Source organism: Rhizobium sp. BR 315 (assembly GCF_050577975.1).
Classification (GTDB): Bacteria; Pseudomonadota; Alphaproteobacteria; order Rhizobiales; family Rhizobiaceae; genus Rhizobium; species Rhizobium miluonense.
The window spans coordinates 56,327-113,997 of the sequence record NZ_JARWKZ010000014.1 but is presented as its reverse complement, the minus strand read 5'-3'; the positions used below and the strand labels follow the sequence as shown (position 1 = coordinate 113,997).

At 59.5% G+C, this 57,671-nt stretch carries 52 protein-coding genes and 3 tRNA genes (2 of these 55 running past the window's edge); 41 read left to right on the top strand and 14 right to left on the bottom strand.

Going from position 1 to position 57,671, the window contains the following annotated elements:
* From argC to QD409_RS16365, 8 genes are all read right to left on the bottom strand, one after another.
* On the bottom strand, nt 1-858 hold the 5' portion of the coding sequence (argC, locus tag QD409_RS16400) for an N-acetyl-gamma-glutamyl-phosphate reductase (RefSeq protein ID WP_430763108.1). 75 nt of this gene lie to the left of the window's left edge; the window shows 858 of its 933 coding nt (coding positions 1-858); the start codon lies at nt 856-858; its stop codon lies beyond the left edge, outside the window.
* Nucleotides 859-942: 84 nt separating this feature from the next.
* A complete protein-coding gene (gene speB / locus QD409_RS16395) occupies nt 943-1,896 on the bottom strand; it encodes an agmatinase (protein WP_092852347.1) in 954 nt (317 codons plus the stop codon).
* Nucleotides 1,877-2,254 (bottom strand): antibiotic biosynthesis monooxygenase family protein, encoded by a 378-nt coding sequence (locus tag QD409_RS16390; RefSeq protein ID WP_092852349.1) that lies wholly within the window; start codon nt 2,252-2,254, stop codon nt 1,877-1,879. The genes speB and QD409_RS16390 overlap by 20 nt, the downstream gene beginning before the upstream one ends.
* 67 nt (nt 2,255-2,321) lie before the next feature.
* The gene (locus QD409_RS16385) at nt 2,322-2,582 is read right to left on the bottom strand and encodes a hypothetical protein (RefSeq protein ID WP_092852351.1); all 261 of its coding nucleotides are present in this window, start codon (nt 2,580-2,582) and stop codon (nt 2,322-2,324) included.
* Between the two features lie 140 nt (nt 2,583-2,722).
* Entirely contained in the window at nt 2,723-3,193 is a 471-nt protein-coding gene (gene rpsI, locus QD409_RS16380; RefSeq protein WP_092852353.1) for a 30S ribosomal protein S9, read from the bottom strand.
* A gap of 2 nt (nt 3,194-3,195) precedes the next feature.
* Nucleotides 3,196-3,660: a 50S ribosomal protein L13 gene (gene rplM / locus QD409_RS16375; RefSeq protein WP_004122374.1), complete on the bottom strand. Its 465-nt coding sequence runs from the start codon at nt 3,658-3,660 to the stop codon at nt 3,196-3,198.
* Between the two features lie 237 nt (nt 3,661-3,897).
* Nucleotides 3,898-4,734, bottom strand: a complete 837-nt coding sequence (locus QD409_RS16370; protein ID WP_092852355.1) for an EamA family transporter — start codon at nt 4,732-4,734, stop codon at nt 3,898-3,900.
* A gap of 838 nt (nt 4,735-5,572) precedes the next feature.
* Complete coding sequence (locus QD409_RS16365) at nt 5,573-5,902, bottom strand: hypothetical protein (RefSeq protein WP_092852357.1); 330 nt, start codon at nt 5,900-5,902, stop codon at nt 5,573-5,575.
* Between the two features lie 112 nt (nt 5,903-6,014).
* Here QD409_RS16365 and QD409_RS16360 point away from each other — a divergent pair, with 112 nt between their 5' ends.
* From QD409_RS16360 to pstB, 7 genes are all read left to right on the top strand, one after another.
* On the top strand, nt 6,015-6,443 hold the full coding sequence (locus tag QD409_RS16360; protein ID WP_092852359.1) for a CoA-binding protein: 429 nt from the start codon (nt 6,015-6,017) through the stop codon (nt 6,441-6,443).
* Between the two features lie 150 nt (nt 6,444-6,593).
* Nucleotides 6,594-7,877, top strand: coding sequence for an O-acetylhomoserine aminocarboxypropyltransferase (locus QD409_RS16355; protein WP_092852361.1), 1,284 nt, complete (start codon nt 6,594-6,596; stop codon nt 7,875-7,877).
* Nucleotides 7,878-8,020: 143 nt separating this feature from the next.
* On the top strand, nt 8,021-8,365 hold the full coding sequence (locus tag QD409_RS16350) for a cupin domain-containing protein (protein ID WP_092852363.1): 345 nt from the start codon (nt 8,021-8,023) through the stop codon (nt 8,363-8,365).
* 262 nt (nt 8,366-8,627) lie between these two features.
* On the top strand, nt 8,628-9,653 hold the full coding sequence (pstS, locus tag QD409_RS16345) for a phosphate ABC transporter substrate-binding protein PstS (protein WP_092852365.1): 1,026 nt from the start codon (nt 8,628-8,630) through the stop codon (nt 9,651-9,653).
* A gap of 76 nt (nt 9,654-9,729) precedes the next feature.
* On the top strand, nt 9,730-10,701 hold the full coding sequence (pstC, locus tag QD409_RS16340) for a phosphate ABC transporter permease subunit PstC (RefSeq protein ID WP_430763107.1): 972 nt from the start codon (nt 9,730-9,732) through the stop codon (nt 10,699-10,701).
* Between the two features lie 11 nt (nt 10,702-10,712).
* The gene (pstA, locus tag QD409_RS16335; RefSeq protein WP_092852369.1) at nt 10,713-11,564 is read left to right on the top strand and encodes a phosphate ABC transporter permease PstA; all 852 of its coding nucleotides are present in this window, start codon (nt 10,713-10,715) and stop codon (nt 11,562-11,564) included.
* Nucleotides 11,565-11,593: 29 nt separating this feature from the next.
* A complete protein-coding gene (gene pstB / locus QD409_RS16330; RefSeq protein ID WP_092852371.1) occupies nt 11,594-12,427 on the top strand; it encodes a phosphate ABC transporter ATP-binding protein PstB in 834 nt (277 codons plus the stop codon).
* A gap of 145 nt (nt 12,428-12,572) precedes the next feature.
* On the opposite strand, the gene QD409_RS16325 is transcribed toward pstB, so the two are convergent.
* A complete protein-coding gene (locus QD409_RS16325; protein WP_430763114.1) occupies nt 12,573-13,814 on the bottom strand; it encodes a diguanylate cyclase in 1,242 nt (413 codons plus the stop codon).
* 412 nt (nt 13,815-14,226) lie between these two features.
* On the opposite strand from QD409_RS16325, the gene clpP reads away from it, so the two are divergent.
* The 5 genes from clpP to QD409_RS16300 all read left to right on the top strand — a co-directional run bounded on the left by clpP (nt 14,227) and on the right by QD409_RS16300 (nt 20,912).
* The gene (gene clpP, locus QD409_RS16320) at nt 14,227-14,859 is read left to right on the top strand and encodes an ATP-dependent Clp endopeptidase proteolytic subunit ClpP (RefSeq protein ID WP_092852375.1); all 633 of its coding nucleotides are present in this window, start codon (nt 14,227-14,229) and stop codon (nt 14,857-14,859) included.
* 298 nt (nt 14,860-15,157) lie between these two features.
* Nucleotides 15,158-16,435 (top strand): ATP-dependent Clp protease ATP-binding subunit ClpX, encoded by a 1,278-nt coding sequence (gene clpX, locus QD409_RS16315; RefSeq protein ID WP_092852377.1) that lies wholly within the window; start codon nt 15,158-15,160, stop codon nt 16,433-16,435.
* Between the two features lie 421 nt (nt 16,436-16,856).
* Nucleotides 16,857-19,277, top strand: coding sequence for an endopeptidase La (lon, locus tag QD409_RS16310; protein WP_092852381.1), 2,421 nt, complete (start codon nt 16,857-16,859; stop codon nt 19,275-19,277).
* Nucleotides 19,278-19,478: 201 nt separating this feature from the next.
* Entirely contained in the window at nt 19,479-19,754 is a 276-nt protein-coding gene (gene hupB, locus QD409_RS16305; protein ID WP_037153530.1) for a DNA-binding protein HupB, read from the top strand.
* Nucleotides 19,755-20,000: 246 nt separating this feature from the next.
* Entirely contained in the window at nt 20,001-20,912 is a 912-nt protein-coding gene (locus QD409_RS16300; protein ID WP_430763106.1) for an agmatinase, read from the top strand.
* A 72-nt stretch (nt 20,913-20,984) separates the two neighbouring features.
* Here QD409_RS16300 and QD409_RS16295 read toward each other — a convergent pair whose 3' ends face one another.
* A complete protein-coding gene (locus QD409_RS16295) occupies nt 20,985-21,971 on the bottom strand; it encodes an aldo/keto reductase (RefSeq protein ID WP_430763105.1) in 987 nt (328 codons plus the stop codon).
* Between the two features lie 224 nt (nt 21,972-22,195).
* Between QD409_RS16295 and QD409_RS16290 the strand changes: the two genes are divergently transcribed.
* Nucleotides 22,196-23,431, top strand: coding sequence for a metallophosphoesterase family protein (locus QD409_RS16290; RefSeq protein ID WP_430763104.1), 1,236 nt, complete (start codon nt 22,196-22,198; stop codon nt 23,429-23,431).
* 1 nt (nt 23,432) lies between these two features.
* A complete protein-coding gene (locus tag QD409_RS16285) occupies nt 23,433-26,891 on the top strand; it encodes an ATP-binding protein (protein WP_092852389.1) in 3,459 nt (1,152 codons plus the stop codon).
* A gap of 35 nt (nt 26,892-26,926) precedes the next feature.
* Here QD409_RS16285 and QD409_RS16280 read toward each other — a convergent pair whose 3' ends face one another.
* Nucleotides 26,927-28,741, bottom strand: a complete 1,815-nt coding sequence (locus QD409_RS16280; RefSeq protein ID WP_430763103.1) for a glycosyltransferase family 2 protein — start codon at nt 28,739-28,741, stop codon at nt 26,927-26,929.
* A gap of 282 nt (nt 28,742-29,023) precedes the next feature.
* Between QD409_RS16280 and QD409_RS16275 the strand changes: the two genes are divergently transcribed.
* Entirely contained in the window at nt 29,024-30,118 is a 1,095-nt protein-coding gene (locus QD409_RS16275; RefSeq protein ID WP_430763102.1) for a capsule biosynthesis protein, read from the top strand.
* Between the two features lie 359 nt (nt 30,119-30,477).
* Here the strand turns inward: QD409_RS16275 and QD409_RS16270 are convergent.
* Nucleotides 30,478-30,553 (bottom strand) — tRNA-Val (locus QD409_RS16270).
* Between the two features lie 390 nt (nt 30,554-30,943).
* Between QD409_RS16270 and QD409_RS16265 the strand changes: the two genes are divergently transcribed.
* From QD409_RS16265 to QD409_RS16145, 25 genes are all read left to right on the top strand, one after another.
* Nucleotides 30,944-31,020 (top strand) — tRNA-Asp (locus tag QD409_RS16265).
* Between the two features lie 50 nt (nt 31,021-31,070).
* Nucleotides 31,071-31,147 (top strand) — tRNA-Asp (locus QD409_RS16260).
* A 258-nt stretch (nt 31,148-31,405) separates the two neighbouring features.
* On the top strand, nt 31,406-31,771 hold the full coding sequence (locus QD409_RS16255) for an NADH-quinone oxidoreductase subunit A (RefSeq protein ID WP_092845249.1): 366 nt from the start codon (nt 31,406-31,408) through the stop codon (nt 31,769-31,771).
* Complete coding sequence (locus QD409_RS16250; protein WP_092844808.1) at nt 31,762-32,343, top strand: NuoB/complex I 20 kDa subunit family protein; 582 nt, start codon at nt 31,762-31,764, stop codon at nt 32,341-32,343. Before QD409_RS16255 ends, QD409_RS16250 begins: the two co-directional genes overlap by 10 nt.
* 18 nt (nt 32,344-32,361) lie before the next feature.
* Nucleotides 32,362-32,964 carry an NADH-quinone oxidoreductase subunit C gene (locus QD409_RS16245; RefSeq protein ID WP_004122457.1) on the top strand — a complete coding sequence of 201 codons (603 nt, stop codon included), beginning with the start codon at nt 32,362-32,364 and terminating at the stop codon, nt 32,962-32,964.
* A gap of 66 nt (nt 32,965-33,030) precedes the next feature.
* Nucleotides 33,031-34,221, top strand: coding sequence for an NADH-quinone oxidoreductase subunit D (locus QD409_RS16240; RefSeq protein ID WP_092844810.1), 1,191 nt, complete (start codon nt 33,031-33,033; stop codon nt 34,219-34,221).
* Nucleotides 34,221-34,538, top strand: a complete 318-nt coding sequence (locus QD409_RS16235; protein WP_092844811.1) for a hypothetical protein — start codon at nt 34,221-34,223, stop codon at nt 34,536-34,538. The genes QD409_RS16240 and QD409_RS16235 overlap by 1 nt, the downstream gene beginning before the upstream one ends.
* 15 nt (nt 34,539-34,553) lie before the next feature.
* Nucleotides 34,554-35,549, top strand: a complete 996-nt coding sequence (gene nuoE / locus QD409_RS16230; RefSeq protein WP_430763101.1) for an NADH-quinone oxidoreductase subunit NuoE — start codon at nt 34,554-34,556, stop codon at nt 35,547-35,549.
* Between the two features lie 10 nt (nt 35,550-35,559).
* Complete coding sequence (nuoF, locus tag QD409_RS16225; protein ID WP_092844815.1) at nt 35,560-36,864, top strand: NADH-quinone oxidoreductase subunit NuoF; 1,305 nt, start codon at nt 35,560-35,562, stop codon at nt 36,862-36,864.
* A gap of 5 nt (nt 36,865-36,869) precedes the next feature.
* Nucleotides 36,870-37,613 carry a 5' DNA nuclease gene (locus QD409_RS16220; protein WP_430763100.1) on the top strand — a complete coding sequence of 248 codons (744 nt, stop codon included), beginning with the start codon at nt 36,870-36,872 and terminating at the stop codon, nt 37,611-37,613.
* A gap of 244 nt (nt 37,614-37,857) precedes the next feature.
* Nucleotides 37,858-39,939 (top strand): NADH-quinone oxidoreductase subunit NuoG, encoded by a 2,082-nt coding sequence (gene nuoG / locus QD409_RS16215; RefSeq protein WP_430763099.1) that lies wholly within the window; start codon nt 37,858-37,860, stop codon nt 39,937-39,939.
* An 11-nt stretch (nt 39,940-39,950) separates the two neighbouring features.
* Nucleotides 39,951-40,994, top strand: coding sequence for an NADH-quinone oxidoreductase subunit NuoH (gene nuoH, locus QD409_RS16210; RefSeq protein ID WP_092844821.1), 1,044 nt, complete (start codon nt 39,951-39,953; stop codon nt 40,992-40,994).
* Between the two features lie 39 nt (nt 40,995-41,033).
* Nucleotides 41,034-41,525 (top strand): NADH-quinone oxidoreductase subunit NuoI, encoded by a 492-nt coding sequence (nuoI, locus tag QD409_RS16205; protein WP_149636597.1) that lies wholly within the window; start codon nt 41,034-41,036, stop codon nt 41,523-41,525.
* Nucleotides 41,526-41,674: 149 nt separating this feature from the next.
* Nucleotides 41,675-42,289: an NADH-quinone oxidoreductase subunit J gene (locus QD409_RS16200; RefSeq protein WP_092844823.1), complete on the top strand. Its 615-nt coding sequence runs from the start codon at nt 41,675-41,677 to the stop codon at nt 42,287-42,289.
* A gap of 31 nt (nt 42,290-42,320) precedes the next feature.
* Nucleotides 42,321-42,629, top strand: coding sequence for an NADH-quinone oxidoreductase subunit NuoK (nuoK, locus tag QD409_RS16195; RefSeq protein WP_004122490.1), 309 nt, complete (start codon nt 42,321-42,323; stop codon nt 42,627-42,629).
* A 7-nt stretch (nt 42,630-42,636) separates the two neighbouring features.
* Complete coding sequence (gene nuoL, locus QD409_RS16190) at nt 42,637-44,631, top strand: NADH-quinone oxidoreductase subunit L (protein WP_430763098.1); 1,995 nt, start codon at nt 42,637-42,639, stop codon at nt 44,629-44,631.
* On the top strand, nt 44,631-46,142 hold the full coding sequence (locus QD409_RS16185; protein ID WP_092844826.1) for an NADH-quinone oxidoreductase subunit M: 1,512 nt from the start codon (nt 44,631-44,633) through the stop codon (nt 46,140-46,142). The genes nuoL and QD409_RS16185 overlap by 1 nt, the downstream gene beginning before the upstream one ends.
* Before the next feature lie 18 nt (nt 46,143-46,160).
* A complete protein-coding gene (gene nuoN, locus QD409_RS16180; RefSeq protein WP_430763097.1) occupies nt 46,161-47,603 on the top strand; it encodes an NADH-quinone oxidoreductase subunit NuoN in 1,443 nt (480 codons plus the stop codon).
* Between the two features lie 11 nt (nt 47,604-47,614).
* Nucleotides 47,615-48,367: a biotin--[acetyl-CoA-carboxylase] ligase gene (locus QD409_RS16175; protein WP_430763096.1), complete on the top strand. Its 753-nt coding sequence runs from the start codon at nt 47,615-47,617 to the stop codon at nt 48,365-48,367.
* Between the two features lie 14 nt (nt 48,368-48,381).
* A complete protein-coding gene (locus QD409_RS16170) occupies nt 48,382-50,055 on the top strand; it encodes a ribonuclease J (RefSeq protein WP_430763095.1) in 1,674 nt (557 codons plus the stop codon).
* 30 nt (nt 50,056-50,085) lie between these two features.
* Entirely contained in the window at nt 50,086-50,490 is a 405-nt protein-coding gene (gene mce / locus QD409_RS16165; RefSeq protein WP_430763094.1) for a methylmalonyl-CoA epimerase, read from the top strand.
* 200 nt (nt 50,491-50,690) lie between these two features.
* Nucleotides 50,691-50,969: a DUF1467 family protein gene (locus QD409_RS16160; protein WP_092844834.1), complete on the top strand. Its 279-nt coding sequence runs from the start codon at nt 50,691-50,693 to the stop codon at nt 50,967-50,969.
* A gap of 623 nt (nt 50,970-51,592) precedes the next feature.
* On the top strand, nt 51,593-52,915 hold the full coding sequence (gene proS / locus QD409_RS16155; RefSeq protein ID WP_430763093.1) for a proline--tRNA ligase: 1,323 nt from the start codon (nt 51,593-51,595) through the stop codon (nt 52,913-52,915).
* Between the two features lie 139 nt (nt 52,916-53,054).
* A complete protein-coding gene (locus QD409_RS16150) occupies nt 53,055-54,365 on the top strand; it encodes a lipoprotein-releasing ABC transporter permease subunit (protein WP_430763092.1) in 1,311 nt (436 codons plus the stop codon).
* A 14-nt stretch (nt 54,366-54,379) separates the two neighbouring features.
* Nucleotides 54,380-55,063, top strand: a complete 684-nt coding sequence (locus QD409_RS16145; protein ID WP_092844840.1) for an ABC transporter ATP-binding protein — start codon at nt 54,380-54,382, stop codon at nt 55,061-55,063.
* A 7-nt stretch (nt 55,064-55,070) separates the two neighbouring features.
* On the opposite strand, the gene QD409_RS16140 is transcribed toward QD409_RS16145, so the two are convergent.
* A complete protein-coding gene (locus QD409_RS16140) occupies nt 55,071-55,538 on the bottom strand; it encodes a DUF5680 domain-containing protein (RefSeq protein WP_430763091.1) in 468 nt (155 codons plus the stop codon).
* Between the two features lie 79 nt (nt 55,539-55,617).
* A complete protein-coding gene (locus QD409_RS16135; RefSeq protein ID WP_430763090.1) occupies nt 55,618-56,211 on the bottom strand; it encodes a hypothetical protein in 594 nt (197 codons plus the stop codon).
* Nucleotides 56,212-56,568: 357 nt separating this feature from the next.
* On the opposite strand from QD409_RS16135, the gene dnaE reads away from it, so the two are divergent.
* Nucleotides 56,569-57,671, top strand: partial view of a DNA polymerase III subunit alpha gene (gene dnaE / locus QD409_RS16130; protein WP_430763089.1) — the beginning only. It continues 2,392 nt past the right edge of the window; 1,103 of the gene's 3,495 nt are visible here — the first part of the coding sequence; it begins with the start codon at nt 56,569-56,571; the stop codon falls past the right edge of the window.

Below are 57,671 nucleotides of genomic sequence, written 5' to 3'. Positions count from 1 at the left end.
GACCAGATTGACCTGGGCAGCGCCCGGCGTACCGAAGGCGAAGAGCTTCATCGTGTCCTTGCCGGCGAGCTCGACGGCATTGATGCGCGGCAGGGTCCGGCTCTCCTCCAGGGAGACGACCTGGACGATATCCTGGCCGGCATAATGCTCGACAAGTGCGGCATGGATGCTCTCCAGCGTCGCGCCTTCCGCCAGATCGCCGAGATGCAGCGGCACCTGCACGATCATGCCCTGCGGGAACCGGCCAACGGACGGCGAGAAGATCGGCGCGCGATCGAGCAGGCCATGCGTCGTCATCTCAGGCACATGCTTATGGGTCAACGTCAGGCCGTAGAGGAAATGCGGCGCGCTGATCGCATCCGGGTGGTCCGGGTTTTCCATCTGGGCGATCATCTGCTTGCCGCCGCCGGTATAGCCGGATACGGCATTGACCGTCACGGGATAGCCGGCCGGAAGGATGCCGGCCGCGCGCAGCGGACGGATGAGGCCGATTGCGCCCGTTGGGTAGCAGCCCGGATTGGCGACAAAGCGCGAGGTCTTGATCCGGTTGCCCTGATCCTTGTCCATTTCAGCAAAGCCATAGGCCCAGTCGGAATGAATGCGGAAAGCCGTCGAAGTATCGATGACGCGGACATTGTTGTTAGCGGCCACCATCTTCACCGCTTCCTTCGACGCATCGTCGGGCAGGCAGAGAATGGCGATATCGGCGCTGTTCAGCATGTCTTCGCGTATCGCAGCATTGCGGCGCTCGGCTTCCGGAATGGACAGAAGCTCGACGTCGCGGCGATCGGCCATGCGCGTGCGGATCTGCAAGCCCGTGGTTCCGTGTTCGCCATCGATGAAGATCTTCGGTGCCATGTTATTCCTGCTCTTTCAATAGGTTCAGAGTGTTTCCGGACTCAGTTTGCCATGGAGTTGATTCAAAATGATAACAGCCGGACTTTAGCGTCCGGCCGCACGCCTTTCGGCATGCAGACCGAGCATATACATCGCCACCGTTGCCCCCGCAATGGCGGTGATATCGGCATGATCATAGGCCGGCGAGACTTCGACGACATCGGCGCCCCTGATGTCGAGCTGATGCAGCCGTTGCAGCGTGGACAAGATCTTCGCGCTGGAAGGGCCGCCGGCCACCGGCGTCCCCGTACCTGGCGCATAGGCCGGGTCGAGGCAGTCGATATCGAAGGTAAGGTAGGCGGGAGCACCCTTGGTATGCGAGACGATCGTCGAGGCGATGTCGGCGGGGCTCATATCCTCGACCTGGTGGCCATAGAGAATATGGATGCCGAAATCGTCAGGCGCATGCGTGCGGATGCCGATCTGGATGGAGCGATCCGGGTCGATCAGGCCGTCGCGCACGGCACGGGCGACGAAGGAGCCATGATCGACACGCCTGCCGTCGTCGAACCAGGTATCCTGATGTGCGTCGAACTGCACGAGCGCCAGCGGACCATGCTTGGCGGCATGGGCCTTCAATAGCGGCCAGGTGATGAAATGATCGCCGCCGAGCGTCAGCATGAAAGCGCCGCTATCGAGGATAGCTGTTGCCTGTCGCTCGATAGCGGCGGGCGTGTCTTGATGGTTGCCGTAATCGAGCAGGCAGTCGCCATAATCTATGACGGCCATTTCGGCGAATAGGTCGCGGTTGAAAGGATACTGCGGATCGTTGTCGAAGATCGCCGAGGCGCGCCGGATCGCTTGCGGCCCGAAGCGCGTTCCGGGCCGGTTGGAGGTCGCAGCATCGAAGGGAATGCCCCAGACCACGGCGTCGGCGCCTTCCAGCGACTTGGTGAAGCGGCGGCGCATGAAGGAGAGGGCGCCGGCAAAGGTCGGGTCACTGGCGGCCGAGGTCAGGCTGGCCGCAGTAAACGCATGATCAATCGACGTGCTCGGCAACGGCGTCTCCTTTGTTCACCTGAAAATCATAGGCCCGTTCTACTCGCCCTATGCGAACCTTATATTCCTCGTACCAGCGCTCGCGGCCGAGTTTCTGCGCCGCAAGGTGCGACACCACATTCTTCCAGGCAAGGATGCTTTGTTCATCCCGCCAGAAGGAGTTGGTGATGCCGAAGCCATCGGCGCCTCTGGCACTCTCGAGCCCAAGACAGCCGTCCTGCTCCAGCGCAAGTTTTTCCATGCGATCTCCCATGGCGCCATAGCCATTGTCGCCTTCGGTGCGGATCGAAGCGAATGTGACGATGTAGTAAGGCGGCTCGGGAGTGGCCGCGAAACGCGATGAATTGCTGGTGCTCATTATATCCCTCCGGATACCGTCAAATTCGGGATTTGGCCTGGAATCGCAAGCCAGCAGGGTCCGGCAGCTATTTGCCCGGGGCGGTGCATTGATACGGCTTTTTCACGCAGGCGATCTGCGGCGTGGAACAGTCGGCCTGTCCGTCCGTCACACGACAGTAGGAGCAATTGTCGGTGAATTCGGTGCAATCGGGGTTCGCCTGAAGAAAGTCCTTCATGCTCTGCATGTCAGCAGCTTTGTCGGCAGGCGGCGGCTGCGCTGCATCGTCACAATAGGCAGGCGAGACACTGACGATCGCCAGCAAAAACATGAATATAAGTCTGGCCATTGCAATCCCCCGATGTTTGCAGGGCAAATCTGCCACAAAACATTGTGGCGCGCCCGGTGGATCTACATCATTTCGCCGTTGTCAAAAGAAAAAGGCCGGGGAAACCCCGGCCTTTCCAAAATCCCATCTCGGGCAAGCGATTAACGCTTGGAGAACTGGAACGAACGACGTGCCTTTGCGCGGCCGTACTTCTTGCGTTCGACGACGCGGCTGTCGCGGGTCAGGAAGCCGCCCTTCTTCAGGACCGAGCGCAGGCCCGGTTCGAAGTAGGTCAGCGCCTTGGACAGACCGTGGCGAACGGCACCGGCCTGGCCGGAGAGACCGCCGCCGGCAACGGTTGCGATGATGTCGAACTGGCCGTCACGGGCAGCCGCGACGATCGGCTGACGCAGGATCATCTGCAGAACCGGACGGGCGAAATAAGCCGTGTAGTCCTTGCCGTTGACGATGATCTTGCCGGAGCCGGCCTTGACCCATACGCGGGCGACAGCGTCCTTGCGCTTGCCGGTCGCGTAGGAGCGGCCGAGCGAGTCGACCTTGCGGACGTGAACCGGAGCAGCAGCTGCTTCCGATACCGTGCCGAGATCCTTCAGGGAAGAGAGATCAGCCATTATCAGGCGCTCCTTACGTTCTTCTTGTTCAGCTTGGCGACGTCGAGGACGACGGGCTGCTGGGCTTCATGGGGATGGTTCGAGCCGGCGTAGACGCGCAGGTTCTTCATCTGGCGACGGCCGAGCGGGCCGCGCGGAACCATGCGTTCGACAGCCTTCTCGACGACGCGCTCCGGGAAGCGGCCTTCGATGATCTGACGAGCGGTGCGCTCCTTGATGCCGCCGGCATAACCGGTGTGCCAGTAATAAACCTTGTCTTCGTACTTCTTGCCGGTGAAGACGACCTTGTCGGCATTGATGACGATGACGTTGTCGCCGTCGTCGACGTGCGGGGTGAAGGTAGCCTTATGCTTGCCGCGCAGACGCATTGCGATGATAGAAGCGAGACGGCCAACGACAAGCCCTTCGGCGTCGATGAGAACCCACTTCTTCTCCACCTCTGCAGGCTTCTGGGAGAAGGTTGCCATGTTGCATACTCTCTTTTGAGACCCTTGGCCCGAAGGCGTCAGGGCGTTTCTTGTTGCTTGGTTTGGCGTGCTAAATGCGAGCCAAATAGAAAGCGGCCCGGAAAGGCTGCGATCTGCGGCGGCTTATAGAGAGAATGTGATGCCCGGTCAATATCACCGATTTGGGCGGTCGTAAAAATTACATATGAAAATCAATTAGTTACATATGCGGTATAATGACACCACATATTTGGCGTTTCAACCAAGCCTTAAAACAAGGACACCTGCGGCAATAATCGCGCCGGCAATGTAGCGCCAGATGCTGGAGCGTTCCTTCAAGAAGAGGACGGAAATGACCAGCGCGAAGAGGATTGACGTCTCGCGCAAGGCCGCGACCATCGCGACCGGCGCCTTGGTCATGGCCCACAAGGCAACGCCATACGAGGCGATCGAGCCGCCGCCACCGATCAGCCCGCGCCACCAGTTATAGCGGATGTGGGCAGCCACGGCATTGGCGCCGCGTTGCGAGATCGCCCAGGCGAACAACAGGACGGGCGGCAGCAGCGACATCCAGAGCGTATAGGATATTGAATTGCCTGAAATCCGGGCGCCGATGCCGTCAACATAGGTGTAAGTCGCAATGACGACGGCGTTGGAAAGGGCGAGCAGGATCGCCCGGCGACCGCCTTTTCGAGCCTCGAAGGCAAGCGTCAATATGCCCGCGCAGATGGTCATTGTGCCGATTAATGCTCCGCCCGACAACGTTTCCTTGAGAATGAAGCTGCTCGTAGAGACGATGATCAGCGGCGCTACGCCGCGCATCAGCGGATAGACAAGACCGATATCGCCGGCGCGATAGGCGGCAGCAACGAGCTGGAAATAGGCGAACTGCAGGATCGCCGAAGCGCCGATGAACGGCCAGGCGGCGGACGCCGGCAAAGGCAGGAACGGCAAGAGGGGGAGGGCGGCCACGGCGCCACCTGCCGAGACCAGAGCAGCATCGAGGGATTTGTCGGTCCCGGCCTTGATGATCGCATTCCATGTCGCGTGCAGCAGCGCGCCGAAGAGCACAAGGGCGATAACGTCGAGAGACACGAAAACCTCGGAAATCAGATGGGGAGACGCAAAAACTTGGTATTTTGTGGGAGTTTGGCTCCCATATGATCCCCAATACATCAAAAAGCAACGTGAATACGGTGTTGCGCCCTTGCTTCGCACTGCTATTTTGAGCCTCGGATCGGAGGCGGGAGTGTTCTCCGTATGTTCTCGATGTGGGTTGCATATATTATAAATAACTAATTTATTGCAGTATAAATCGCGAACAAACGTCGCATGCCATGTGAACGCATGGGTAGAGTTAGCGCTCTCTCGTTCAAGACCGGCGCCGTGCCGCGGTATTGCAGAAATGTTATTCGGTCATATAAGATGGGCCGGTTGAAGCGGCAGCGATTTTCTCTCGTCCTAATTGAATTGCGCTTGAGTATAGTGGAAAAATTTTCAAATAATGTAAACTATTGCAGGCGATGGCAGTCGTCCCAGTGCGTAGATCGTATGAAAAAGTATGACTATTTCAAGAATAAAACTGAAAATCTGGGTGATTCGCTATGAGTAGGATTGCGCAGATCGCAAAACTATATCCCGATAGAATCTAGGGAGATGCATATATTCTTCGTTCTCTATCGGTTCTCGTTCCGCTTATCTTCTCCATTAGGTTATTCTAATTGGATGGTGAATGAATAGCGAACAAAGATTGTATTTCATAGGAACATGTCTGATGGTGTTCGGAAAACCTATGAAAGCGCTTTGAAAGGCACTTTCAATTGAAGCATATAACAACCCACGCATCGTCGTTGCGGTGGCGGCTCACCGCGCCCGGACAATCAGCGGTCGTGTTAGTGTGTGTAGTCGCATGCGGCAGGCAAACCTTAGCCCATCATCGCCGGCGGAAAATCAATAGTTCGTCCTCGAGGTCGCTTGTTGGCCGGCATATGTAGACGGGGCAGGACGCCCGGTCCTTCGTCGGCAAATAATCCTGATCGGCATAGTAACCTACATCGCAGGCGCGGCTATCTGCTACATAGCGGTCATAAAGCGTCATTTTTGACGTTCTCCTGGCCGGATAGCGCATGATCACCGCCCGCTCGCGATTGATGGTCGCCTTGGCTTCGGCGCAGGTCATCGACATGGAATTATAGCGGGAAATCGCCAGCGCCGGCGTGGAGGCAGAGGCAATCAGCAGACCCAGGAGAATGATCTTTTTCATCGGGTTAATCCTCCCTGAAATTGTTATAATGTAATATATACGTGGAAACTGCTGCTGCGGTTTCTATTTTTGCGGTAAAAACGCAAGTTTGATCGCCTAGGGAGGCTTCGTGATGAACCACGATAGTTATGACGATTCCTATCTCGCCGATATCCTTCTATCCGTCAGGACAATTGCGCTCGTCGGCGCGTCGCCCAACCCCGCGCGGCCAAGCAATGGCGTGATGGCCTATCTGCTGAACAGGGGCTATCGCGTCATCCCCGTCAACCCCGGGCAAGCCGGCAAGGAAATCCTCGGGCAGTGGGTCTATGCGCATCTGGCCGATATTCCGGAGCCGGTGGATATGGTCGATGTCTTCCGGGCGCCGGAATATCTGAGGTCGGTGGTCGAGGAGACCATCATGATCGATCCCCGGCCGCCGGTGATCTGGGGGCAGCTCGGCGTGCGCGACGATGCGGCCGCAGCGAGAGCGGAAGCCGCAGGCGTCAGGGTCGTCATGGACCGCTGTCCTGCCATCGAATATCCGCGTCTGGTTGCCTGACCCGAAGCAGCTGTTTATCGCGCGATCTTGCTGAAAAATGGCAAGTTTTTCCCGTGAGTTGAAGAGCGCGGCAAAGTTCGCGGTTAACTTTCGTGTCGCGGCCGTTATGATCCCCTCCATCGCAAATAGAATCTGGCGGGAGGGAATATCATGCCAACGAACAATCCGGGTTTCGACACACTAGCAATCCATGCAGGCGCACAGCCGGACCCGACGACAGGGGCCCGGGCGACGCCGATCTACCAGACGACATCCTTCGTTTTCCAGGATGCCGATCATGCCGCCGCTCTGTTCGGTTTGCAGCAATTCGGCAATATCTATACCCGGATCATGAACCCGACCCAGGCCGTGCTCGAAGAGCGCGTGGCTGCCCTTGAAGGCGGAACGGCGGCGCTTGCCGTTGCCTCGGGCCACGCTGCCCAGCTGCTGGTCTTCCACACCATCATGCGGCCGGGCGACAATTTCGTCGCCGCCAAGCGGCTGTATGGCGGCTCGGTCAATCAGTTCGGCCAGTCCTTCAAGAATTTCGATTGGCGTGTTCGCTGGGCTGATCCGGCCGATCCCGCCACCTTCGAGGCGCAGATCGATGAGCGCACCCGCGGCATCTTCATCGAGAGCCTTGCCAATCCCGGCGGCACCTTCGTCGATATCGCGGCGATCGCCGCCGTCGCCCACAAGCACGGCTTGCCGCTCATCGTCGACAACACGATGGCGAGCCCCTACCTCATTCGGCCGTTGGAACACGGCGCGGATATCGTCGTGCATTCGCTGACGAAATTCCTTGGCGGTCACGGCAATTCCATGGGCGGCATCATCGTCGATGGCGGTACTTTCGACTGGTCGGCATCGGGCAACTATCCCATGCTCTCCGCACCGCGGCCGGAATATAATGGTGTCGTGCTGCATTCGACCTTCGGCAATTTTGCCTTTGCCATCGCGTGCCGCGTTCTCGGCCTGCGCGATCTCGGCCCGGCAATCTCGCCGTTCAACGCTTTCCTGATTCTGACCGGCATCGAGACGTTGCCGCTGCGCATGCAGCGTCATTCCGACAACGCGGTCGCCGTCGCACGCTGGCTGAAGGGGCATGACAAGGTAGCCTGGGTCAACTACGCCGGCCTCGAGGAAGATCCGAACCATGCGCTGCAGCAGCGCTACTCGCCGAAGGGGGCAGGCTCGGTCTTCACCTTCGGGCTCAAGGGCGGCTATCAGGCCGGCAAGGGGCTGGTGGAAGGGTTGGAGCTCTTCTCCCACCTCGCCAATATCGGCGACACTCGCTCGCTGGTCATCCATCCCGCATCGACGACGCACAAGCAGCTGACCGACGAGCAGAAGGTCGCAGCCGGTGCCGGCCCCGATGTCGTGCGTCTGTCGATCGGCATCGAGGACGTCAAGGATATCATCGCCGATCTCCAGCAGTCGCTGGCAAAGGTCTAAGGGCCGGATCGGAAAGGGCTGAAAAAGCCGAGGGCCATCCCTGATGGCCTGGCATTTCATGCTTGTGTCGCCCCACAGCCGCGAGAAGAGCGGCTGTGGGGCGCTTGTTTGTCGGCCGAAAGCGCAATCGACGGGAGGCATTTATGACGACTTATCTGCAACTGGATGTCGATGGCGTCGAGCCAGAGAGCGGCGCGCCTGCGGCGGATCGGCTTGTTTCGGGTGCTCCAATCTTCCGCACCTGGAACCTGGACGAGGCCGATGGCGGCCTCTATGCCGGCATCTGGGAGGCGACGCCGGGGAAGTGGAAGATCGTCTATGACGAGTGGGAATACTTCCACATCCTGTCGGGCTATTCCGTCGTGACAGCAGACGACGGCGAGACATTCCACCTGCGCGCCGGCGACCGGATGATCTTGAAGCCGGGCTTCAAGGGGACTTGGGAAGTCATTGAAACGACTCGCAAGGACTATGTGATCCGGCTCTGACGACGTTGTTGAATCAAAACATGAAGTTCGCGTTCGTCTGCTGCCTGAAGCGGCCCATTTCACGCTGTTCAGCAATGGCAGCGATGATTGCCGCAGGTTGTGTCACCGCTGCTTCATTAAACTGTCATCAAACTGAAACAATGCGGCATTAGAGCCATCATTGTCGCCAGGAGATTGATAGTGGGGAGGTCATTTACCATGGGTATCTCGCGCCGATCTTCTGCTCGCCATCCTTTCATTCACTCGAGGAAGTGAGTCTACTATGCTTAACCTGAAAATCCGTTCCCTTTGCCTGACCGCCGGCCTGGTTGTCGTCATGGCTGCTTCAGCTTCGGCTGCCGACATCACCGGCGCTGGCTCGAGCTTCATCGCACCGGTTCTGTCCAAGTGGGCCGAAGGCTACAAGGCTGCGACGAATAATGTCGTCAACTACCAGTCGGTCGGTTCGGGCGCCGGTATCAAGCAGCTCCTCGACAAGACCATCGTATTCGGCGCTTCGGACAAGCCGATGAGCGACGCCGACCTCGAGAAGAACGGCATTGCCCAGTTCCCGATGATCTCCGGCGGCATCGTTGTTTCTTACAACATCGAAGGCGTAAAGCCGGGCCAGCTGGTTCTCGACGGCAAGACGCTGTCCGACATCTTCCTCGGTAAGATCACCAAGTGGGACGATGCGGCCATCAAGGCCCTCAACGCCGACGTGAAGCTGCCTTCCACGCAGATCTCCGTCGTTTATCGCGCCGACAGCTCGGGCACGACCTTCAACTTCACCGACTACCTGGCGAAGGTTTCGCCGGAGTGGAAGGAAAAGGTTGGTTCGAACACGGCGGTTGAATGGCCGGTCGGCTTCGGTGCCAAGGGCTCCGAAGGCGTTTCCACCACTGTCAACCAGACGGCTGGTTCGATCTCCTACGTTGAATATTCCTACGTCGTCGCCAACCACATCGGTTTCGCGAAGATGAAGAATGCTGCTGGCAAGGTTATCGAGCCGAGCCTCGACACCTTCAAGGCTGCTGCTTCCAACGCCGATTGGGCCAAGGCCAAGAACTTCAACCTGATCATCACCAATCAGCCGGGCGAAAAGAGCTGGCCGATTGCAGCTTCCACCTGGGTTCTGCTCTACAAGAAGCCGGCTGATGCTGCTAAGAATGAAGAGGCGCTGAAGTTCTTCAAGTGGTCTTATGAGCACGGCCAGAAGGATGCGAGCGCCCTGTCTTATCTTGCGATCCCGGACAATGTTGCCGAGGTTGTCCAGAAGTCCTGGAAGACGGACTTCGGCACGAAGTAATTTGTGCTAGGTGAAAAGTTGCGGCGGACAGGGTTATGGCCCTGTCCGCCTTTCGTGACAGGACAAGGGGAAATCGATGGCTGACGCGACTCAGACGGCTGGCTTCCAGGCATTGGATACCACCGTCAGCACCAGAAAATTCCGGACACAGGATCGGATTTTCTATTTTATGACGCTTGGCTCGGCTGCTCTTGTCGTGCTTCTGTTGCTGGCAATCCTTGCGGTTCTTGTCATCGATGCCTTGCCAACCTTCCAGGCCTTCGGCTTTTCGTTCCTCTGGGGCACGAAGTGGAGCGCTCCCGCCGATATCTATGGCGCTGTGCCCGCCGTGGTTGGTACGCTGGTGAGTGCGCTCATCGCCATGCTGATTGCCGTTCCCCTCAGCATCGGCATTGCCATCTTCCTCACGGAACTATGCCCCGGCAGCCTGCGGCGTCCGATCAGCACGGCCATCGAGCTTCTGGCCGGTGTTCCCTCAATTATCTACGGTATCGTCGGTCTGTTCATTCTCGTGCCGCTGATGCAGAACTATATCCTGCCCTTCCTTATCATGACGATCGGCCAGGTGCCGTTGATCGGCCTGCTGTTCCAGCCGCCGGCGCCGGGTGTCGGCCTGTTGACGGCAAGCCTCGTGCTTGCCGTCATGATCCTGCCGTTCATCACCGCCATCGCGCGCGACGTGTTCAGCACCGTGCCGCCGATGCTGCGTGAATCAGCTTACGGCATGGGCATGACCACATGGGAAGTGGCTCGCCACATCCTGATCCCCTATACACGCCGCGGCCTCGTTGGCGGAATCATGCTCGGCCTCGGCCGCGCACTTGGCGAAACCATGGCCGTCACCTTCGTTGTAGGCTCGGTAAGCCGTCTGCAAACGTCGATCATCTCGCCGTCTACCACCATTTCCGCCCAGATCGCGAACAACTTCGGCGATGCCGACGGTCTGCAATTGTCGAGCCTGATTGCGCTCGGCCTGCTCCTGTTTGTCCTTTCCTTCTGCGTGCTTGCGCTGGCGAGGTGGATGATCGGTCGCGGCGACTCGCATTGAGGAAAGAGCCCATGGAAAATGCAATTCGTCAGAACCTCGTGTCGAGGCGTTATGGGAAGAACCGGGTGATGATGGCCTTGTGCTTCCTCGCGGCCATCCTCGGCATATTCTTTCTCAGCGTGATCCTTGTGAGCCTGCTTTATCGCGGCGTAACGGCGCTCAGCCTCGACGTGTTCACCATGTCGATCCCGGCCCAGGGCTCGCGCGGTGGCCTGATCAACGCAATCTACGGCACGGTACTGGTCACGGGCTGCGCCATCCTGATCGCCGCGCCGATCGGCATCCTGGCAGGCACCTATCTGGTGGAATATGCCAACGGTACCAAGCTTGCCGAGTTTGCCAAGTTCATCAACGACATCTTGCTTTCCGCACCCTCGATCATCGTTGGCGTGTTCGTCTACGGCGCCGTGGTCGTGCCCATGCACGGCAACTCTGCCATCGCCGGCATCCTCGCGCTGGCGCTGATCGCCCTTCCGGTCGTCAACCGCACGACGCAGGACATGCTGTTGCTGGTGCCAAACGCGCTTCGTGAGGCGACCGCCGCGCTCGGCGCGCCGCGCTGGAAGTCCATGACGATGGTGATCTACCGCTCCGCCTGGACGGGCATCCTCACCGGCATCCTGCTGGCCGTCGCGCGTATCAGCGGCGAAACCGCGCCGCTTCTCTTCACGGCGGGCTACAGCAAATTCATGAATGCGGGCCTGACCGGTCCGATCGCCACGCTGCCGGTTGCCATCAACACGCTCGCCGCCGATGCCGGCGAGGACCTGAAACAACTGGCCTGGGCCGGCGCGCTGATCATCACCGTTGCCATCCTTGTCCTCAACATCCTTGCCCGTGTCTTGAGTGGGCGCCGCCAGTGACGCAGCCGCCGAACGATAGGAATGAAACCATGAACATGAGCGACAACAATTTCCAGAGCGTCAACGCACAGCAGGGGAAGGGCGCCGTTTCCCAGTCGGATCTCGGCCTCGCGAAACTTGACGTGAAGAAACTCGATTTCACCTATCAGAACGGCCATCGCGTTCTGAAGGATGTGAATATGAGCATCCGCAAAAATGCGGTCACCGCCTTCATCGGCCCTTCGGGTTGTGGCAAATCCACGCTGCTGCGCACCTTCAACCGGATGTATGATCTCTATCCGGGCCAGACGGTTGCGGGCGAGATCCTGCTGGACGGCCGCAATATTCTCACCAAGGACGTCGATCTGAACGATCTGCGCGCCAAGGTCGGCATGGTGTTCCAGAAGCCCACGCCGTTCCCGATGTCTATTTATGAAAACGTCGCTTTTGGCATCCGGCTCTATGAGAAGCTTTCCAAGGCGGAAATGGACGTCCGCGTTGAAGCGGCGCTGACGGAAACGGCGTTGTGGAGCGAAGTGAAGGAAAAGCTGCACCAGAGCGGACTTGGCCTTTCCGGCGGCCAGCAGCAGCGCCTCTGCATCGCCCGCGCCATTGCCATTCGCCCCGAAGTCCTGCTGCTCGACGAGCCGACCTCGGCCCTCGACCCGATCTCGACCGCCAAGGTCGAGGAATTGGTGTCGCAGCTGAAGGGCGATTTCACGATCGTCATCGTCACGCACAACATGCAGCAGGCGAGCCGCATCTCCGACAGCACCGCCTTCATGTATCTTGGCGAGCTCATCGAATACGGTGCGACCGAGCAGATCTTCCAGGCGCCGAAGGTCAAGCGCACGGAAGACTACATCACCGGTCGTTACGGCTGATACGGCCGGAGAGTGCCGCACAATTTGCGAAGGCGCGCTGTGGAAGCGCGCCTTTTGCGTTTGCGGGTGGGCGTTGCTGAACAAGAGCGTAGATCTGCTCAGGCGAAGAGGATTATCGAACCCGCTGTCGGGGATATGTGGACCGTCACATCCTGGAGAGCGTGCCCATGCGACGCAAGAGCTGGATCTGATCGTCGAGCGTCGGCACTAGCTCGCCCTCATTCGCCGCGGGCGCCGCGTCGGTATCATTCGCGGCTTCCAGTTCATTGAAGACGATGGAGCAATTGCGGCCCGCGCGTTTGGCGGCGTAAAGCGCACGGTCTGCGGCGGAGACCAGCCGGTCCCAGCTGACGGCGTCACGCGGCATGACCGCAACGCCGATGCTGACCGTCGCCTGCACCAGCGAGCGGCCGGCAGGCAGCGGCCCGCGGCAGAAGTCGGCGCGAATGGTTTCGGCCAGCGCCTCCGCCTCGGATTGCTCGTCCACGGGGATGAAGGCCACGAATTCCTCGCCGCCCATTCGACCGAATGCGCCGCTGCGCGGCACGAACTGATGGGCGACACGGGCAAATTCGACGAGCACCGTATCGCCCGTCTGGTGGCCATAGCGGTCGTTGATCTTCTTGAAGTGGTCGAGATCGAACAGCAGAGCGGCAAGTTTCTGCTGCTGCTGACCTTCACCGGCAAGGATCTCGTAGCTTTCCTGAAGTCCCCGCCGGTTCAGAACGCCGGTCAGCGTGTCGGTGATGGAAATTGCCCGCCAGCGGCGTTCGGAGCGTTCCATTAAAAGCTTGCCGTTGAGGACGATGGCGACGACGACGAGCAGCGCGTAGCCGAGCGCTGTGTAGCCGCGATAGATCAGGGCCTGTTCCAATGTCGGGGCTGCGAATACCAGCCAGAGAGCGGAGCCGAAACAGAAACAGGCGAGTACCGTGAAGACGATGGCAAGCTGCCGGCGAGCCGGCTCGCGTCGACCGGCAGCCGGCTGAACGGCAAAGGCGAGCAATGTCGCGCCAACGGCGCCGGCAAGGTCGTAGACGACGACACGATTGAGGAAATTGTCGGTGACCCAGGGCAGGCTGACGCCGAACAGCCAGACGAGAGGCGGCAGCAGCACAGACCATTTCAGCTTGCGCTTATCCATCAACCGGAAGCCGATGATCCAGGCGCTTTCGCCGAACAGCGCAACAGCATTGCCGATCTGGACGGACCAGATGTCGGGGATGACGCCGCGAGCCGCCACTAGGGCAAAGCCTATGGCGCTGACGGCAAAGCCCAGAGCCCAGACCAGATAGACGGGAGATTTGCGGTCGTGCGCCCAGGCAAGAAGGAGAACGGTAGCCAGGGTAATGGCTTCCGAGCACCAAATGGTCAGGCCTGTGGTCATGTTCAGCACGATTGGTGTTTCTCCACTCCCGGCAGTCTTCCGTCAGGCAGAATCCAACGGTGGCTGCATTTGCCCTATCCTCGCCCAATAAGGTGGTAAGTTCATTAAGTGAGTTGGTAAATTTTGCCTGTGTGTCCCGCTTGGGTCATGCGGCGACAATCCTTCACGTTTCCTTCACCTTGCCGTCGGGAAAACCAGTGGGTTGCACAAAGGCACGATACCCGTGCTGTTGGCATCGCGAAAGCGGAGTTTAGAAATGCTTTGTCAACGCTTCCTGGGGCATTACAGCTTTTTGAGGTTATGCTTTCGTGCGTCTTGAAGTGCAGGGCAGGGACACTCTATGTAGGGGTTAAGGATTTTTACTCGATTCCCGGCGTTTTCGTCGCCGGGGCAAGCTTGGTAAAGGACGCACATGAGAAATCCAGTCGATACAGCTATGGCTCTGGTGCCGATGGTTGTTGAGCAGACCAACCGCGGGGAACGGTCTTACGACATCTATTCCCGTCTGCTGAAGGAACGCATCATTTTCCTCACCGGGCCGGTTGAAGACCATATGGCGACGTTGGTGTGCGCCCAGCTTCTCTTCCTCGAGGCCGAAAACCCGAAGAAGGAAATCGCGCTCTACATCAATTCGCCGGGCGGCGTCGTCACTGCCGGCATGGCGATCTACGACACTATGCAGTTCATCAAGCCGGCCGTTTCGACGCTGTGCATCGGTCAGGCCGCATCTATGGGCTCGCTGCTGCTCGCCGCCGGCGACAAGGATATGCGCTTCGCAACGCCGAATTCCCGCATCATGGTTCACCAGCCTTCGGGCGGTTTCCAGGGTCAGGCTTCGGACATCGAGCGTCATGCGCGTGACATCATCAAGATGAAGCGTCGCCTCAACGAAGTTTACGTCAAGCACTGCGGCCGTACCTACGAGGAAGTCGAGCAGACGCTCGATCGTGACCATTTCATGTCCTCGGATGAGGCCAAGGAATGGGGTCTCATCGACAAGGTGCTGACGTCGCGTACCGAAATGGAAGGAGAGACCGCCTCGTGATTTATCCACGAGGCGGTAGCTTCTACGCCACAGTTCTATCCCATTTGTGATCGAATAGGGGTTTAATGTGGAACGGAACGCGGTAATAGTAAGCATTGATGCTATGTAGCGATTTTGTGACATAGCATTCGGCATTCGAAGGGGAATCGTTGCCACGCAGTTCCGGTTGGCCGGACCTGCGTTCAGTACCCCGAGGGGCGCCGCGATCTGCTAGCAAACGAGGAGCAGGTCCGGCGGGCGCATTGAGTGGACCGCGATTTCGACTTGGAAATTGGCGGCGTGCTGGAAGGAAAGTGATATGAGCAAAGTCAGCGGCAGCAACGGCGGCGACTCGAAGAACACGCTTTATTGTTCGTTCTGCGGTAAGAGCCAGCATGAAGTCCGCAAATTGATTGCCGGACCAACAGTCTTCATCTGCGATGAGTGCGTTGAGCTATGCATGGACATCATCCGCGAGGAAAATAAATCCTCGATGGTGAAGTCGCGCGACGGAGTTCCGACCCCGCAGGACATCATCAAGGTTCTCGACGAATACGTCATTGGTCAGCGGCAGGCGAAGAAGATCCTCTCCGTTGCCGTTCATAACCATTACAAGCGTCTCGCTCATGCATCGAAGAACGGCGACGTCGAATTGGCGAAGTCGAACATCATGCTCGTCGGTCCGACCGGCTGCGGCAAGACCTATCTGGCCCAGACGCTCGCACGCATCATCGACGTTCCCTTCACCATGGCGGACGCGACGACGCTGACCGAAGCCGGTTATGTCGGTGAAGACGTCGAAAACATCATTCTCAAGCTGCTCCAGGCTGCCGACTACAACGTCGAGCGTGCGCAGCGCGGTATCGTCTATATCGACGAAGTCGACAAGATTTCCCGCAAGTCGGACAATCCGTCGATCACGCGCGACGTCTCGGGCGAAGGCGTGCAGCAGGCGCTGCTGAAGATCATGGAAGGCACGGTGGCTTCGGTTCCGCCGCAGGGCGGCCGCAAGCATCCGCAGCAGGAATTCCTGCAAGTGGATACCACCAACATCCTCTTCATCTGCGGCGGCGCCTTCGCAGGCCTCGACAAGATTATCTCGGCCCGCGGCGAGAAGACGTCGATCGGCTTCGGCGCCACGGTCAAGGCTCCGGACGATCGCCGCGTCGGCGAAGTGCTGCGTGAGCTGGAGCCGGAAGATCTAGTGAAGTTCGGTCTCATCCCGGAATTCATCGGCCGTCTGCCCGTTCTGGCGACGCTGGAAGACTTGGACGAGGATGCGCTGATCCAGATCTTGTCCGAGCCGAAGAACGCGCTGGTGAAGCAGTATCAGCGCCTATTCGAGATGGAAGACGTCGAGCTGACCTTCCACGAGGATGCACTGCGCGAGATTGCCAAGAGGGCGATCGTCCGCAAGACGGGTGCTCGCGGCCTTCGTTCGATCATGGAAAAGATCCTTCTTGACACCATGTTCGAGCTGCCGGCGCTGGAAGGCGTTCGTGAAGTGGTCATCTCCGAGGAAGTGGTTCGCGGTTCCGCCCGCCCGCTCTACATCTATGCCGATCGGCAGGAAGAAAAGGCCAACGCGACGGCCTGATGCCTGCATCAGCGATCACGAATCGAGGGGCTCGTCATCGACGGGCCCCTTTCCGTTTGAAAAGTCGTGCACTTTGCTGATAAAGTCTTGGATAAGCTTATGGGAACGCAGTCGAAACCGGTTGTTAAGAACTCCCGCTGCGGCCATGATGGCATGATTCTGGAGCATCCGGCGGATAGGGCTCAAGCCCGGCGTTTTATCTTCGGATTTAGCTGCGCCAGCCGTGTTAGAGTAGCTGGGCTTCGGTGTTTTGTTGTTGCGTTCCTCCTTCGTGAATGCGCGGTTCGCTGCTTGACTGCGGTGCGTCCCGCGTGACTTGAAATAGATAATGTGAAGCTCCACTTGTTTACCAAGTGAGAGAGCCGGCTAATCCTCCCAGTCGGCAAAGAGCCCGGGAACGGGACGACGGAAAGGAAATAAAATGACTAAGAAAACGTCTGCGGCAAATGAGAGCATTGCCTATCCGGTATTGCCGTTGCGCGACATCGTGGTCTTCCCCCACATGATCGTGCCGCTGTTCGTCGGACGGGAGAAATCCATTCGGGCGTTGGAAGAGGTCATGGGTTCCGACAAGCAGATCATGCTGGTCACCCAGATCAATGCCAGCGATGATGATCCCGCGCCGGACGCAATCCATAAGGTCGGCACCGTGGCCAACGTTCTGCAGCTGCTGAAACTGCCTGACGGCACCGTCAAGGTGCTGGTCGAAGGCCGTGCGCGCGCGCAGATTGACGAATATACCGGCCGCGAGGATTTCTACGAAGCGCTTGGCCATATTCTGCACGAGCCGGAAGAAGATCAGGTCGAGCTCGAGGCTCTGAGCCGCTCGGTCGTTTCGGAATTCGAGAGCTACGTGAAGCTCAACAAGAAGATTTCTCCGGAAGTGGTTGGTGCCGCCAGCCAGATCGACGACTATTCCAAGCTCGCCGATACGGTCGCTTCGCATCTGTCGATCAAGATCACCGAAAAGCAGGAGATGCTGGAAACCACCAGCGTCAAGGGCCGCCTCGAAAAGGCGCTCGGCTTCATGGAAGGCGAGATTTCGGTTCTGCAGGTCGAGAAGCGCATCCGCTCGCGCGTCAAGCGCCAGATGGAGAAGACCCAGCGCGAATACTATCTGAATGAGCAGATGAAGGCGATCCAGAAGGAACTTGGCGACGGCGACGAAGGCCGCGACGAGATGGCCGAACTGGAAGAGCGCATCTCCAAGACCAAGCTTTCGAAGGAAGCCAAGGAAAAGGCCGATGCCGAGCTGAAGAAGCTCCGGCAGATGAGCCCGATGTCGGCTGAAGCGACCGTCGTGCGCAACTATCTCGATTGGCTGCTGGGTATCCCCTGGCAAAAGAAGTCGAAGATCAAGACCGATCTGAACAATGCCGAGAAGATTCTCGAAGCCGATCATTTCGGTCTGGACAAGGTCAAGGAGCGCATCGTCGAATATCTGGCCGTCCAGGCACGTGCGACCAAGATCAAGGGCCCGATCCTTTGCCTCGTCGGCCCTCCGGGCGTCGGCAAGACCTCGCTTGCCCAGTCGATCGCCAAGGCGACCGGCCGTGAGTATGTCCGCATGGCGCTTGGCGGCGTTCGTGACGAAGCCGAAATCCGCGGTCACCGCCGCACCTATATCGGCTCGATGCCCGGCAAGGTCATCCAGTCGATGAAGAAGGCCAAGAAGTCCAACCCGCTGTTCTTGCTCGACGAAATCGACAAGCTCGGCATGGACTATCGCGGCGATCCGTCTTCGGCCCTGCTGGAAGTGCTGGACCCGGCGCAGAACTCGACCTTCATGGATCACTACCTGGAAGTCGAATATGACCTGTCGGACGTGATGTTCATTACGACGGCGAATACGCTGAATATCCCTGCGCCCTTGATGGACCGCATGGAGATCATCCGTATTGCCGGCTACACCGAGGATGAAAAGCGCGAGATCGCCAAGCGACACCTGTTGCCGAAGGCCATCAAGGAACATGCGCTGCAGCCGAGCGAATTCTCGATCAGCGACGATGCTCTGATGGTCGTGATCGAGCAGTACACCCGCGAAGCCGGTGTCCGTAACTTCGAACGCGAACTGATGAAGCTCGCACGCAAGGCGGTCACCGAGATCATCAAGGGCAAGACGAAGTCGATCACCGTGACGGCCGAGAACGTTCCCGACTATCTGGGCGTGCCGCGCTACCGTCATGGCGAAGCCGAACGCGAAGATCAGGTCGGTGTCGTCACCGGTCTCGCCTGGACTGAAGTCGGTGGCGTGCTGCTGACGATCGAAGGTGTGATGATGCCGGGCAAGGGCCGCATGACTGTTACTGGCAACCTGAAGGAAGTCATGAAGGAATCGATTTCCGCGGCAGCTTCTTACGTCCGCTCGCGCGCCGTCGATTTCGGCATCGAACCGCCACGCTTCGACAAGAGCGACATCCATGTGCACTTGCCGGAAGGCGCAACGCCAAAGGATGGTCCGTCGGCCGGTGTCGCCATGGCAACCGCGATCGTCTCGATCATGACCGGCATTCCGGTTTCCAAGGATGTGGCCATGACCGGTGAAATCACGCTGCGCGGCCGCGTGCTGCCGATCGGCGGCCTGAAGGAAAAGCTGCTGGCAGCGATGCGCGGCGGCATCAAGAAGGTGCTGATCCCGGAAGAAAACGCCAAGGATCTGGCGGAGATTCCGGACAACGTGAAGAACAGCATGGAGATCATTCCGGTCTCGCGCATGGGCGAGGTGATCAAGCACGCGCTCGTCCGTCGGCCGGAGCCGATCGAATGGGATGGCACCGTCGAAACGCCCGTGATCGCAACGGTCGAAGGCGTGGATGACGTGGGTACGTCGATCGCACATTGAGGCTCTTCGCCTCAATTCTGTCGAATTGCCAGAAATGGCGAAAAGACCGGCATTTTTGCCGGTCTTTTTTTGTGAAAAGCGTCCGGAAACGCTTGCTTTTCCTTGGTTTGCAGGGTTTTTGGGGTTGCGGCGGGTAAGAGCATTCCTACTTGCACCCCGCTTACTGATAAGTCGTTTCATACCAAAGAAAGGGGTGGAAACATGAACAAGAATGAGCTCGTGTCCGCAGTGGCCGAGAAGGCCGGTATCACGAAGGCTGACGCTGCTTCCGCTGTTGACGCTGTTTTCGAGACCGTCCAGGCTGAACTGAAGAAGGGCGGCGACATTCGCCTCGCTGGTTTCGGCAGCTTCACTGTTTCTCACCGTGCAGCCACGAAGGGCCGCAACCCGTCCACGGGTGCTGAGGTCGACATCGCTGCTCGCAATGTTCCGAAGTTCACGCCCGGCAAGGGCCTGAAGGACGCGGTCAACAGCTGATTTCGTTTTCACCCACCGCGAGGTGTTAGCCTTGCGGTTGGAGAACATTGAGGGTCCGCTTTGCGGGCCCTTTTTCGTTTCCAGGCAGGGAAGGGCTGGATTTCGTTCGCTATCCCTGACCAATAAAATGGAGGATGCTTCCGGCTCGGACGGTCCGCGCATTCTCTTGCGAAGAAAACGTCAGAGGGTATTTTCGAATGCCCAACGTTGACGTTTCAGTCGAATGACCATCAGGATCATCAAGAAATGACCGCATCGCCTTCCTTTCTCGGCCTTCCCAATCGACAAATCGATGGCAGCATGCCTCGCGCAGTCATCTTCGGAGCCGGCCACGGCAGTACCTATCCGGACAAGGATAGCGGCGGCTATGCGCTGGCCGCCGGTGCCATTCGCGGCGCAAGCCAGAGCGAAGCGCCGTTGGTCGAACATTGGGATTTCGATCTCGGCGGACCGCTATTTGACGGCAAGCCAATCTCCTGTGTCGATGCGGGAGATGTCTCCACCGCCATGCACGACAATGCCGGCAACCGGGAGCGGATCGAGGCGAAGACGCGTGAGATCCTGGCGTTGTCGGCCGTGCCGGTTTTGCTTGGCGGCGACTGCTCCGTCACTATCCCGTTCCTCACCGGCTTTGCAGATCGGGGGCCGATCTGGGTCCTGCAGATCGATGCTCATATAGACTGGCGTGACGAACTGCAGGGAGAACGCTTCGGTTATTCGAGCCCGATGCGCCGGGCAAGCGAGATGCCGCATGTCGCAGGCATGGTCCAGGTCGGCCTTCGCAGCGTCGGCAGTGCGCGCCTTACCGAAATCGAAGACGCGCGGCGCTATGGCAGCTGCTTCGTGACGGCTCGCGAAATTCACGCCCAGGGTATCGGAGCAGCTCTGCGACATGTTCCGGAAGGTGCGCAGGTCGTCGTTACCCTTGATTGCGATAGCATCGATCCCTCGATCATGCCGGGGGTCGCGGCACGGACGCCCGGTGGCCTGACCTATACTGAGATCATCGACCTGATCGCGGGTCTTGGCAGGCGGGCCAGGTTCGCAGGCTTCGACTTGGTGGAATTCTATCCGCCTACCGACATTGACGGCCTATCGGCGATTACCGCCGCGCGTATTCTCACCAACGTGATCGGAACCGTTGTTCGGCAGAGTTGAACTGCAACTCTCTGAGGGTTCAGCAAAGGCCGGGCTTGCGCCCGGCCTTTCTCGTTCGCAACGCCGCCGCGCTTACCAGCGATGATGAACGTGCGGAGCGATAAGCCGCTCGTAGATCTCGCGCGTCGCCACCATGACGTCGGCGGAAAGCGGCGCAAGATCGACTGCAGCCGCATTGGCCTTGGCCTGCTCGGCATTGCGGGCACCGGGGATGACGACGGTGACGGCTTCGTTCATCAGAATCCAGTGCAGTGCAAAGGCTGCCATGCTGGCGCCTGATGGAACCAGCTTGCGCACTTCCTCGACGGCCTGCAGACCCACCTCGAACGGAACGCCGGCAAAGGTCTCGCCGACATCAAAGGCCTCGCCGTGGCGGTTGAAGTTGCGATGATCGTCGCTGGCAAATTGGGTGTCGCGGGTGATCTTGCCGGAGAGCAGGCCGGAAGCCAGCGGCACGCGGGCGATGACAGCCACGTTCTTGCGCTTGGCTTCCGTGAAGAACAGGTGGTCGGGCCGCTGGCGGATGATATTGTAGATGATCTGGATGCTGAGCACGCCCGGATACTCGATCGCCTTCAGCGCCTCTTCGACCTTTTCGACGCTGACGCCGTATCCCTTGATCTTGCCGGCCTTCTGCAACGCGTCGAGACCGGCGAAGACTTCCGGCCGGTAAAGAACTTCGGTCGGAGGGCAATGAAGCTGCACGAGGTCGAGGCTCTCGACGCCGAGGTTCTTCAGGCTGCGGTCGATGAAGCCTTCGAGATTGACCTTGGTGTAGCCGTCGGCCACATGCGGGTTCAGCCGGCGGCCGGCCTTGGTCGCCACCATCGGGCGCTCGCCGCCGCGGGCCTTCAGCACATCGGCGATGATCTTTTCTGAGCGGCCGTCGCCATAGACGTCGGCGGTATCGATGAAGGTCATGCCCGCATCGAGAGCGGCATTCAGTGCCGCGCGGCCATCGGCCTCACTGACATCGCCCCATGCGCCGCCGATCTGCCAGGCGCCGAAGCCGACATCTGTCACGATAAAGGGCGTCCGCCCGAAAGCATGATGTCGCATGAGAAATCTCCTCGTCTTAGGTAATGAAATGCCAGCGCATTAGCAGCCGCCCGGATCGGCGGCAAGCATGTGTAAGGCGGATGTGCCATCGCAATCGCGTGACTCGGAAATATCACAGTTTCTGACAACTGACGAAACCGTTGGATGAAGCGCGTGGTGCAGTGTTCATTGCGCCTCCGCTTCCTTAAAAGGAGAGACCGGATATCTGACTGTTATCGGAGCCCATGTCCTCTTTCAGCTTCATCCATGCCGCCGATCTGCATCTTGGCAGTCCCTTTCAGGGGCTGGCGTTGAAGGACGCCGCCGTTGCCGCGGTTTTTGTCGAAGCCAGCCGCAAGGCCTTCTCGATGCTGGTGGGGCTGGCCATCGAAAGGCGCGTCGATTTCTTCGTCATCGCTGGCGATGTCTATGATGGCGATTGGAAGGACAACAAGATTGGCCTGTTCTTCAATCGCGAAATGGCGCGGCTGGAGCGGGCCGGCATCCCGGTCTATCTGCTGCGCGGCAATCACGACGCGGCAAGCGTCATCACCAAGACGATCACCTTGCCCGCCAATGTGCACGAGTTTCCGACTGGCAAACCCGGCAGCGTCAAGCTCGATCAGTTGCAGGTGGTGCTGCATGGTCAGGGTTTCGCTGAACGCTCGGCCAATGACAACCTGGCGCTCTCCTATCCCGCGCCCGTCTCCGACTGGTTCAACATCGGCATTCTCCACACGTCGCTCACCGGTCGCGAACCGCATGCGCCCTATGCGCCATGCTCGGTCGATGACCTGCGCTCGCGCGGCTACGACTACTGGGCGCTCGGTCATGTGCATGACTATGAAGTCGTGGCCAAGGACCCGCTAGTGATCTTTCCCGGCAATCTGCAGGGTCGCAATATCCGCGAGCGGGGCGCCAAGGGCGCGGTGCTGGTGACGGTCGAGGACGGCCGCATCGAGCATGAGCGCCTGATCGTCGACGAAGCGCGCTTTGCGCAAGTCGATGTTGCCGTTGGCCCCGATGATGATCAGGCGGCGATCCTGCGCCGCATCGAGCAGGCAGTGCAGCCCATGGCCGATGACATGGCGGGAAGGATGACTGCGCTACGCGTGCTGCTCTCCGGCATCACGCCATTGCAAGGCGCCATTGCTGCCAACCGTCAGCAATGGCGTGATGAGGTCGAAGCCGCATGCCATCGCGTGCACGAGGATATCTGGCTCGAAAAACTGGAACTTCGCCTGGAGCCGCCGGCAACACAGGTCGCGGAAGCAGACGGTGCGATCGATCTTCGCCAGTTGCTGGCCGAGCATGCGGGAGATGCCGATATCGCGATGGAAGCAAGCCGGCTGGTTGACGAGATTGCGGTGCGCCTTCCGGGCGGGCTTGGCGCAACGGCGACGCCGCTGGACGACAGCCCGGAAGCCCTCATCGAAGAAGCTCGGCAGTTGCTGCTGGCGCGCGGGCAGGGGGCAGGCTGACATGCGCTTCGATCGTCTCGACATTCTTCGCTACGGCGCGTTGACCGACCGCACGCTCGATTTCCGTGCCGGAGCCAAGCTGCATGTCATCTTTGGTCCCAACGAGGCCGGCAAGTCTTCGGCTCTGAGTGCGATTTCCGATCTGCTCTTCGGCTTTCCCGCCGCCGCTGAACAGAGTTTTTTGCATGAGCCCGGCACCTTGCGTATCGGAGCTGAAATCAAGGCACATGATGGCGCCAAGCTGGCCTTCCGCCGCCGCCGCGGCCGCAAGAGCACGCTTCTTGCACCTGATGACAAGGAGACGCCGCTCGCCGAGGATGCCCTTGCCCCATTCATCGGCAATCTGAGCCGGGATGTCTTCGAACGCGCCTTTGGCCTCGATTCGCAAAGACTTCGGCAAGGTGCGACGGCCATGCTGCGCAGTGGTGGCGAGATTGGCAGCCTGCTGTTTTCGGCAGCCTCCGGCCTGACCGGCCTTTCACGGCTGCGCCAGTCGCTGGAAGCGGAAGCCGACGGCATCTATGCGGCCCGGCGCTCGAAGGATCGCGGATTCTATAAAGCGCTGGATCGCTACGAAGACGCCCGCAAGGCCGAACGCGATCATGAACTCAAATCCGGGGACTGGAAGAAGCTGCTGGCGGAGGCAGCCGAAATCGAGGCTGAGCTGGAACGGTTGCAGGCAGAGCGTCGAGAGACGCGCCAGGCTCTGGACCGGCTTAAGAAGCTGAAGACCTTGCAGCCCTTGCTTGCCGAGATCGACGCCGAGGGCATGGCGCTCGACGAGCTGGCCGATTTCTCCGCAATTCCCGAGAGCCTTGCCGACAGGCTTGAGCAGAGGCTGCGCGACAAGCAAGCCGCCGAAGAGGAAATGCGTCGTGTGCGCCACACGGTGACCCGCACCGAGGAGGACCTGTCCCGCATCCAGGTCGATGAGGCATTGTTGCAGATATCCGGCGACATCACTCAGCTTTTTGCCGATACCGGCAACTATCGCAGCCAGCGTCATGATCTGCCGCGCGTCGATCAAGAGTTGGCCGGTTACGATGCCTCGCTCGCCCAACTGGCACGCCGTCTGGGCATATCCAATGTTGAGAAGCTCGAAGCGCATCAGCCGAGCGACGTCGACCTGGCCCGCCTGTCCGAACTGGTAGAGCAGGGTAGAACCCTCTCGCGACAACTCCAGGGGCTCACCGAACAGGAAGAGAGCGAACGCAGCCAGCTTGCCGCATTGGAGAGGGACAGCTTTGCCGGACGTCTGTTCGATCCTAGACCCTATGGCGATCAACTGGATTCATTGACTGCGGATCTCGCCGGCCTGGCGCGTCTCGATGCCCTGGAGACGCAGATCCGTCGCGTCGAGGCGGATCTTGAGGAAGCAGCCGCACGCCTGCGGCCACCGGTTGGTGACATCTCCATGCTCTTTGCGGCACCTTTGCCGGAGCTATCGGAGATCGCCACCCATCGCGAGACGATTGATGCTGCGCGGGCTAAGGTGCGCGAGACTACCGAAAAGCTGCGCGGCTATGATAATCAACTGGCAGAGATCGCGCAGGCTCTAGCGGATGCGGAACGCACAGGCCCGGTCGTCACGCGCGAGCAGGTGGCGGCGGCGCGTGAAGACCGCGATGGCCGATGGCTATCGATTCAGGACATGCTGGCGGATGGCCGACCTCCCAACGCCAAAGCCATTGCAGCGCTGACTGTCAGCATCGGTGATACCGATCGCCTGGCCGACACCATTCTCAGCGATGCCGATCGTGTTGCCCGCCATGCGGATTATCGCCTGCGTCAAGCTCGCCTGCAACGGGAGCGCGAGGATGTGTCGAACCAGCTGCAACAGCACGAGAGACTATTGGTGGAGGCCGAGGCGTCCTTTGCAGGCCTGTTCGATCCTTGCGGTACAGTCGCGCTGGATCCGTCAATCATGCTCGAGTGGCGGCGAGGTGTCGAAGGGCTGCTGCGCCAGCGCAATACTTTGCGCGATCTGCTTGACGAACGCGACGAGAACGCTCTTGCAGAAGAGCGTGTGTTGCCCGCTCTGCAGGATATCGTTGAGGCGACCGGCTACAGGAGCGGGCGCCTGCCGCCCGTCGCGATGGCGGAAGGATTGCGCAAGCACCTGCGCCTAGCCGCGGAGCGCTGGAGCGAAAGCCGAACGCGGGAAGGGGAGATAAGCTCGGCGCGGGACCGGTTGGCACGGTTTGACGAGCAGCAGCAGACATTGGAACGGCGGCACGTCGACTGGCGCGAGGCGTTCGGCAAGGCCGTTGTTCCTCTTGGCCTGCCGGTGGATGCGACGCTGGAAATGGCATCCGTCGCCCTGAAGGCATGGGAAGAGCTGCCCGATGCTTTGGCAGAGCGCGACAACAGGCTGCGCCGCGTTACTGGCATGCGGCGAGATATGGCGGACTTCGAACGGCGGCTCGCAACGCTTGTGGCCAGCGCCGGCTACGAGCTGGATCATCTGCCGCCCGATACCGCAGCCGAAGCCCTGCACAGCCGCGCCAATGCGATGCGCGGTGAGTTGAAGAAGCGCGAAGGCCTCGAAGAGGATCGGCAGCGCGCGGAAGGATTGCTTGCTCGCCATGAGGAGGCTCTTGCGGCAATATCGACCGATCTCGATCACCTGACGGCCGACCTGCCGGGGCCTAGCGATCTGGCGGCGCTGCTGTCGCGGCTGCGGGAGCGTACTCGTTTGAGTGCACGGTTGCTCGAAAGCCGCAATCGCTTCCGTCACCAGGCCGATGGCCGGGCGGAGGACGAACTGCGGGCTCAGCTTCGTGATTTCGAGCGCGTTGCTGCCGATCTGGAAATCGAACGATTGATCGAAGAGGATCAGCGGCAATTCACGCTACATGGTGAGCTTTCGGCGCGGCTGGCGGAAAATCGGCGCCAACAGCAGGCGCTCGAAACTGGCGTCAGTGCCGAATACGCGGTTTTCGAAAAGCTCTCGGCCGAACAGGAGGCAAAGGACCTTGCTCGGCAATGGGTGATCTTGAAGCTTGCCGCACGCATGCTGGCGGGTTCGATGGAGTCTTATCGTGAGAAACAGGCGGACCCGGTCATCAAACGCGCCGGTGAATTGTTTTCGCAGCTCACGGGAAGCCGGTTCCTACGTCTTGTCGAGGCGCATGACGAAAGCGACGCGTTGCAGCTGCTGGCGGAACGAGTGGGCGGTGAGCGTGTGCCGCTCGACGGCCTGAGCGAAGGCACCGGCGATCAGCTCTATCTCGCCTTGCGGCTGGCATTCCTGGAGGATTACGCCGCTCGGAACGAGCCGGCCCCCATGATCGTCGACGATATCTTCCAGACCTTTGACGACGAGCGGGCAAGCGCAGGTTTGAAGGTGCTTGCGAGCACCGCCGAACGCTTCCAGACGATCCTCTTCACGCATGAGATGAGCGTGGTCGAGATCGCCCAACGCGAGATCGGTGCGGATCTGGATCTGATCCGGCTTTGAATGCCACGAACGACTTGGTCGGCGCCTGCAGCCCGCTATGACATAGACGGAATGAACAATCGTGTCGGGACGACGATTCGCGGGTCTGCTTTATCGCGGCTATAGGCCGGATTGAGCGCCCTGTCGGTGAAGCTCTGCGTCGCATGCAGCCGGCGCAGGTTCTGTTTTTCCTGCTCGAATCGCTTCTGCCGCCCTCCCGACTTGTCCGATCCGCGCGACAGCGATTCATGGTGATAGAGACAGGCAAAGGGCGTCCAGATGATGCGGTAGCCGGCCTTGTGGGCGCGCAGGCAATAGTCGACATCGTTATAGGCGACGGCGAAATTCTCCTCGTCGAACAGGCCGATCTTTTGCAGGCAGTCGCCCGAGATCAGCATGACCGCGCCGGTTACGCAGGTCATGGTATTGCGCAGATGTAGCCGGTTCATCGGACCGCCGAACTCTTTGGGCTTGTTCAAATACCAATGGCCGGCCAATCCGCCAAAGCCGACGACCACGCCTGCATGTTGCATCTTGTCGTTCGGAAAGAGCAGCTTGGCGCCGACGATGCCGGTTCTGTCGTAGGCGAGGCAGGAGACCATCTCCTTCAGCCAGCCAGATTCGATCACTTCGACGTCATTGTTGAGGATCAGATAGTGCTCGCCCGTCGCTGCGTTCAAGCCGCGATTGACCGAGCGTGAGAAATTGAAGGCTTCCGGGGTGACGACTGCCGAAAACCGCCGGTGTGTCTGGCGATAGCGGTCGTAGAGATCGAGCACCGCCTTGTCCGTAGACCCGTTGTCTATAACAAGCACTTCGAAATCCGGATAGTCCGTCTTCTCGAAGAGATCATGAAGGATGCGGGAGATGAGGTCGAAGTTGTCCTTGCTGGGAATGACGATCGAGACTTTAGGCCAATCGCGCGGCGGCTCGAACACGACGCGATGCAGCGTCTTGGTGAGTGCTCCTTCGACTTGAATCGTTTGCCGCTGCCGTTCGAACCTTTCGGTCAGCGCCTTCCTCGCATTCGCGGTCGCGGCGTCCATGAATTTGCGCGAGTAGGTCTGGCCGTTGCGGCGCCACCAGTAGGCCGGGTAGGGCAGGTGTAGGATGCTTTGTTCCGGGAGTCCCTCCAGATAGCGCAGCAGCAGGTCATAGTCCTGCGATCCGTCATAACCGGTGCGTAGATAACCGATCTCCCGAAGCCGGCTGTGGCGATAGATGGAGAAGTGGTTGATGTAGTTGACGCCGCTCAGCAGGACCGAGTCGTAGGCCGGCTTCAGCATGACGCCGGTCGGCTTCAAGGTGTCGTCGACGACGAGCTCGTCGGTATAAAGGAAATTGGCGTCCGGGTTTTGCTCCAGCGTATGCCTGATGAGCTTGAAAGCGTGGGGCGCAACGACATCGTCATGGTCGAGGAGGGCGATCCATTGGCCGCGAGCATGGGCCAGGCCGGAATTGGTGGCCGCCGCGATGCCGCCATTGCGTTCGTTCAGCATGAAGCGGATATTGTCTTTCGCCTGCTGCGACTTATACCATTGCCGCGTTTCCGGCGATGTCGAGCCATCATCGCTCAGAATGAGCTCCGTGCCCTGTTCTGCCTGCATTTCGAAAGATCTGACGAGATCGTCCAGATATCGCGGCGGCGCATTGTAGACGGGCACGACGACGCTCAACCAGGTTCCCGCTGTTGCCGATACCGGTAAGGCGACGAGATCAGAGCCAAGCCGATAGTTCGCATCCGCATATTGGATCGTCAGGCTGGCGGCTCGCTTTCCGAATCTGAGTTTCGGTATCTTGGTCCAATGCCGCGGAAGCTTGCCGAGATCGACGCGCTCTGTCTTTTCCTCTGTATTGAGGAGATGCGCCATATATTGCTCGGCCGATTTTGCAGAGGAGAAAGCCTTGACCTCAAAGCTGAATGTCGTCGGAAAACTGACGGGATCGGCGCGCAGGGCGCAGATGGAGCCAACCGATCCAATATCAGCGGTGACGATGAAGCGGCGTGCTGTTGATTTCCGCTAGGAACTGACCCGGCGTTTCCACCGAGAAGTGGCTCTGACGCACTTTTGCTGACGTGCAGATCCTACGATGCGCCGATCAATCGCGCCTGCAGCAGATCGAGTTTTGCACGTCCGTACATCTGTCGTTTGATGAGCTTTATCCGAGGCCGAATCGAAGCCGACAACGTCACGGACATGATTCTGCATGGCGAGGAACGCCCCTATCATCGTGTCGCGATCGAGGAGGCGCGGCGATTGGGCGTCCGCGTCAATGTTGTGGAAATGGGATATTTGCGGCCGGATTGGGTGACGCTCGAGCGAGATGGGCTGTCCTCCAATTCGCGCTTTCCGACCGACCCGGCCTATATCGTCGAGGCGGCATCAAATCTGCCCGAGCCGGATTGGACGCGTCGCTTCAGCCAGACCTTCCTTGCCGAAGCGCTTTACGATCTCGCCTACTATCTTCCGACCGTCTTTTTATGGTTTCTTTATCCCGGCTATCGCCGTCATGGGCTCTACCATCCCTTGATGGAATATGCCGGCTGGCTGCGCAGACTTCCGGCAAGCGGCAGGAGGTCTCGTGAGGCCGAAGGCCTGATCGAGGAGCTGATTGCCGGCGACAAGCGATTCTTTGTTTACCCGCTGCAGCTTCAGACCGACTACCAGCTGCGCTCGCACTCGCCTTTTCATCAGCAGCAGGATGCCATCAGGCTGATTCTCCAATCTTTTGCGGATAATGCCGCCGCCGGGACGGAACTCGTGGTCAAGCTGCATCCGCTCGACAGCGGGCTCGTGGATTGGAGAGCCTACGTAAATCGCATCAGCACCGCGCACGGGTTGTCTTCCCGCGTCCATTTCCTCGATGGCGGCAATCTCGACCGGTTGATCGTCGCCAGCCAAGGCATGGTGACGGTCAATTCCACTGCGGCGCTTTCGGCATTGCGGGCCGGCAAGCCTGTGAAAGTCCTGGGAATGGCGGTCTACGACATAGAGGGCCTAGCCGACCAGGGGCCCTTGGATCGATTCTGGACCCATCCGGCACAGCCATCGGCAGAGCTTTGCGCGGCATTCTTCAAGCTGCTTGCTGCAGCAGTACAGGTGCGCGGCAACTTCTGCTCCAAGGATGGAGCACAATCAGCCGCCGAGCAGATCGCGAAGAGATTATTGTCGTGCACGGTCAATCTGCCCGGCGCTTATGTCGAGCCGGCACCGCGGCAAAGGCCTTCGAAGATCTCGATACCCTGATGGCTCGATGAAACGCTGAGCTAGGATCAACACGCGCTCGGTCGTGGCGATGCAATTAACATTCCGGCCACTTACATATGGACTTGTAGTAAACTGATGCAGCGATTCGGCGTCAGGGCCTAAGCGCACAGTCGTTTGTTGGGAGCAAACGCCATGGGTGGAAGTAAGATGGAAAGATTCATGCTGAAAGAACTGCTTGTGATCATGGCAGCTCTTGGGCTTGTTTCCGTGGTTCTTCTGGGAGTTGTCATAACCGGCAATTACTGAGCGGCCGCCATCGCGATCTACAGAGGATCATCTGCGCATAGCGCAACGGTCATTCCGTTTCGGCTAATCGCTCAATTTGTGAGGCTTAGAAATGGTGGGCGATGAGAGACTCGAACTCCCGACATCCTCGGTGTAAACGAGGCGCTCTACCAACTGAGCTAATCGCCCGTCAGGCAAGCGGGTCATTGGCCCGCCGCATCCGGTGGCCGTGATCTATGCGGAACGAGGAAAAACCGCAAGAGTGTTTGTGAAGATTTTTTGATTTTTTTGATTTTTCCCCACCCCGGTTCCGGTCGTCCATATGCGCGGATGTGAAGCCTGCCGGATTATCCCTGTGCATATCAGGCTCGGATGAAATGCGTGGGGCGGGAAGCTGCCATGCCAAATTGCGGGAACGGAAACTTGAGGGCGAGCTTGTCCAAAACAATTCGCACTCTGTCATCGATTTGTATTCAAACCTGCTTGACACCCAAACACGAACCCCGTAGTTAGCCGCTCATCGAACGGCGAGGGCCGCTTTGATGGGTGCGAAAGCATCCGGACTGCTTGAAATGAAATGCGGGTGTAGCTCAGTCGGTTAGAGTGCCGGCCTGTCACGCCGGAGGTCGCGGGTTCGAGCCCCGTCACTCGCGCCATTTCAAGGTTAAATCCGGATCATGCGCCCGGCCGAAAGGTCAAGCAATGCGCGGGTGTAGCTCAGTCGGTTAGAGTGCCGGCCTGTCACGCCGGAGGTCGCGGGTTCGAGCCCCGTCACTCGCGCCATTCTCTCCAAGCCATTACAATCAAACATCAATTTATTGCGATTGCGAAAGAGCCGTTTGGCCTTTGCGCCGATTTGTCGCGATGCCGTCGCAACATATTGATATCTACCGCTCGACAGTACTCCGAACGACAGATTCAAAAGGCTTGCGCCCGCGCTCCGGCTGCGCTAACCACGGCTTTGTTGCAACGCTCTTTCGCTTGCTGGGCATTTGCTCAAATGCGCCGCCCCGGCGCTGATCGCAAGCAGGGATGGACATGATGACTGGACTGCTCAGTTCCTATATTCCGATAGCGATTTTCATTGGTGTTGCCTTGGTGATTGGCTTGGCGCTGTTGATCGCGCCGTTTGCCGTCGCCTTCAAGGCGCCTGACTCCGAAAAGCTGTCGGCCTATGAATGCGGCTTCAACGCATTCGATGACGCCCGCATGAAGTTCGATATCCGCTTTTACCTGGTGTCGATTCTCTTCATCATCTTCGACCTGGAAGTCGCCTTCCTTTTCCCCTGGGCCATATCCTTCGGTGCGATCGGCTGGTTCGGATTCTGGTCGATGATGGTGTTCCTGGCGGTGCTGACCATCGGCTTTATCTATGAATGGAAGAAGGGAGCCCTGGAATGGGAGTAGCTCCGACTAACACGACGCTCGTGGCGCCGCAGCCGAAGGGGATCATCGATCCCGCGACCGGCAGGCCGGTTGGCAGCAACGATCCGTTCTTTGGCGAGATCAACAATGAGCTCGCCGATAAGGGTTTTCTGGTTACCTCCACCGATGAGCTGATCACCTGGGCCCGCACCGGCTCCCTCATGTGGATGACTTTCGGTCTCGCCTGCTGCGCCGTCGAGATGATGCAGGTTTCCATGCCGCGTTACGACGTCGAGCGTTTCGGCTTTGCGCCGCGCGCTTCGCCGCGTCAGTCCGACGTCATGATCGTGGCCGGCACGCTGACGAACAAGATGGCGCCCGCTCTGCGCAAGGTCTACGACCAGATGCCTGAGCCGCGTTACGTCATTTCGATGGGTTCCTGCGCCAACGGCGGCGGCTACTATCACTATTCCTATTCCGTCGTGCGCGGCTGCGATCGCATCGTGCCGATCGACATCTATATTCCGGGCTGTCCTCCCACGGCAGAAGCGCTGCTTTACGGCGTGCTTTTGCTGCAGAAGAAGATCCGGCGCACTGGCACGATCGAACGGTAAGGCAGGGGACAAGGTATTATGAGTGAAGCCCTGAACGAGCTCGCCGCCTACCTCACGGAAGTTCGCAGCGCCCTGATCTCTTCGATCGAGATTAAGTACGGCGAGCTGAACGTGACGACGACGACCGAAAACGTTATCGCACTGCTGACCTTCCTGCGTGACGACGCCAAGTGCGGCTTCGTCAACATGACGGATATTTGCGGTGTCGACTGGCCGCAGCGCGCCGAGCGTTTCGACGTCGTCTATCATCTGCTGTCGCCCAAGAAGAACCTGCGCATCCGCGTCAAGGTTCCGGTCGGCGAAGACCAGCCTGTTCCCTCCGCCTGCGGCATCTATCCCGGCGCCGACTGGTTCGAGCGCGAAACCTGGGACATGTACGGCGTTCTCTTCACCGGTCATCCGGATCTGCGCCGTTTGCTGACGGACTACGGTTTCGAAGGCCACCCGCTGCGCAAGGATTTCCCGACGACCGGTTTCGTCGAAGTTCGTTACGATGATGCCGCCAAGCGGGTCGTCTACGAGCCGGTGGAACTGAAGCAGGAATTCCGCAACTTCGACTTCCTGTCGCCGTGGGAGGGCACCGACTACGTGCTCCCGGGTGACGAGAAGGCGAAGGCCTAATTGTTGGCGTATGGCGGGCTTCGGCCTGCCATTCTCTGAAATTCTGAAAACGCGAGCATCGCCGCCATGACAGAACATAACGTTCGCAACTTCAACATCAATTTCGGCCCGCAGCATCCGGCTGCGCACGGCGTCTTGCGTCTTGTCCTTGAATTGGACGGCGAAATTGTGGAACGCGTCGATCCCCATATCGGCCTGCTGCACCGCGGCACGGAAAAGCTGATCGAATCGAAGACCTATCTTCAGGCCGTTCCTTACTTCGACCGCCTCGACTACGTGGCGCCGATGAACCAGGAACATGCCTACGCGCTGGCTGTCGAAAAGCTGCTCGGCATCGATATCCCGATCCGCGGACAGCTGATCCGCGTGCTTTATTCGGAAATCGGCCGCATCCTGTCGCATCTCCTGAACGTTACGACGCAGGCTATGGACGTCGGCGCGCTGACGCCGCCGCTCTGGGGCTTCGAAGAGCGCGAAAAGCTGATGGTGTTCTACGAGCGCGCCTCCGGCTCGCGCATGCACGCAGCCTATGTCCGTCCGGGCGGTGTTCACCAGGATCTTCCCGAGAAACTGGTGCAGGATATCGGCGACTGGTGCGATCCCTTTCTGAAGGCGCTCGACGATATTGACGACCTCCTGACCGGCAACCGCATCTTCAAGCAGCGTAACGTCGATATCGGCGTGGTTTCGCTGGAAGACTGTTGGGCGTGGGGCTTCTCCGGTGTCATGGTCCGCGGCTCGGGTGCTGCCTGGGACCTGCGCAAGGCCCAGCCCTATGAATGCTATTCCGATCTCGAATTCGACATTCCGATCGGCAAGAACGGCGACTGCTACGACCGTTACCTCATCCGCATGATCGAAATGCGTGAGTCCGTCCGCATCATGAAGCAGTGCGTCAATCGCCTGCTGGGTGATGCCAAGGCCGGACCGGTCTCGTCGCTGGACGGTAAGGTCGTTCCGCCGAAGCGTGGCGAGATGAAGCGCTCGATGGAAGCGTTGATCCACCACTTCAAGCTCTACACCGAAGGCTATCACGTGCCGGCCGGCGAGGTTTATGCGGCTGTCGAAGCGCCCAAGGGCGAGTTTGGCGTCTATCTCGTCTCCGACGGCTCCAACAAGCCTTATCGCTGCAAGATCCGTGCACCGGGCTATGCGCATCTGCAGGCCATGGACTTCATGTGCCGCGGCCATCAGCTCGCCGACGTCGCTGCCGTCCTCGGTTCGCTTGATATCGTCTTCGGTGAGGTGGATCGTTGATGCGAGTTTGGCAGGTGGTTATCCCGGCGCTTCTGGTCGCTTGCGGTGCTTCGGCACAGCAGACCGGCAAGACGCAGAGCCTGCCGACCATCAACTTGCAGGGTTCGAATGCGCCGAGCGCGAATTCTGCGAAAGGCGGAAATGCGGTTACGCAGGGCGGAGATTCGACAGTGGCGGATCTCCTCTCGCGCGGTTATCAGATCAAGGCCGCTGTGCCGAATGGCGGCAAGTTTGTTGTGTTTATGCAGAAAGACCAGTCGGCCTATGCCTGCGAATTCTCGTCTCTGACGAATACGCGGTGTGGGTCCTTAAACTGAGATAAGGCGTGAAAGATGTCCGTTCGTCGACTAGCCGAAGATCAATTCCAGCCTGCCGCTTTCGCCTTTAATGCGGAGAATGCGGTCTGGGCTGAAAAGACGATCAATAAATACCCCGAGGGCCGTCAGCAGTCCGCGATTATCCCGCTGATGATGCGGGCGCAGGAGCAGGATGGCTGGGTCACCAGGGCAGCGATCGAGAAGATCGCCGACATGCTGGATATGGCCTATATCCGCGCGCTCGAAGTTGCGACGTTCTACACGCAGTTCCAGCTGAACCCGGTCGGCACGCGCGCCCACGTTCAGGTTTGCGGCACGACGCCCTGCATGCTGCGCGGCGCCGAAGGGCTGATCAAGGTCTGCAAGAGCCGGATCCATGATCACGCCTTTGAGCGCAACGCCGACGGCACGCTCTCCTGGGAAGAGGTCGAATGTCAGGGCGCCTGCGTCAATGCACCGATGGTGGTGATCGGCAAGGATACCTATGAGGATCTGACGCCGGCACGTCTCGAAGAGATCATCGGTGCATTCGCCGCAGGCAAAGGCAGCGAAGTTCCGACCGGCCCGCAGATCGACCGTGTCTTCTCCGCTCCGGAAGGTGGCTTGACGTCTCTCCTGTCGGATGAGACGAAGGCAAAGAGCGTTGCCGCTAAGGCCAAGGCTGCCGCAGAGCAACCCATTGCCGACACTGCGCCGGAAAAAGCCGAAGCCGCCAAGAAGCCGTCGCTTGACGACAAGGATCGTCCCGCCGGTATCGAAAGACCCGCGCAGCCGGACGACCTGCAGCTGATTTCCGGCGTCGGCCCGAAGATCGAGTCCATCCTGCATGAGCTTGGCATCTTCACCTTCGCGCAGGTGGCCAGCTGGCATGAGGCCGAGCGCCATTGGGTTGACGGCTATCTGAATTTCAAGGGCCGGATCGAGCGCGACGACTGGGTCAGGCAGGCAGAGGCACTCGCTAAGGGTGGCGAAGCGGAATATATCAAGGTCTTCGGCAAGAAGCCGCGGTAAGAGGTGAAGCATGTTACAGGATCAGGATCGCATCTTTACCAATATCTACGGCCTCAAGGATAAGTCTCTCAAGGGCGCGATGTCGCGCGGCCATTGGGACGGCACGAAGCAAATCCTCGAAAAGGGTCGTGACTGGATCATCAACGAGATGAAGGCCTCCGGCCTTCGCGGTCGCGGCGGCGCAGGCTTCCCGACCGGCCTCAAGTGGTCCTTCATGCCGAAGGAAAGCGACGGTCGTCCGCACTATCTCGTCGTCAACGCCGACGAGTCCGAGCCGGGCACCTGCAAGGACCGCGACATCATGCGCCACGATCCGCACACGCTGATCGAAGGTTGCGTCATTGCCGGTTTCGCCATGGGCGCTAATGCCGCTTACATCTATGTTCGCGGCGAATACATGCGCGAGCGCGAAGCCCTGCAGGCGGCGATCGACGAGTGCTACGATGCCGGATTACTCGGCAAAAACAACAAGCTCGGCTGGGATTATGACGTTTACGTTCATCATGGCGCCGGCGCCTACATCTGCGGCGAAGAAACCGCGCTGCTCGAAAGCCTGGAAGGCAAGAAGGGCCAGCCGCGCCTGAAGCCGCCGTTCCCGGCCAACATGGGTCTCTATGGCTGCCCGACGACCGTCAACAACGTCGAGTCGATCGCCGTTGCCCCGACGATCCTGCGCCGCGGTGCCGGCTGGTTCTCCTCCTTCGGCCGTCCGAACAATGTCGGCACGAAGCTGTTCATGCTCTCCGGTCACGTCAACCGTCCTTGCACGGTTGAAGAGACGATGGGTATCACCTTCCGCGAGCTGGTCGAAAAGCATGGCGGCGGTATTCGCGGCGGCTGGGACAATCTGCTCGCCGTCATTCCCGGCGGTGCGTCGTGCCCGGTCGTTCCGGCTGCCGATATCATCGACTGCCCGATGGATTTCGACGGTCTGCGCGAAGTCAAGTCGTCCTTCGGTACGGCAGCGGCGATCGTCATGGACAAGTCGACCGACATCATCAAGGCGATCGCCCGCATTTCGGCCTTCTTCAAGCACGAGAGCTGCGGTCAGTGCACGCCGTGCCGCGAAGGCACGGGCTGGATGTGGCGCGTTCTGGAGCGCATGGCGCGCGGCAACGCGCAGAAGCGTGAGATCGACATGCTGTTCCAGGTGACGAAGCAGATCGAAGGTCATACCATCTGTGCGCTCGGCGACGCAGCCGCATGGCCGGTGCAGGGCCTGATCCGTAATTTCCGCCCCGAGATCGAAAAGCGCATCGACCAGTATACCGCCAACGCGACAAGCCGAGGCGCGGTACTGGAAGCTGCCGAGTAAGGACGATGATGGCGAAGACCACGGATGTCAGGCAAGGGAACGGAGCGGCCGATGGCGACGCATCGGCCGATCTCGGCCGCGTTGCCGCCGATATGCTGCGGAATTCGTCCGTCATGCCGATCTATCCACTGATGGCAAATCCGGCAGCGGCATTTGCCGCTGCGGCGGCCATCGGTTTCGGCGTTACCTCGCAGATCGCCGGAGCATTCTTCGGTGCACTTCAGGGTGCGGTCGAGGTTGCGAACAAGCGGGCTGCCGAGCCGGATCAAGGGAATGATGGCGCCGCCGAACAGAAGGCTGCAGCGAAGATGGCCGGGGCAGGGGAAGCGAAGCCTGTAGAGGCATCGCCCGTTGCCGCTCCGGTCGCATCGAAGCCGGTGGCTGCAAAGCCGAAGCCCGCTGTCGCAAAGAAGGCCGCGCCAAAGCCGGCTGCGGTTGCTGTGACTACGGCAGCGCCGGCCAAGAGTAAGGCCAAGGTCGAGGTGGCGGCGCCTGTTGCAGCAAAGCCGGCTCCCGCGCGTAGCCGCAAGGCTGCGTCGAAAGCCGACGACCTGAAGCTCATTTCGGGCGTCGGCCCGAAGCTGGAGCAGGTGTTGAACGGACGCGGTATCCAGCGCTTTGCCGATATCGCTGTCTGGACCGATGCAGATATCGAGCGGATCGACGCGGAGCTCGGCTTCGACGGCCGCATCCGGCGCGACGACTGGGTGGGCCAGGCGAAGGCGCTGATGCCGAAGGGCCGGAATTGAGGTTTTTCCTTGGCTGTACGCGACAGTCGGGGGAGGGTGAATGAAGGCGGTGGAAATGTTGCGGGCAAGCCCCGCATGTTTCGATCGCGACGCTGATCTTGCGGGGACAAGATTCGGCAAAGCTTATTGTGAGCGAACCGGTGCCCTGCGGCGGTCATGCCGCGCCGGTGGCAGTCCGGTTTGCGATCATGAAATTGCCTGCAGCCAGGTTCGGCTGGAGACGTGACATAGGACTGAGTGGACGATGGCTAAACTGAAGATTGACGGTAAAGAGATCGAAGTTCCGGATCACTACACGCTTATCCAGGCGTGCGAGGAAGCCGGCGCCGAAGTCCCGCGCTTCTGCTTCCATGAACGACTGTCGGTGGCCGGCAATTGCCGCATGTGCCTCGTAGAGGTAAAGGGCGGCCCGCCGAAGCCGCAGGCATCCTGCGCCATGGGCGTGCGCGACATTCGCGGCGGCCCGAACGGCGAACTTCCGGAAGTCTTCACCAACACGCCGATGGTCAAGAAGGCCCGCGAAGGCGTGATGGAGTTCCTGCTGATCAACCATCCGCTGGATTGCCCGATCTGCGACCAGGGCGGCGAATGCGACCTGCAGGACCAGGCCATGGCCTTCGGCATCGACAGCTCGCGCTATCAGGAAGACAAGCGCGCCGTCGAAGACAAGTATATCGGCCCGCTGGTCAAGACCGTGATGAACCGCTGCATTCACTGCACGCGTTGCGTCCGTTTCACGACGGAAGTTGCCGGCATCTCCGAGCTCGGCCTGATCGGCCGCGGCGAAGACGCCGAGATCACCACCTATCTCGAGCGCGCAATGACCTCGGAGCTGCAGGGCAACGTCGTTGACCTTTGCCCGGTCGGCGCACTGACCTCGAAGCCCTTCGCCTTCACGGCTCGTCCGTGGGAGTTGAACAAGACCGAATCGATCGACGTCATGGACGCGCTCGGCTCCGCCATCCGCGTCGATACGCGTGGCCGCGAAGTCATGCGCGTGCTGCCTAGAGTCAACGAGCAGATCAACGAAGAGTGGATCTCCGACAAGACGCGCTTCATCTGGGATGGCCTGAAAACGCAGCGCCTCGACAAGCCCTATGTCCGCAAGGATGGCCGCCTGCAGGCGGCAAGCTGGAGCGACGCCTTTGCCGCCATCAAGTCGGCGGTCTCCGCCACCAGCGGCGACAAGATCGGCGCCATCGCCGGCGACCTCGCCTCGGTCGAAGAGATGTACGCCCTCGGCGAACTGATGAAATCGCTTGGTTCGGAGAATCTCGACTGTCGCCAGGACGGGACGGCGCTTGATCCGTCGCTCGGCCGCGCAAGCTACATCTTCAACCCGAGCATTCAGGGTATCGAAGCCGCCGATGCGCTGCTGATCGTCGGCGCCAATCCGCGCTTCGAAGCTGCCGTGCTGAATTCGCGCATCCGCAAGCGCTGGCGCCGTGGGAAGTTCCCGATCGGCGTGATCGGCGAACATGCCGACCTGCGCTACTCCTACGACTATCTCGGTGCAGGCTCGGATACGCTCGCCGATATCGTCAACGGTTCGCACAGCTTTGCGGACGTTCTGAAGAAGGCCGAAAAGCCGATGATCATCATCGGCCAGGGCGCACTGATCCGTGAAGATGGCGCGCAGGTGCTGGCAAATGCCGCCAAGCTCGCGGCAGCCGTCGGTGTCGTCAAGGACGGCTGGAACGGTTTTGCCGTGCTGCACACGGCGGCATCCCGCGTGGGTGGCCTCGATCTCGGCTTCGTGCCGGGCGAAAAGGGTGTCAATGCGGCGACCATGCTGTCGTCGATGGACGTGCTCTTCCTGCTCGGCGCCGATGAACTCGATTTCAGCCGCAAGGGCGCCAAGTTCACCGTCTATATTGGCTCGCATGGCGACAACGGCGCACAGACCGCCGACGTCATTCTCCCGGCCGCCGCCTACACCGAAAAGTCGGGCACCTGGGTCAATACCGAAGGCCGCGTCCAGATGGGCAATCGCGCCGGTTTCGCACCGGGGGATGCCCGCGAGGACTGGGCCGTCATTCGCGCCCTTTCCGACGTACTCGGCAAGAAGCTTCCCTTTGATTCGCTGAGAGAATTGCGCGCGAAGCTCTATGCAGCTTTCCCGCATTTCGCCGGCATCGACGAGATTGCCGAAGCCGATAGCGCCCAAATTGCCGCACTTGCGAAAAAAGCCGGCGCGATGGGCAAATCGGCATTTGCGTCGCCGATCAAAGACTTCTATTTGACGAACCCGATAACGCGCGCGTCGGCTGTCATGGCCGAATGCTCGGCATTGGCCCGCAACAATTTCCAGGCTGCGGCAGAGTAAGGGCAAGGACTATGGATTCATTCGTTTCGACCTATCTCTTGCCGGGGCTGATCATGTTCGGCCAGGCCTTGTTGCTCCTGGTCCCTCTGCTGATCTTCATCGCCTTTATTCTGCTTGCCGACCGTAAGATCTGGGCGGCGGTTCAGCTGCGCCGCGGCCCGAACGTCGTCGGTCCCTTCGGCCTGTTTCAGTCCTTCGCCGACCTTCTGAAGTTCATCTTCAAGGAGCCGATTATCCCGGCCGGCGCAAACAAGACCGTGTTTCTGCTGGCACCGCTGGTGTCCGTGGTACTGGCGCTGTCCACCTGGGCCGTCGTGCCGCTGGCGCAGAATTGGGTCGTCGCCGATATCAACGTCGGCATCCTTTACATCCTGGCGATTTCGTCGCTGGAAGTATACGGCATCATCATGGGCGGCTGGGCTTCGAACTCGAAGTATCCGTTCCTCGGCGCGCTGCGCTCTGCGGCACAGATGGTGTCCTACGAAGTCTCGATCGGCTTCGTCATCGTCACCGTGCTGCTTTGCGTCGGTTCGCTGAACCTGACGGATATCGTGCTCTCGCAGCAGACGGGCCTCGGGACCAAGCTCGGCCTGCCGGCCTCGTTCCTCGACTGGCACTGGCTGTCGCTGTTCCCGATGTTCATCGTGTTCTTCATTTCGGCGCTCGCTGAAACCAACCGCCCGCCTTTCGATCTTCCGGAAGCGGAATCGGAACTGGTCGCCGGCTTCATGGTCGAATACAGCTCTTCCCCGTACATGATGTTCATGCTCGGCGAATATGCTGCCGTCGTGCTGATGTGCTCGCTCACGACGATCCTCTTCCTCGGCGGCTGGCTGCCTCCGGTCGATATCTGGATCCTGAATTGGGTTCCGGGCATCATCTGGTTCCTGCTGAAGTCCTGCCTTGTGTTTTTCATGTTCGCGATGGTGAAGGCTTTCGTGCCGCGCTACCGCTACGACCAGCTCATGCGCCTTGGCTGGAAGGTTTTCCTGCCGCTGTCGCTTGCCATGGTCGTTATCGTTGCATTCGTGCTGAAGCTGACGGGATGGGCGTGATGATGTCTGTCCCCGCTTCTGGCAGTTTTGGAGGTTAAGATGGCCGGTTTGTCCAATGCCGTCAGCTCGCTGTTTCTCAAGGAATTTGTCGGCGCGTTCTTTTTGTCGATGCGTTACTTCTTCAAGCAGAAGGCGACGATCAATTACCCCTTCGAGAAGGGGCCGGTCAGCCCGCGCTTCCGCGGCGAACATGCGCTGCGCCGTTATCCCAACGGCGAAGAGCGCTGCATCGCCTGCAAGCTCTGCGAAGCCATCTGTCCTGCCCAGGCTATCACCATCGAGGCCGGGCCGCGCCGCAACGACGGCACCCGCCGCACGGTGCGTTACGACATCGACATGGTGAAGTGCATCTATTGCGGCTTCTGCCAGGAAGCCTGCCCGGTCGACGCTATCGTCGAAGGGCCGAACTTCGAATTCGCCACCGAGACCCGCGAAGAGCTCTACTTCGACAAAACGCGGCTTTTGGACAATGGCGACCGCTGGGAACGCGAAATCGCGCGCAACATCGCGATGGATTCGCCGTACCGCTGAGCGGAGTTTTGAGTATGCCGTGACGGGCGGCCCGTTGTCGCCGTCGCGGTTGAATCTAGACCGGGGCTTTGCCGGACGAAGGTCCGACCGAGCTCCATCGGGCAGGGGAAGCACCCCGCTGCCCGGGGGAAGACGAAAAAGGCACCAACATGGGTCTGCAGGCTCTTTTTTTCTACATCTTCGCCTTTGTCGCTGTGGCGTCGGCGTTCATGGTCATCTCAGCGCGGAATCCGGTCCATTCGGTCCTGTTCCTGATCCTGGTTTTCTTCAACGCGGCCGGCCTCTTCCTGTTGATGGGGGCCGAGTTCCTGGCGATGATCCTGCTGGTCGTTTATGTCGGCGCCGTGGCGGTTCTCTTCCTTTTCGTCGTCATGATGCTTGATGTCGATTTCGCCGAACTCCGGGCGGGCATTCTGGAATATGCGCCGATCGGCGCGCTGATCGGCGTCATCCTCGCCGCCGAGCTGATCGTCGTCATCGGCGGCAGCGTGATCTCGCCCCAGATCGCCAAGTCGGTCGCCATGCCGATCCCCGCCATCACGCAACGCACGAACACTGCCGCCCTCGGCGACGTGCTCTATACCAACTACGTCTATTTCTTCGAGATCGCCGGCCTTGTTCTGCTGGTTGCGATGATCGGCGCGATCGTGCTGACGCTGAAGCATCGCACGCACATCAAGCGCCAGAATATCCCCCAACAGGTCGCCCGCACGCCTGCTACCGCCGTCGAGGTGGTCAAGGTCAAGCCGGGGCAGGGCGTCTGAGGCGAGGCACGAGGATCAAAGGAACAAGAACATGGTCATCGGACTTTCCCACTACCTGACGGTTAGCGCCATCCTCTTCGTGCTCGGCGTCTTCGGTATCTTTCTCAACCGCAAGAACGTCATCATCATCCTGATGTCCATCGAGCTGATACTGCTCGCGGTTAACATCAACATGGTCGCTTTCTCGTCGTTCCTCAACGACATCGTCGGCCAGGTCTTCGCTCTATTCATTTTGACCGTCGCTGCGGCCGAAGCTGCGATCGGTCTTGCAATTCTCGTCGTCTTCTACCGTAACCGCGGCTCCATCGCGGTTGAAGACGTCAACGTGATGAAGGGCTGATACAGCTATGTTTTTATATAAGGCTATCGTCTTTCTTCCCCTGATCGGTGCGATTATCGCCGGCCTTTTCGGCCGCGCCATCGGCGCCAAGGCTTCGGAATACGTTACCACCGGCCTGATGATCGTCGCCGGCGTCCTATCCTGGGTCGTCTTCTTCACCGTGGCTCTCGGCCATACGGACGGCCCGATCAAGGTTGAAGTCCTGCGCTGGATCCAGTCCGGCGGCATCGACGCGTCCTGGTCGCTGCGCATCGACACGCTGACCTCGGTCATGCTGATCGTCGTGAACACGGTTTCGACCCTGGTTCACGTCTACTCGATCGGATACATGCACCACGATCCGCATCGTCCGCGCTTCTTCGCCTATCTGTCGCTCTTCACCTTCGCCATGCTCATGCTGGTGACCTCCGACAACCTCGCCCAGATGTTTTTCGGCTGGGAAGGCGTCGGTCTGGCCTCCTATCTGCTGATCGGCTTCTGGTTCAAGAAGCCGTCCGCGTCCGCAGCGGCAATCAAGGCCTTCATCGTCAACCGCGTCGGCGACTTTGGCTTCGTGCTCGGCATTGCGGGCGTCTTCGTCCTCTTCGGCTCGATCAACCTCGACGTCATCTTCGGCAATGCGCAGAGCTTCGCCGCAGGGCAGGGCGGTCAGCCGGGCGATATCGGACTCAACCTTTTCGGCATGCATCTCGATCGCGGTCACGCGCTCACCGGCGTCTGCCTGCTGCTCTTCATGGGCGCGATGGGTAAGTCGGCACAGTTCCTGCTGCACACCTGGCTGCCGGACGCCATGGAAGGCCCGACCCCGGTTTCGGCGCTCATCCATGCCGCAACGATGGTCACCGCCGGCGTCTTCCTCGTCGCCCGCATGTCGCCGATCTTCGAATTGTCGCAAGATGCCCTGACCGTCGTGACCGTCGTCGGCGCGATCACAGCCTTCTTCGCGGCGACCGTCGGCCTCGTGCAGAACGACATCAAGCGCGTGATCGCCTATTCGACCTGTTCGCAGCTCGGCTACATGTTTGTCGCGCTCGGCGTCGGCGCTTACGGCGCTGCCATTTTCCATCTGTTCACGCACGCCTTCTTCAAGGCTCTGCTCTTCCTCTGCGCCGGCTCGGTCATCCACGCCGTCGATGGCGAGCAGGACATGCGCCATATGGGTGGCCTCCGTTCGCACATCAAGAAGACCTATTGGATGATGATCATCGGCACGCTGGCGATCACCGGCGTCGGCATTCCATTTTCGCCGATCGGCTTTGCCGGCTTCTTCTCCAAGGATGCGATCATCTCGGCTTCGTACACGTCGCACAATCCGGCCGCCGGCTTTGCCTTCACGCTGCTGGTCATCGCCGCGCTGTTCACCAGCTTCTATTCCTGGCGCCTGATTTTCATGACCTTCTTCGGCAAGCCCCGTGCCTCGCACGAAGTCATGCACCATGTGCATGAATCGCCGAATGTCATGTTGGTCCCGCTCTATCTGTTGGCGATCGGCGCCGTCTTCGCCGGCTGGTATTTCCATGACTACTTCGTCGGTCACGCCTACGAGGAATTCTGGAAGCACGCGCTCTTCACAGTGCCTGACAACAAGATCCTCGAAGAGATGGAGCATGCTCCGCATTGGGTCGAGCTCAGCCCGTTCATCGCGATGGTCGTTGGCTTCGTGGTTGCTTGGTACATGTACATCCAGTCGCCGGAAACGCCCCGTCGCCTCGCTCAGCAGCAGCGCCCGCTCTACGAGTTCCTCTTGAACAAGTGGTACTTCGACGAGCTCTATGACTTCCTCTTCGTTCGCTCGGCCAAGCGCCTTGGTCGCTTCCTTTGGAAGCAGGGCGATATCGGGGTCATCGACACCATCGGCCCGAACGGCATTGCCGCGCGCGTCGTCGATGTCACCAACCGCGTCGTGCGCCTGCAGACCGGCTACCTCTATCACTATGCCTTCGCGATGCTGCTCGGCATTGCGGCCCTCGTTACTTGGATGATGCTCGGGAGTTCCCTCTGATGACCGATTGGCCTATTCTTTCAACGGTCACGTTCCTGCCGCTGGTGGGCGTCCTTCTCCTGCTGTTCACGCGGGAAGACGGCCCCAACGGCCGCCGCAACATCCTGAATATTTCTCTGGCGACGACGGTCTTCACCTTCATCGTATCGCTGTTTGTCTGGATCTGGTTCGACAACGCCAATCCCGGCTTCCAGATGATCGAGAAGCATGACTGGCTGACCAGCGGCATCAGCTATCACATGGGTGTCGACGGCATTTCGATGCTGTTCGTGATCCTGTCGACTTTCCTGATGCCTTTCTGCGTGCTGGCAAGCTGGCTTTCGGTCGAAAAGCGGCTGAAGGACTACATGATCGCCTTCCTCGTCCTCGAGACGATGATGGTCGGCGTTTTTGTGTCGCTGGATATCGTGCTATTCTACGTCTTCTTCGAAGCTGGCCTCATCCCGATGTTCCTGATCATCGGCGTCTGGGGGGGCAAGGATCGCGTTTACGCCAGCTACAAATTCTTCCTCTACACGCTGCTCGGCTCGGTGCTGATGCTGCTTGCCATCATGGCGATGTACTGGCAGGCCGGCACGACCGATATCCCGTCGCTGCTCGCCTACAAGTTCCCGCCGCAGCTGCAGACGTGGCTATGGCTGGCCTTCTTCGCCTCCTTCGCGGTGAAGATGCCGATGTGGCCGGTGCACACCTGGCTGCCCGACGCGCACGTTCAGGCGCCGACGGCGGGCTCCGTCATTCTGGCTGGCGTCCTCCTGAAGCTCGGCGGCTACGGCCTCATCCGCTTCTCGCTCGGCATGTTCCCGAATGCGTCGGAATATTTCGCGCCGTTCGTCTTCGCCCTGTCGGTCATCGCCATCATCTACACCTCGCTGGTGGCGCTGATGCAGGAAGACATCAAGAAGCTGATTGCCTATTCCTCCGTCGCCCACATGGGCTACGTGACGATGGGTATCTTCGCGGCCAACCAGCAGGGCGTTCAAGGCGCGATTTTCCAGATGCTGTCGCACGGCATCGTCTCGGGCGCGCTCTTCCTCTGCGTCGGCGTAATCTACGACCGGACCCATACCCGCGAGATCGCGGCCTATGGTGGCTTGGTCAACAACATGCCGAAATACGCCGTTGCCATGATGGTCTTCACCATGGCCAACGTCGGTCTGCCCGGCACCTCCGGCTTCATCGGCGAATTCCTGACCCTGATCGGCGTCTTCCGCGCCAACACCTGGGTTGCGCTCTTCGCCGCCACCGGCGTCATCCTGTCGGCCGCCTATGCGCTCTGGCTTTACCGCCGCGTCATTTTCGGCGTGCTGGACAAGGAGAACCTGAAGAAGCTCCTGGATCTGTCGCCGCGTGAACAGCTGATCCTTTATCCGCTGATCGCTTTGACGATCCTCTTCGGCGTCTATCCGGCTCCGATCTTCGATGCCACAGCCGCTTCGGTGGATCTGCTGGTCAACAACTATACCGCTGCCCTGCACGCTGCGCAGAATGTTGCGCTGTCGATGAATTGATGACGGGACCTATTCGATATGACTGCTGACACAATTTTTGCAAGCCTGCATCTTTCCATTCCGGAGCTCATCCTCGCGGTCGGTGCGCTTGCGTTGCTCATGATCGGCGTCTTCTCGGGCGAGCGGTCGGGACCCATGGTCACCGGTCTTGCCATCGCGCTTCTTGCGGTGGCCGGTCTCTGGATCATCTTCGTGCCGGGCGAGGGGCTGGCCTATGGCGGTGCCTATCTCGCCGACGGCTTCTCGCGCTTCATGAAGATCGTCGCCCTGGTCGGCTCGATCGTCGCCATGTTCCTGAGCATGGGGCATGCGCGCGAGCAACAACTCGATCGGTTCGAGTTCCCGGTTCTGCTCGTTCTCGCAACCCTCGGCATCCTGCTGATGATCTCGGCCCATGACCTGATCTCGCTCTACCTGTCGCTGGAACTGCAGTCGCTGGCACTCTACGTCGTGGCCGCCATCAACCGCGACAGCGTGAAGTCGACCGAAGCCGGCCTGAAGTACTTCGTTCTCGGTGCGCTCTCCTCCGGTATGCTGCTCTACGGTATGTCGCTGGTCTACGGCTTCACCGGCCATACGACCTTCGACGCCATTGCCACGGCCCTCAGCTCTGAGACCCGTTCGCTCGGTCTCGTCTTCGGTCTGGTCTTCGTGCTTGCCGGCTTGGCCTTCAAGATCTCCGCCGTTCCTTTCCATATGTGGACGCCGGACGTTTACGAAGGCGCTCCGACCCCGGTCACCGCCTTCTTCGCCGGTGCGCCCAAGGTTGCCGCCATGGCGATCCTGACCCGTATCGTCGTCACCGCCTTCCACCCGGTTCTGGCTGACTGGCAGCAGATCATAGTCTTCATCTCGATTGCCTCGATGCTGCTCGGCTCCTTCGCCGCGATCGGTCAGCGTAATTTCAAGAGACTGATGGCCTATTCCTCGATCGGCCACATGGGCTATGCGCTCGTCGGTCTCGCCGCAGGGACCAAGACCGGTGTGTCAGGCGTCATGCTCTATATGGTCATTTACATGGTCATGACGCTCGGCTCCTTCGCCATCATTTTGGCGATGCGCCGCAAGGATGGACGTCAGGTCGAAAGCATCGAAGATCTCGCCGGCCTCTCCGCGACGAACCCCTTCATGGCAGTTGTGCTGACGGCGCTGATGTTCTCGCTCGCCGGCATTCCGCCGCTGGCAGGCTTCTTCGGAAAGTACTTCGTCTTCGTCGCCGCCATCCAGGCGCATCTCTACGCGCTCGCCATCATCGGCGTTCTGGCCTCGGTCGTTGGCGCTTACTACTATCTGCGTGTCATCAAGGTGATGTGGTTTGATGAAGCCAAGGACGAATTCACGCGCACGGCCGGTTCGCTGCGCCTGGTCTTCGGTCTCTCGGGCCTCTTCGTCATTACTTACGTCTTGTTCGGCGGCGCAATCGGCGGTGCTGCCGATCTGGCGGCCGCGACGCTGTTTTGATGGCGTTTGATATGAACAGCCGGAAGTCGCTTGCCGACTTCCGGCACGATGCCATTTCAGAGACTTCCTCTACAAATAGCGTGTGTCTGGAAAGAGCACGCTCTGGCGATCCCGGAAACCTGTGGGTGACCGCCGAGCGCCAGACCGGCGGGCGTGGTCGCCGCGGTCGTCCATGGGTTTCCGAACCCGGCAATCTCTACGCATCGCTGCTTTTGATCGATCCCGCACCGATGGAGCGTCTCGGCTCCCTGCCGCTTGCGGTTGCGGTCGCTGTGCATCAGGCGGTGCGTGCCGTATTGCCGCTGGCCGCCGAGCCGGCCGAGATCAAATGGCCGAACGATATCCTGATCGGCCGCAAGAAGACTTGTGGCATCCTGATCGAGGGAGAAGCGCTCCCCGATGGACGCTATGCGCTTGTCATCGGCATCGGTATCAATGTCACCACCACGCCCGACAATCCGATGTATCCAGTGACCAGCCTGCGCCAGCAGGGCTCTATGGTTTCAGCGGAAGAACTGTTTGCGCATCTCTACGCGGCAATGGCGGAAGTGCTTGCTGCCTGGAACAACGGCAAGGGCGTTCGGGAGGTCACCGCCCGCTGGCGGGAGGCGGCGTGCGGTATCGGTGAAAAGATCACCGTGAATTTGCCGGACCGGTCGATTTTAGGCCACTTCGTTGGAATCGATGATAATGGCTTGTTGATGCTCGAGACCGACGACGGCAAGACTATGCCGATCGCGGCGGGCGATGTTTTTCTTAAGTAATGGTTGGGAACGAAATGGCGAAGCAAGACGAACTGGTGTTTCTGCCACTCGGCGGCGTCGGCGAGATCGGTATGAATCTCGCATTGTACGGCTATGGTCCGCCGGAGAATCGCCAGTGGATCATGGTCGATTGCGGCGTCACATTCCCAGGGCCGGATCTGCCTGGCGTCGATCTGGTGCTGCCGGATATCCGTTTCCTGGCCAAGGAGCGCAAGAACCTCAAGGGCATCATTATCACTCACGCGCATGAGGATCATTACGGCGCGCTGAATGATCTTTGGCCTGGCCTGAATGTCCCTGTCTACGCTTCGGGCTTTACTGCCGGCTTGCTGGAAGCCAAGCGGGACTACGAAAAGACTATGGGTGAGATTCCGATCACTCCGTTCAAGGCCGGCGACCGCATCAATGTCGGCCCCTTCAGCATCGAAGGCGTCGCCGTCAATCACTCGATCCCCGAACCGATGTCGCTGATGATCCGCACGCCGGTTGGCAACGTCATCCATACGGGCGACTGGAAGATCGACCACGAGCCGTCGCTCGGGCCGCTGACTGACGAGACCCGCTTCCGCCAACTCGGCGACGAGGGCGTGCTGGCGCTGATGTGCGATTCCACCAACGCCCTTCGCGACGGTGTCTCGCCTTCCGAGAAGGACGTCTCCGAAAGCCTGCGCAAGATCATCGAGGATGCCGAGGGTCGCGTGGCGGTCACCACCTTCTCCTCGAATGTCGGCCGTATCCGCACCGTCGCCGAGGCTGCCGAGGCTGCCGGTCGTGAGGTGCTGCTGCTCGGCAGCTCGCTGAAGCGCGTCGTCGATGTGGCTCGCGACATCGGTCTGATGGAGGGCATCAAGCCGTTCATCGCCGAGGACGAATACGGTTATATCCCGCGCGACAAGGTGGTGGTCATCCTCACCGGTAGCCAGGGCGAGCCGCGCGCTGCCCTTGCCAAACTGGCGAGAGATGAGATGCGCAATGTCGCACTGGCTGCGGGCGATATTGTCGTCTTCTCCTCGCGTGCCATCCCCGGCAACGAGAAAGCCATTCAGGATATTAAGAACGGCCTGATCGAACAGGGCATACATATCGTGACGGATGCCGAAGCGCTTGTTCACGTGTCCGGACATCCTCGCCGCAACGAACTACAGAAGATGTATGAGTGGACGCGGCCGAAGATCGTCGTTCCCGTTCATGGCGAGGCCACGCATCTGACCGCGCACAAGGAACTGGCGGAGCAAAGTGGTATCTCCGTCGTGCCGCGCGTGCGCAATGGCGATATATTGCGCCTTGCACCCGGGCTGGCTGAGGTCATCGGTGAAGCGCCGCATGGGCGCATCTTCAAGGATGGCACTCTGATCGGCGATTTCGATGAGATGGGCATCGGTGAGCGCAAGAAGCTCTCCTATGTCGGCCATGTCGCTGTCAATGTCGTGCTCGACGCCCGTTACGACATCGTCGGCGATCCCGATGTCGTGCCGATCGGCTTGCCGGCCTATGACGACGAGGGTGACGAGATGGAAGACACGCTCTTTGACGCCGTCGTCAGCGCCATCGAAAGCATTCCCCGTGCCCGCCGTAAGGATCTGGACATGCTGCAGGAAGCTGCCCGCCGCGCCGTGCGCGCCGCCGCCAACCAGGGCTGGGGGAAGAAGCCTCTTGTGACCGTCTTCGTCACACGCACCGGCGGCTGAAGTTCGCCATCCGATCGGGGAGGAGAGATCGTGCTTGGACGGATCAATCATATCGCGCTTGCCGTTCCGGATATTGCAACGGCCAGTCGCGCTTATCGCGAGACGCTTGGCGCCGTTGTGTCCGCACCGCAGGCTTTGCCCGAGCATGGTGTAACGGTCGTTTTCGTCGAATTGCCGAACAGCAAAGTCGAGCTGCTGGAGCCGCTCGGCGACGCATCGCCAATCGCAGCTTTCCTTGCGAAGAACCCGGACGGCGGCATGCATCACATCTGTTACGAGGTTGCCGATATTCTTGCGGCGCGTAACCATCTGGTCGCCACAGGCGCCCGGGTGCTTGGGAACGGCGAGCCGAAAATCGGCGCGCATGGCAAGCCGGTACTCTTCCTGCACCCGAAAGACTTCTTCGGGACGCTGATCGAGCTTGAGCAAGTGTGACATTAAAGCGCTGGAAGGTGCTTTGAAAGATGGCGGCTTTGCCCCTATAAGCAACTTGGAAGAGGGAAGGGCGAGCAGACTCGTCTCTGGAGCAATTCCGGGAAAAGTGCGCAGCGGTTTTCCGTCCGGAATTGAGTAAAACAATAAGGTCGAGCGGTTCGGAGATTCCGTGAAGAACTGAACCGCTTTGAGGGAGCATAATGGCCCAGCAGATTGCAGCGAGCTTCGCGGTTTATTTCGTCATTTGGTGGATTACGCTGTTTGCCGTGCTGCCGTTTGGTTTGCGCACGCAGGCTGAAGACGAGCATGTGATCGCCGGAACCGTCGAAAGCGCGCCGACGAAATTTCGCGCCGGGAGAGTTGTATTCTTCACCACCCTGGTCTCGGCCCTCATCTACGGCGCCTGGTATATCGCCTCGCATTATTTCGGGTTGAGCATCGACTCCATTCCGAAAATCGTTCCGAGCTACGACAAGTAAGCAATCGCAACGGCCTGCAGCGTGGGTTGAATTCCAAGCGCCTTGCAATCGCCTTCAATTCGTCACACGCCTGTCATCTGGGTGAAGCAAAGAGGCTGCAGATCATGGCCGCGAGGTCGTGACGGGAAACGTTCGGCAACGCTTTCCGACGGGGCGTTCAAAGCATAGTTGGCCATAGTAAAAGCAAAAAAAAACAAGGCTATAAGCCTTGTTTTAAAGTATCGCGTGATCCTCATCCGTTACCGGGGCAGCGAACAAGCGCGCCTAAGATCTGATCCTCCCAAGACTTGACCGCGAAACGACAAGAATTTAGCCTTCTTGCCTCTTTTGTGAGCTAAAATTAGCTCAAACATTGAGCTTTGTCATCTGTTTTTTTGCTTTTTTGCTACAGTCGCGCAGATTTTTTCTGTTGACAGATTTTCGTCGTAAATCCTTATAAAAACGCATCTTTTCGGAATCGTGAAAATATGCCGCATCGCCTGCATCCTCGGGCGTTTGCCAAGTTCCCCTCATGGAGAATGCGGGTTTCCTTCCGGCGCCGAAGCAGTTATGAACGGCCTCTATACATAATTTGCTAACGATTCCGTATAGAGCGGATCGTCAAACCATCTGGAACAAGCGTCATGCGTCTGTCTCGTTACTTCATGCCCATTCTGAAGGAAAATCCTAAAGAGGCTGAAATTGTTTCTCATCGGCTCATGCTGCGTACCGGCATGATCCGCCAGCAGTCGCAAGGCATCTATTCCTGGTTGCCATTGGGCAAGCGTGTGCTCGACAAGGTCAACAGGATCATCCGCGAGGAGCAGAACCGCTCCGGCGCCATCGAGCTTTCGATGCCGACGCTGCAGTCGGCCGAACTCTGGCAGGAAAGCGGCCGCTACGACGCCTACGGCAAGGAAATGCTGCGCATCAAGGACCGGCAGGACCGGCCCATGCTCTACGGCCCGACCAACGAGGAGATGGTCACCGACATCTTCCGGTCCTACGTCAAGTCCTACAAGGACTTGCCGCTGAACCTTTATCATATCCAGTTGAAGTTCCGCGACGAGATCCGTCCTCGTTTCGGCACCATGCGCTCGCGCGAGTTCATGATGAAGGATGCCTACTCCTTCGATCTGACGCAGGAAGGCGCTGTCCATTCCTACAACAAGATGTTCGCCGCCTATCTGCGCACTTTCAATCGTCTCGGCTTGCGGGCTATCCCCATGCGCGCGGATACCGGTCCGATCGGCGGCAATCTCAGCCATGAATTCATCATTCTTGCCGATACCGGCGAGTCGGAAGTCTTCTGCCACAAGGATTTCGTCAATTTCAACATTCCCGGCGAAGACACGAATTTCGACGACGTCGCCGGTCTGAAGGGCATTTTCGACAAGTGGACCTCGGTCTATGCAGCCACTTCGGAAATGCATGACGAGGCTGCCTTCAATGCCATCCCGGAAGGCGAACGCCTGTCGGCGCGCGGTATCGAAGTCGGCCACATCTTCTACTTCGGCACGAAATATTCCGAGCCGATGGGTGCGAAAGTGCAGGGTCCGGACGGCAAGGAACACACTGTCCACATGGGATCTTACGGTATCGGCCCGACCCGCCTTGTTCCCGCCATCATCGAAGCATCGCATGACGAGAACGGAATCATCTGGCCTGCGTCGGTTGCGCCGTTCGATGTCGTGGTGATCAACATGAAGTCCGGCGACCAAGCTTGTGACGAGGCTTGCGAAACGGTCTATGCCGCTCTGTCGAAGGCCGGCAAGGATGTCCTGCTCGACGATCGCGACGATCGTGCCGGAACGAAGTTCGCGACGGCAGATCTGATCGGCGTGCCCGTGCAGATCATCGTCGGACCGCGTTCGATCGCGAGCGGCGAAGTGGAAGTGAAGGACCGCAAGACTGGCGCTCGCGAGACGATGACGGTTGAGGCAGCGATCAAGCGGCTGGCGGGCTGACGAGAGCATGATGCCGAAAAGTGTAGGCGGTTTTCGGACGACATCATGCTCTACTTCTTTGATTTAGAGTGGATTTCAGATTTTAGGTCGGATCGACCCAAAATCATCCGGCTCTAGCGATAGATAGGATGGAAGGCGAATGGCGGTGAGCGCGGCAGTGGAACAGCAGGAAAATTCGTTCAAGGCCGGCCCATCATCTCGTCCGTTTTCCGGATTCGAGCGGCTTGTGGCCTGGCGCTATCTGCGCTCCCGGCGCAGGGAGGCGTCCATCTCGGTCATTGCCGGCTTCTCGCTGGTCGGCATCATGCTCGGCGTTGCGGCGCTGATCATCGTCATGGCAGTCATGAATGGCTTCCGTGCGGAACTCTTCAAGCAGATCCTTGGGTTCAACGGCCATGTCGTCGTCCAGCCTATTGATTCGCCGCTGAACGATTATGCTGAGCTGGCGAAGAAGTTTTCCACCGTCCCCGGCGTCACCATGGTCTTGCCGCTCGTCGAAGGAGAGACGCTTGCGTCTGGCCGCGGCGGCTCGGGCACCGGCGCGCTGGTGCGCGGCATCCGCTCGGAGGATCTGACGAGGCTCAAATCGGTATCGGATCACGTCGTTTCCGGCGATATGGTCGGTTTTGCCTCCGGGCAAGGTGTGCTGATCGGCAGCCGCCTCGCGCGGCAGTTGGGCCTGACGGCCGGTGACCAGATCACACTGACGGCGCCGGATGGGGATGTCACGCCGTTCGGCGTCAATCCGCGCGTCAAGGCCTACACAATCTCAGGTATCTTCGAAGTTGGCATGTCGGAATATGATTCCTCCGTCGTCTTCATGCCGCTGGAGGAGGCGCAGGTCTTTTTCAATGCCCAGGGCATTGCTGAGAAGATAGAGCTCTTTATCACCAACCCTGATGATGTCGATCAGCTGCGACCAAAGATCGAAGAGGCGGCCGGGCGGCAGATCTTCCTGACCGACTGGCGGCAGGTCAACGCCACCTTCTTCTCGGCTCTGCAGGTCGAGCGCAATACGATGTTCATGATCCTGACGCTGATCGTCCTCGTCGCCGCACTGAACATTATTTCAGGCCTGATCATGCTGGTGAAGGATAAGGGCAGCGATATCGCCATCCTGCGCACCATGGGCGCGACGTCGGGCTCGATCATGCGTATCTTCTTCATGACGGGGGCGGCCATCGGTGTCGTCGGCACGCTTGCAGGCGTGATCCTTGGCGTCTTTGTCTGCCTGAACATCGAGTCCATCCGTCAGTTCTTCAGCTGGATTTCGGGTACGGTGATTTTCAATCCGGAAGTCTATTTCCTCAGCAAACTACCGGCCAAGATGAATATGAGTGAGACCATCTCCGTTATCGTGATGGCTCTGACGTTGTCTTTCCTTGCCACGATCTTTCCGGCCTGGCGTGCCTCGCGGCTCGATCCGGTGCAGGCGTTGCGCTACGAATAAGGAATCCGCATTTGATGAAACGCAACGTCGTTCTTCAGCTCTCTGGCGTGGAGCGTCATTATGGGCAGGGTGAGATGCGCCTGCCGATCTTGAAGAAAGCCGATTTTACCCTGCGTAGCGGCGAGATGGTCGCGCTTGTCGCGCCTTCCGGCACAGGAAAGTCGACGCTCCTGCATGTCGCCGGCCTGCTCGAGCACCCGGATGGCGGCGAGGTGCTCGTCAACGGCCAGGCTTGCGAAGCCTTGTCCGACGACAAGCGCACGGCCGTGCGCCGCAGCGAGATCGGTTTTGTCTATCAATTCCATCACCTGCTGCCGGAATTCTCGGCTCTTGAGAACATCATGATGCCGCAGCTCATTTCCGGTCTCTCCCGCAAGGATGCGAGCGCGCGGGCCGCTCAGCTTCTCGATTACATGCGCATCGGCCATCGCGCCGATCATCGTCCGGCCGAATTGTCTGGCGGCGAACAGCAGCGCGTCGCGATCGCCCGCGCCGTTGCCAACGCACCGCTGGTGCTGCTGGCGGACGAGCCCACCGGCAATCTCGATCCGGATACCGCGCATTACGTCTTCGATGCATTGGAAGCGCTGGTGCGCCAATCTGGCCTTGCGGCCCTGATCGCCACCCACAATCACGAACTCGCCGCCCGCATGGACCGCCGCGTCACGCTGAATGACGGCAAGGTGGTCGAGTTCTGATCGTTCGTTATGGAACGATCAAGCCGCCGCGATAATCCAGCTCATAGGCCTTGCGCTCTCCAACCATGATGGCCTCATGGCCGATAAAGTGGTCGCAAGCGCCGGTACTATGGTCGATATAGCGGCCATAAGCGTGTTCGAACTCATAGCCGCCGAGAAAGCGCTTTTCGTCCAGATAGAGACGCATGAGCGCCGCCTTGATGACCATGCCCGCGCGCGTCCCGTCGATCAGATCGGGCACGATGATACGACCGAAATAATTCATCGCCCAGATCGGCTCGCCATCGTACCAGACGATCTCCTGCCCGGCGAAATCCCTGCCGCCGAAATAGCTGTCGAGATAGCGCCAGCGGCCGCTGGCATAGCCGATGTCATGCGAGCCATTGCGGCAGGACGGCAGTCGCTCGCCGTCGCCGACATAGGTCTCGGCCTTGGCGATGACAATAAAATCGTTCAGCTCGGTAAGATCCGGCATGACGCTCTCCAATTCTGGTGAGCGGCTACAATGCCCGCGATCAGGCGGCTTGTAAAGAACAAAAAGAGAACGTTTGCAGCTATTCGCCGTTTCCGCAGGCCTTCTGGCCGATATCGTCCTGCCAGTCCTGGATGCTGACGGTCTTGGCCTCGGCTTTCAGCGTCTTGCCGTCCTTGGTCACTTTGCCTGTTAACACGTTGTAGTCGCAGTTATGGCTGTTATTCGGCTCGAGCGTATCGCGGGAATCGTAAGTGTAGCCGGCAACTACGAAATTGTTGTTGCGATAGGCAAGCGTCAGCGTTTGATGCCAGCGATCCCGCCCGATGGCATCATTCTGCGAGACGATCGCGATCGAACCGTTCGGCAGCGCCGAGATCGACGGTTCCTGGCCGACGATGCCGCCGGGCGCGACGCTGCCCCATATCTTGTTCGGAGCGCTTGCGGCGAGCTTCAGCAAGGAGTGTTCGTCATCGCGCAGATAGATATAGACGCCGATCGGGTTGTCGGCCTGATCGTCCTCGGCGCCTGCTGCGAGCAGGGCGAGATCCGGTTTGCCATCCTTGTTCCAGTCGCCGATCGCGGCGTCAATGATGCGGCCGGGCGCGGCGGTGTCGTCAGCATGAGCAATCGTTGCCGCCGAAAGAAGAATGAGAGCGCAGGCAAGTGATTTCATCGTAATGTCCCCGTTTGCTTCTGCATAGCGCCGGACCATTTCCGCGTCCATCCGCAGGCGGAAAAGTCGGGTGATGAATTTTATTGACACCTCTATTGACTCTCGAACAAAAATAGAACAAAAAGAAAACATAACGAGTAAGGAGAGCGTAAATGACCGATATCATTCGAGACGTTGCAGCATTCACCTCCATCGTCATGTTCGTTGCCAGCTTTTCCCTCATCATGATGGCGATGTGAATTTTATCCTCCATATGCACATGCTTGCTCCCGTATTTGATGGGAGCAACTTCTGGACTTTATGATCCGCAATGCCGAAAATAGCACTGATTCATTTTGGCATGCGGAAGGGTATGAGATGGCAGATGTAGGTGGCAGCGGCGCGGTTGCGCCGGTCGGCGAAATGCCGGAATTCGTACACCTGCGGGTTCATTCCGCCTATTCTCTGCTAGAGGGCGCACTGCCGCTCAAGAAGATACTGGCCAAGGCCGCCGGCGACAGTCAGCCGGCCATCGCAATCACCGATACCAATAACCTCTTCGTTGCGCTGGAATTCTCGCAGAAGGCGATGGACGAGGGCCTGCAGCCGATCATCGGCTGTCAGGTATCGATCGACATGGAAGATGGCGGCGAGGGCGAGAAACGCGGGCCGCAGCAGGCACTGGCGAAGCTGCCGTCGATCGTGCTGCTTGCCTCCACCGAGGAGGGCTATGAGCGCCTCGTCGATCTGGTGAGCCGCGCCTATCTCGGCGGCGAAGGCAATAGCGCCGTTCACATCACCACGTCATGGCTGGAGGAGATTGGCACGGAAGGCATGATCGCCCTGACAGGATCGTTGAGCGGGCCGGTCGACATGGCGCTGAAGGAAGGGCACTCCGGGCAGGGGCTCTCCCGGTTGCTGATGCTGAAGCGTCTCTTCGGCGACAGGCTTTATGTCGAGTTGCAGCGCCACGGCACCTATGATCGCCGCCACGAGCAGAAGATGATCGCGATGGCTTACGAGCATGACATTCCGCTCGTTGCGACCAACGAGGCCTTTTTCCCGACGCGTGACGATTATGACGCGCACGACGCGCTGATGGCCGTTGCCCACAATGCCATCGTCTCGGACGATACGCGTTTCCGCCTGACGCCGGATCACTATCTGAAGAGCCGCGCCGACATGGCGAAACTCTTCGCCAATCTGCCGGAGGCTTTGGAGAATACGGTCGAGATCGCCCGCCGCTGCTCCTTCGTCCTGAAGACGCGCAAGCCGATCCTGCCGCGCTTCACCGGCGCCACTGACGATGCGGAAGAGGCCGAACGCGCCGAGTCCGCGGAGCTGCGCGCCCAGGCAGTGGAAGGGCTCGACCACCGCCTGGCTTCGCTCGGCATGGCACCGGGTTACGAGGAAAGGGAGTATCGCGACCGGCTGGAATTCGAGCTCAGCGTCATCGAGCGCATGAAGTTCCCCGGCTACTT

What these genes read in the sequence shown, in the direction of transcription:
- QD409_RS16250 (WP_092844808.1), top strand. Translation starts at nt 31,762, where the DNA reads ATGGGAGTAGCTCCGACTAACACGACGCTCGTGGCGCCGCAGCCGAAG.
- rpsI (WP_092852353.1), bottom strand. Translation starts at nt 3,193, where the DNA reads ATGGCTGATCTCTCTTCCCTGAAGGATCTCGGCACGGTATCGGAAGCA.
- QD409_RS16365 (WP_092852357.1), bottom strand. Translation starts at nt 5,902, where the DNA reads ATGAAAAAGATCATTCTCCTGGGTCTGCTGATTGCCTCTGCCTCCACG.
- QD409_RS16295 (WP_430763105.1), bottom strand. Translation starts at nt 21,971, where the DNA reads ATGCGACATCATGCTTTCGGGCGGACGCCCTTTATCGTGACAGATGTC.
- pstS (WP_092852365.1), top strand. Translation starts at nt 8,628, where the DNA reads ATGCTTAACCTGAAAATCCGTTCCCTTTGCCTGACCGCCGGCCTGGTT.
- nuoL (WP_430763098.1), top strand. Translation starts at nt 42,637, where the DNA reads ATGTTTTTATATAAGGCTATCGTCTTTCTTCCCCTGATCGGTGCGATT.
- QD409_RS16140 (WP_430763091.1), bottom strand. Translation starts at nt 55,538, where the DNA reads ATGCCGGATCTTACCGAGCTGAACGATTTTATTGTCATCGCCAAGGCC.
- rplM (WP_004122374.1), bottom strand. Translation starts at nt 3,660, where the DNA reads ATGGCAACCTTCTCCCAGAAGCCTGCAGAGGTGGAGAAGAAGTGGGTT.
- nuoN (WP_430763097.1), top strand. Translation starts at nt 46,161, where the DNA reads ATGACTGCTGACACAATTTTTGCAAGCCTGCATCTTTCCATTCCGGAG.
- QD409_RS16280 (WP_430763103.1), bottom strand. Translation starts at nt 28,741, where the DNA reads ATGGCGCATCTCCTCAATACAGAGGAAAAGACAGAGCGCGTCGATCTC.
- proS (WP_430763093.1), top strand. Translation starts at nt 51,593, where the DNA reads ATGCGTCTGTCTCGTTACTTCATGCCCATTCTGAAGGAAAATCCTAAA.
- clpX (WP_092852377.1), top strand. Translation starts at nt 15,158, where the DNA reads ATGAGCAAAGTCAGCGGCAGCAACGGCGGCGACTCGAAGAACACGCTT.
- nuoF (WP_092844815.1), top strand. Translation starts at nt 35,560, where the DNA reads ATGTTACAGGATCAGGATCGCATCTTTACCAATATCTACGGCCTCAAG.
- nuoK (WP_004122490.1), top strand. Translation starts at nt 42,321, where the DNA reads ATGGTCATCGGACTTTCCCACTACCTGACGGTTAGCGCCATCCTCTTC.
- QD409_RS16160 (WP_092844834.1), top strand. Translation starts at nt 50,691, where the DNA reads ATGGCCCAGCAGATTGCAGCGAGCTTCGCGGTTTATTTCGTCATTTGG.
- hupB (WP_037153530.1), top strand. Translation starts at nt 19,479, where the DNA reads ATGAACAAGAATGAGCTCGTGTCCGCAGTGGCCGAGAAGGCCGGTATC.
- lon (WP_092852381.1), top strand. Translation starts at nt 16,857, where the DNA reads ATGACTAAGAAAACGTCTGCGGCAAATGAGAGCATTGCCTATCCGGTA.
- pstA (WP_092852369.1), top strand. Translation starts at nt 10,713, where the DNA reads ATGGAAAATGCAATTCGTCAGAACCTCGTGTCGAGGCGTTATGGGAAG.
- nuoI (WP_149636597.1), top strand. Translation starts at nt 41,034, where the DNA reads ATGGCCGGTTTGTCCAATGCCGTCAGCTCGCTGTTTCTCAAGGAATTT.
- QD409_RS16390 (WP_092852349.1), bottom strand. Translation starts at nt 2,254, where the DNA reads ATGAGCACCAGCAATTCATCGCGTTTCGCGGCCACTCCCGAGCCGCCT.
- QD409_RS16235 (WP_092844811.1), top strand. Translation starts at nt 34,221, where the DNA reads ATGCGAGTTTGGCAGGTGGTTATCCCGGCGCTTCTGGTCGCTTGCGGT.
- clpP (WP_092852375.1), top strand. Translation starts at nt 14,227, where the DNA reads ATGAGAAATCCAGTCGATACAGCTATGGCTCTGGTGCCGATGGTTGTT.
- nuoE (WP_430763101.1), top strand. Translation starts at nt 34,554, where the DNA reads ATGTCCGTTCGTCGACTAGCCGAAGATCAATTCCAGCCTGCCGCTTTC.
- QD409_RS16360 (WP_092852359.1), top strand. Translation starts at nt 6,015, where the DNA reads ATGAACCACGATAGTTATGACGATTCCTATCTCGCCGATATCCTTCTA.
- QD409_RS16290 (WP_430763104.1), top strand. Translation starts at nt 22,196, where the DNA reads ATGTCCTCTTTCAGCTTCATCCATGCCGCCGATCTGCATCTTGGCAGT.
- QD409_RS16150 (WP_430763092.1), top strand. Translation starts at nt 53,055, where the DNA reads ATGGCGGTGAGCGCGGCAGTGGAACAGCAGGAAAATTCGTTCAAGGCC.
- QD409_RS16245 (WP_004122457.1), top strand. Translation starts at nt 32,362, where the DNA reads ATGAGTGAAGCCCTGAACGAGCTCGCCGCCTACCTCACGGAAGTTCGC.
- QD409_RS16385 (WP_092852351.1), bottom strand. Translation starts at nt 2,582, where the DNA reads ATGGCCAGACTTATATTCATGTTTTTGCTGGCGATCGTCAGTGTCTCG.
- pstC (WP_430763107.1), top strand. Translation starts at nt 9,730, where the DNA reads ATGGCTGACGCGACTCAGACGGCTGGCTTCCAGGCATTGGATACCACC.
- QD409_RS16275 (WP_430763102.1), top strand. Translation starts at nt 29,024, where the DNA reads ATGAGCTTTATCCGAGGCCGAATCGAAGCCGACAACGTCACGGACATG.
- QD409_RS16285 (WP_092852389.1), top strand. Translation starts at nt 23,433, where the DNA reads ATGCGCTTCGATCGTCTCGACATTCTTCGCTACGGCGCGTTGACCGAC.
- QD409_RS16170 (WP_430763095.1), top strand. Translation starts at nt 48,382, where the DNA reads ATGGCGAAGCAAGACGAACTGGTGTTTCTGCCACTCGGCGGCGTCGGC.
- QD409_RS16325 (WP_430763114.1), bottom strand. Translation starts at nt 13,814, where the DNA reads ATGACCACAGGCCTGACCATTTGGTGCTCGGAAGCCATTACCCTGGCT.
- QD409_RS16300 (WP_430763106.1), top strand. Translation starts at nt 20,001, where the DNA reads ATGACCGCATCGCCTTCCTTTCTCGGCCTTCCCAATCGACAAATCGAT.
- QD409_RS16355 (WP_092852361.1), top strand. Translation starts at nt 6,594, where the DNA reads ATGCCAACGAACAATCCGGGTTTCGACACACTAGCAATCCATGCAGGC.
- QD409_RS16220 (WP_430763100.1), top strand. Translation starts at nt 36,870, where the DNA reads ATGATGGCGAAGACCACGGATGTCAGGCAAGGGAACGGAGCGGCCGAT.
- QD409_RS16175 (WP_430763096.1), top strand. Translation starts at nt 47,615, where the DNA reads ATGAACAGCCGGAAGTCGCTTGCCGACTTCCGGCACGATGCCATTTCA.
- QD409_RS16200 (WP_092844823.1), top strand. Translation starts at nt 41,675, where the DNA reads ATGGGTCTGCAGGCTCTTTTTTTCTACATCTTCGCCTTTGTCGCTGTG.
- nuoH (WP_092844821.1), top strand. Translation starts at nt 39,951, where the DNA reads ATGGATTCATTCGTTTCGACCTATCTCTTGCCGGGGCTGATCATGTTC.
- QD409_RS16240 (WP_092844810.1), top strand. Translation starts at nt 33,031, where the DNA reads ATGACAGAACATAACGTTCGCAACTTCAACATCAATTTCGGCCCGCAG.
- QD409_RS16145 (WP_092844840.1), top strand. Translation starts at nt 54,380, where the DNA reads ATGAAACGCAACGTCGTTCTTCAGCTCTCTGGCGTGGAGCGTCATTAT.
- nuoG (WP_430763099.1), top strand. Translation starts at nt 37,858, where the DNA reads ATGGCTAAACTGAAGATTGACGGTAAAGAGATCGAAGTTCCGGATCAC.
- QD409_RS16185 (WP_092844826.1), top strand. Translation starts at nt 44,631, where the DNA reads ATGACCGATTGGCCTATTCTTTCAACGGTCACGTTCCTGCCGCTGGTG.
- pstB (WP_092852371.1), top strand. Translation starts at nt 11,594, where the DNA reads ATGAACATGAGCGACAACAATTTCCAGAGCGTCAACGCACAGCAGGGG.
- QD409_RS16350 (WP_092852363.1), top strand. Translation starts at nt 8,021, where the DNA reads ATGACGACTTATCTGCAACTGGATGTCGATGGCGTCGAGCCAGAGAGC.
- QD409_RS16135 (WP_430763090.1), bottom strand. Translation starts at nt 56,211, where the DNA reads ATGAAATCACTTGCCTGCGCTCTCATTCTTCTTTCGGCGGCAACGATT.
- QD409_RS16255 (WP_092845249.1), top strand. Translation starts at nt 31,406, where the DNA reads ATGACTGGACTGCTCAGTTCCTATATTCCGATAGCGATTTTCATTGGT.